Raw genomic sequence first — 46,327 nt, 5'->3', positions numbered from 1 at the left:
CAGGGCGGGCGGTGACGTGCCCGGACGCGGTGGCCGGGCTGACGTTCAGCGCGCGGGCGATCCGCACGGTGCCGCCGCCGCTGACCAGCGCCCGCGGCACCCGAGACTCGGCGTCGAGCCGGCGCAGCACCACGACCGGGATCCGGCAGCCGGGTGCCTGCTCCACCACCTCGGCCCACAGCTTCTCGTACTCGTCGCCGTCCGGGGCGGCTGCCATCGCGCGGTACCGGTCCGTGCCGAACTCGACGGTCACCGCCGGTGGTGCCGGATGTTGTGGTGCCAGGCCGGATTCTTCGCCGCCGGGCGGGTCCACGCCGGCCGGAGCGGCGACTTCGACGGCGCCGCCGGCTCCGGCGTGCGGCCGCACCGCTGCGTCAGGCGGGCAGTCAACGGCCGGTGCGGATCGGGCCGCCGCGGACCGGTGGGCCCCGCCGGCCCGGGACGGGCTTGTTCGCCCGGCCGCTGCTCGGCTGGATCGTCACGCCGCCGCCCTTGATGGTCCGGCCGCTCGGGTCGGTGCCGGCGGCCGTGCCGGCCGGGCAGTCGGAATCGACCGGATCGCCGATCGAGACGTCGAAGCCGGCGTTCTCGACCTCGGACCGGGCCGCGCCGATCGGCTGGCAGGTGATGTCCGGGATCGACCGCTGATCGCCCTCGGCGATCTTCCGGCTGCCCGGGACCTTGAACTGGACCTTGGGTTTGCCCTTCATGAAGTCGCGCAGCGTGTCCATCACCGCCGTGTTGACCATCGGGTGGGACATGTGGTCGGAGTGGTTCTGGTAGTCGGGGTTGACCATGTAGCCGGCGACGACCAGCGACGTCGTACCGGCGATCAACGCGGCGGTCTTGCTCTTGTCGGTCGTGCCGGTCTTGCCGAAGACCGGATGCTCGACCGTGCCCCGTACGTCACCGGCCGTGTGGTAGCCACCGCAACTGCCGAGCTGGGAGGAGTCGCCGACCGGGCAGCGGGCCGCGTCGAGCGCCGCCCGGGCCACGTCGGTGCTGGTCGCCCGGATGCAGGACGGCTTGCCGATGTCGAGCTTCTCGTTGTCCCGGGTGGTGATCTGCGAGATCGGCGTCGGCGAGCAGTACATGCCGTCGCCGGCCAATGTCGCGTACGCGTTGGCCACGTCGAGCGGAGTGGAGGCCGACACGCCGAGCGTGAAGGCGCTCCACTGCTCGGCCGAGGCGGGGTCGTCCGCGTAGCGGGCGTCCTGCGACGAGCGGAACTGGATGCCGAATCTCTTCGCCACCGCCACCGCGTTCTGCGCGCCGACCTTCTCCTCCAGCGGCACGAAGAAGGTGTTCACCGAGCGCCCGAACCCGGTCCACATGTTGTACCGGCCGGCCTCGCCGGGATCCGAGTTGGTCGGGCACCAGAAGTGCGTGCCGGGGCAGGCCGAGTCGCTACCGGCCTGGATGATGTAGTGGGTCTTGGCCTGCTGCGGGGCGTTGATCGGGTAACTGAGCGGATAGCCGTGCTCGAGGGCGGCCACCATGGTGAAGATCTTGAACACCGAGCCGGCCTGATAGCCGTCGATGTCTCCACCGCCGGTGATCAGCGGATTGGTGGTGTTCGGATAGGAGCCGCGCACGTGGTGCCGGGCCTTGGCCGGGTCGGACGAAATCTTGTTCTGCGGATGGGCCCGGCTGTCGAGCTTGTATCTCCGGTTGGCCGCCAGCGCTCGAACCCGGCCGGTGCCGGGCTCGACCGCGGCGATCAGGATCGCGTTCTTGTTGGTGTCCTTGATCTCGTCGGTGATCTCCTTGCGCGCCGAGTCCTGCGCGGTGACATCCATCGAGGTGACCACCCGATAGCCACCGCTTTTCAAGCGGCGCTCCCGGTCGTACGACGTGGCGCCGAACTGCGGTTGGCTCATCCACCACCGGTAGAAGTAGTCGCAGAAGAAGCCCCAGTTGTTCTTCGCCACCGAGACACAGCCGTTGCCGACCGAAGTGACCGTCTTGGGGATCGGCTCCTTGAGCGCCTTGTCGGCCTGCGCCTGGGTGATGGCACCCGACAACACCATTCCCGGGATCACGTAGTTGTTACGACGGTCCTTGATCTGCTTGTAACCCGACGGGGTGGTCGGGTCGAAGCCGCTCGGGGCCTTGACCATGCCGGCCAGCATCGCGGCCTGGCCGATCGTGAGGTCCTTGGGCTTCTTGTTGAAGTAGACCTGACTGGCGGCGAAGACGCCGTACGTCTGATTGCCGAACGGCACGATGTTGAGATAGCGCTCCAGGATCTGCGACTTGGTCAGCTCCTTTTCCACCTGCAGCGCGTACTTCATCTCGGTGATCTTGCGTTTCGGGGTGTCCGCGCTCGCCGCCACGACCTCACGTGAGCTGGTGGCCGACTGCGTCAGCGTCAACCGCACGAGCTGCATCGTGATCGTGGACGCGCCCTGCTTCGAGTTGCCGTTGTTGTTGCTGACGAAAGCCCGGGCGATGCCCTTCAGGTCGACACCGTTGTGGTGGTAGAACTCGCGGTCCTCGGCGGCCACCATCGCGGCCTGCATGTTGGCGGAGATGTCCTTCAGTGGGACGTCGCTGCGGAACTCGTCGTAGAACTGCGAGATCTGGGTTTTGCCGTCCGCGGCGTAGATGCGGGTGATCTGGGGCGAGCTGTAGGCCCTGAGCTCACTGGGCAGCTTCTGGAACTGCGTGCCGCCCGCCTTGGCGGCCAGCCCGGACATGGCGGCGGCCGGGAACACCGCGGCGGCGACGACAATGCCGGCCAGCAAGCCGCAGATCAGCAACGCACTCGCGTTGGCGAAGATGTTGTGATCGCGTCGGCGCATCCAGGAGCTCATCGGCGCGAAGCACTCATCAAACGCAAGGGCAGAAAGGTCCTCTTCGGATGGCGCGGACTTCTCGTCATTCGTCCGGCTCCCTTCGCGTACGCGGCTCCGCGGGCGGTGGCGCCGAGTCGAGCACCGCGGCCATGGTGTTGTCAAGACTCTCGATGACCGGTCATCGGCAACAGGCGGCAATCAGACGTCCGGACGGCATCCGCAACACCTGGAACCAGGCCGGGTTCGGTGAGCGGGTGCCGCGGGTGGGCCGGGTCGGTTTCCAGTTTGCGGCGTAGCCGGGCCAGGTATTGGCGCGGTCACGCCGCGGCGCCGACCGGCAGGGCGAGAATCATGGTGAGACCGCCTCCGGGGGTTTCTTCGGGTGTGAGGGTGCCGCCCATCGCCTCGGTGAGGCCGCGTGACAGGGCGAGGCCGAGGCCGACGCCGGTGTGGTTGTCGCGGTCGCCGAGGCGCTGGAAGGGCAGGAAGACGTCGTCCCACCGGTCACGGGGGATGCCGGGACCGTGATCGATGACGCGCAGTTCGAGGGTGTCGCCGTGCCGGCTGGCGGTGATGACCGGTGGACGGTCGGCCGGGCTGTAGCGCAGCGCGTTGCCGGCGAGGTTGACCAGCACCCGTTCGAGTAGTCCGGGGTCGGTGTGTACGGCGGGCAGTTCGTCGGGCAGCACCAGGCGGACGGTGCGTCCCTCGGCGCCGAGGTCGTCGAGGGCGCGCGGGAGGACCTCCTCGGCACCGACGTCGATGGCCGTGACGCCGAGGGTCCCGGCCTGCAGGCGGCTCATGTCGAGCAGGTTGGCGACCAGCTTGTCGAGCCGGTCCAGCGACTCGTCGGCGGTCTCCAGCAGCTCCCGCTGGTCGTCCGGATCGAAGTGGACCTCGTCGCTGAGCAGTCCGGCGACCGCCGCTTTCGCGCTCGCCAACGGCGTACGCAAATCGTGGCTGACCGCCGCGAGCAGCGCCGTCCTCATCTTGTCCGCCTCGGCCAGCGGCTTGGCCGCGGCCGCCTCGGCGGCCAGCCGCTCCTGGCGCAATGCCAGGGCGGCCTGGGCGGCGAACGCCTCGACGATGCGGCGGTCGGAGGCCTCCAGGGTGCGTCCCTTGAGCAGAACCACCACGTCGTGGTCGACGTTGACGGCCACGTCGGCCTCCGATTGCCGGGTGCACGCGGGATGGCCGACCTGAGCGACGACGGTGTCGCCGTCGAGCAGCGTCACCGAGTCGAGGGCGAAGGTCTCGCGCAGCCGGTCGAGCATCGCGATCAGGGGCCGTTCGCCGCGCAGCACCCCGCCGGCGACGGTGGCCAGGGTCTGCGCGTCGGCCGAGGCCTGGGCGGCCTGCCGGGTCTTGCGCGCGGCGGTGTCGACCACCCAGCTGACCGCCAGCGCCACGATGACGAAGATGGCCAGGGCGAGCAGGTTGTCGGTCTCGGCGATGGTGAACCGGCCGGTCGGCGGCGTGAAGTAGTAGTTGAGCAGCAGCGATCCGGCGACCGCGGCGAGCAGGGCGGGCCACAGACCGCCGATCAGGGCGACACCGACGACGGCGGCGAGGAAGAGCAGGATGTCGTTGGTCAGTGTGAGCGCCGGGCCGAGCTTGAGCAGCGCGGTCAGCAGCGGAAGACCGGCGATGACGGTCAGGAAACCGGCGATGCGCCGGGTCCGGGACAGGGCCGCCGGGAGCCGGGAGCGCCGTCGTCCTTGTCCGGCGCGTTCGTGACTGACCAGGTGCACGTCGATCGGGCCCGACAGGGCGGTGGTCGTGACCCCGACCCCGGCCGAGAGCAGTTGGGCGAGCCGGCCGCGGCTGGAGGCGCCGAGCACGATCTGGGTCGCGTTGACCGCCCGCGCGAACTCGAGCAGGGCCCGGGGAACGTCGGCGCCGACCACCTGGTGGTAGGTGCCGCCGAGGCTTTCGACCAGGACCCTCTGCCGGGCCAGCTCGGCCGGGTCGGCGCCGGCCAGGCCGTCGTTGCGCGTGACGTGTACGGCGAGCAGGTCCGAGCCCTTGTTGCGGGCGGCTATCCGCGCGGCCCGCCGGATCAGGGTGCTGCCCTCGGGGCCGCCGGTCAGCGCGACCACGATCCGCTCGCGGGTCTCCCAGGTCTGGTCGATGCCGTGAGCGGCCCGGTACTTCTCCAGCTGGTCGTCGACCTTGTCGGCCAACCAGAGCAGAGCCAGCTCGCGCAGCGCGGTGAGGTTGCCGGTCCGGAAGTAGTTGCCGAGCGCGGCGTCGATCTTCTCGGGCTGGTAGATGTTGCCGTGGGCCATGCGCCGGCGCAGCGCCTCCGGCGTCATGTCGACCAGTTCGACCTGCTCCGCCGCCCGGACCACGGCATCGGGCACGGTTTCGCGCTGCTCGATGCCGGTGATCTGGGCGACGACGTCGTTGAGCGACTCCAGGTGCTGCACGTTGACGGTGGTGAGCACGCTGATGCCGGCGTCGAGCAGTTCCGATACGTCCTGCCAGCGCTTGGCGTGGCGCGATCCGGGCACGTCGGTGTGGGCGAACTCGTCGACCACGGCCAGTTCGGGTCTGCGGGCGAGGACCGCGTCGAGGTCCATCTCCTCGAAGCCGATGCCGCGGTAGGTCATCGAGCGGCGCGGGACGACCTCGAGGTCGGCGAGCATGGCAGCGGTGTGTTTGCGGCCGTGGGTCTCGACGAAGGCGACAACCACGTCGGTGCCGCGCTCGGCGCGACGGTGCGCCTCTTCGAGCATGGCGTACGTCTTGCCGACGCCCGGGGCGGCGCCCAGGTAGATCCGAAGTTCACCGCGTGCCATCTGGTACTCCGCCTTTTGATCGTTTTTCAGCGCGGTGGCCCTCCGCAAGCCACCCCCCACCCCGGCACTGGGTGGGGAGCAGTCAAGCGCACGGGACCGACAATTCTCGGCCGTTGTCCACAGTCGGCTATCTGCTGCCGTCCAGGGCGAGGTTGAGTTCCAGGACGTTGACGCCGGGCTCGCCCATGAAACCGAGGGACCGGCCGTCGGTGTACTTCTCGATCAGAGTCTGCACTCGGGAAAGGGGCAGCCCCCGCTCACGCGCGACCCGCGGGGCCTGCAGGCCGGCATAGGCGGGGCTGATGTCGGGGTCGAGGCCGCTGCCGCCGGCGGTGACCGCGTCGGCGGGCACGGCCGGCGTGGCCGGTGCGCTACCGCGGATCGGCGTGATGATGCCGCCCTCGGCGACGTAGTCGTGTCCGGCCCGGGCCGGCTGCACCGGCACGCCGTCGTAGACGGCCACGAACGGGGTTCCGGTCTGGTTGACCGAGACGACCCGGGTCACGGGACCGGTCAGGCCGTCCCGGCGCCAGACCGCCAGGACCGCACCGACCCCGTCCGGGGTGCAGTAGGGGCGGCTGCCGTCGACGCCCTCGAGCTTGCCGATCGCCAGGCTGCGGGAGCAGACCTGGGTGAGCAGGCTCGGCTTGGAGTCGTCGGCGGTGGTGGCGATGGTGTCGACGACGCTCTCCGGGCCGAGGTTGCTGGCCGAGGAGGCCGTCGGGTCGTAGCCGTCGCCCGCCGCCGACGGCCGGCTCTGGAAGTACTTCGGGATCGGGTTGCCGTCCTTGTCGGTGAAGGCCTGCCCGATCAGGCTGCTGCCGACGGTCTGGTCGGCGACGGTGACCAGTGACCCGCCCGTCTTGTGCGCGAGGCCGGGTATCCGGCCGATCGCCACCATCAGCAGCGGGTAGGCCAGTCCGAGCAGGACGGTCATGACGAGCAGCGCACGGAGCGCCGCGAGGTGCTGGGCCAGCCAGGCTGGAAGTCGCATGTCAGATCCCGGGGATGAACTGGACGAGGAGGTCGATGAGCTTGATGCCGATGAACGGGACGATGACGCCGCCCAGGCCGTAGATCCAGAGGTTGCGGCGCAGCAGCGCGCTCGCGGACGACGGCGTGTAGCGCACACCCCGCAGGGCGAGCGGGATCAGCGCGATGATCACCAGGGCGTTGAAGATCACCGCGGACAGGATCGCCGAGCCCGGCGAGTGCAGCCGCATGATGTTCAGCTGGTCGAGCCCGGGGTACACGGCCGCGAACATGGCCGGGATGATCGCGAAGTACTTGGCGATGTCGTTGGTGATCGAGAACGTGGTCAGCGCGCCCCGCGTGATCAGCAGCTGCTTGCCGATCTCCACGATCTCGATCAGCTTGGTCGGGTCGGAGTCGAGGTCGACCATGTTGCCGGCCTCCTTGGCGGCCGACGTGCCGGTGTTCATCGCGACCCCGACGTCGGCCTGGGCCAGCGCGGGCGCGTCGTTGGTGCCGTCGCCGGTCATCGCGACCAGCCGGCCGCCCGCCTGCTCCTTCCTGATGTAGGCGAGCTTGTCCTCCGGCGTCGCCTCGGCCAGGAAGTCGTCGACGCCGGCTTCCGCCGCGATCGCCGCCGCCGTACGCGGGTTGTCGCCGGTGATCATCACGGTGCGGATACCCATCGTGCGCATCTCGTCGAACCGGGCCTTCATGCCCTGCTTGACGACGTCCTTGAGGTGGATCACCCCGAGCGCGCGGGCCGGCTGCCCGGTGATGTGCTCGGCGACGACGAGCGGTGTGCCGCCGGTGCCGCTGATCGTGTCGACGATTTCGCCGACCTCGTCGGTGGGGTGGCCGCCGTTGTCGCGGACCCACTTCATCACCGCGGTGGCGGCGCCCTTGCGGATCTCGCGGCCGGCGACGTCGACGCCGCTCATCCGGGTCTGGGCGGTGAACGGTACGAACGTCGCGTCGGCCATGAGCCCGGGTTCGCGTTCGCGGAGGCCGAACTGGTTCTTGGCCAGCACGACCACCGAGCGGCCTTCCGGGGTCTCGTCGGCCAGGCTGGAGAGTTGTGCGGCATCGGCGACGGTGGCCGCGGTGACGCCGTCGACGGGGACGAATTCGGAGGCCTGGCGGTTGCCGAGGGTGATCGTGCCGGTCTTGTCGAGCAGCAGGGTGTTCACGTCGCCGGCCGCCTCGACCGCGCGCCCGGACATGGCAAGCACGTTGCGCTGCACCAGCCGGTCCATGCCGGCGATGCCGATCGCGCTCAGCAGCGCGCCGATCGTGGTCGGGATCAGGCAGACCAGCAGCGAGACCAGCACGATGCCGGTGACGCCGTGCCCGTTGATCGCGGTCGTGTCCGGGGCCGCCGCCTGGTACGCCTTGGAGAAGATCGCCAGCGGCTGCAGGGTGACCGCCGACAGCAGGAAGATGATCGTGAGCGCGGCGAGCAGGATGTTCAGCGCGATCTCGTTCGGGGTCTTCTGCCGGTTGGCCCCCTCGACCAGGGCGATCATGCGGTCGATGAAGCTCTCGCCCGGCTTCTGGGTGATCTTGACGACGATCCGGTCGCTGAGCACCTTGGTGCCGCCGGTGACCGCCGACCGGTCGCCGCCCGACTCGCGGATGACCGGGGCCGACTCGCCGGTGATCGCCGACTCGTCGACGCTGGCGATGCCCTCGATCACGTCGCCGTCACCGGGAATGGTTTCGCCGGCCTCGACGACGACGATGTCGCCCTGCTGGAGGTCGGGCGCGGCCACCGTGCGGCCGTCCTTGAGCCGGGCCATCGTGTCGGTCCTGGTCGCGCGCAACGCCGCGGCCTGGGCCTTGCCGCGGCCCTCGGCGACCGCCTCGGCCAGGTTGGCGAAGACGACCGTGAGCCAGAGCCAGACCGTGATGGTCCAGGCGAGCACGCTCGGGTCGGCGATCGACAGGATCGTCGTGAACACCGCGCCGACCTCGACGATGAACATGACCGGGTTGCGCCACAGCGTCCGCGGGTCCAGTTTGGCCGCCGCGTCGGGCAGCGACTTCCCCAGCTGCCGGGGGTCGAGCAGGCCGCTCCTCACCGCGGCCGGCTTCGGTTTCTCGGCCGGGGGTCGTTCCATTACTGCGGTCATGATGTGAAGCCCTCCGCGAGGGGTCCGAGAGCGAGAGCGGGGAAATAGGTCAGCGCCACCACGATCAGCGTCACGCCGACCGTCATGCCGACGAACAGCGGCTTGTACGTGGGCAGCGTTCCTTCCGATTCCGGCACCGGCTGCTGCCGGGCCAGCGAACCGGCCAGGGCCAGCACGAGCACCAGGGGCAGGAACCGGCCGAGCAGCATGGCCAGGCCGAGAGCGGTGTCCCACCAGTGGGTGTTCACGGTGATGCCGGCGAACGCGGAACCGTTGTTGTTGGCGGCACTCGTGAACGCGTACAGGACCTCGGAAAGGCCGTGCGGCCCGGAGTTGAGCGCCGTGCTGTTGTTGCCGGTGGCGAAAGCCGCCGCCGTGCCGATCAGCACCAGCGCCGGGGTGGTCAGCAGATAGAGCGAGGCGATCTTCATCTCCCGGGCGCCGATCTTCTTGCCCAGATATTCCGGGGTGCGCCCGACCATCAGGCCGGCCACGAAGACCGTGATCACCGCCAGCACCAGCAGCCCGTAGAGGCCGGAACCGACACCGCCCGGGGCGACCTCGCCCAACATCATGTTGACCATCGGCATCATGCCGCCGAACGACGTGTACGAGTCGTGGAAGCTGTCGACCGCACCGGTCGAGGTGAGCGTCGTCGCGCTCGCGAACGTGGCCGAGTCCGGAATTCCGAACCGGACCTCCTTGCCTTCCATCGCGGCGCCGACCGCCTGCGGGACCGTGCCGCCGCCGTGCACCTCGAAGCCGACCGTCAACGCGACACTGCCCAGGGCCAGGATCGCCATGATCGCGAGGATCGCGTAGCCCTGCCGGTTCTGCCCGGCCATCCGGCCGAAGAGCCGCGGCAGGCAGAACGGGATCAGCAGGATCAGGAAGATCTCCAGCCAGTTGGTCCACGCGGTCGGGTTCTCGAACGGATGCGCCGAGTTGGCGTTGTAGAAACCGCCACCGTTGGTGCCCAACTCCTTGATCGCTTCCTGGCTGGCCACCGGGCCGCCGGTGATGTGCTGGGTGGCGCCGGTCAACGTCGACACGTCGGTGCCGCCGGACAGGTTCTGCACCATGCCGCCGACCATGAAGACGACCGCGAACAGCACGCAGATCGGCAGCAACACCCGCAACGTGATCCGGGTCAGGTCGACCCAGAAGTTGCCCAGGCTCGCGTTCTTGCGGGCCGCGAACCCGCGTACCAGCGCGACCGCCACCGCGATACCGACCGCCGCGCTCACGAAGTTCTGCACCGCGAGGCCGGCCATCTGCACCAGGTGGCCGAGCGCCGACTCCCCCGAGTACGCCTGCCAGTTGGTGTTGGTCACGAAGCTGACCGCGGTGTTCCAGGCGACGTGGGTGGCCATCTTCGGCATGCCCAGCGCCAGCCACAACCTGTCCTGCACCCGCAGGAACAAATAGAGGAACAGGACCGAGACGGCGGAGAACGCGAGCACGCTGCGGGCGTACACGCCCCAGGTCTGCTCCGCGCCCGGGTTCACGCCGACAAGCCGGTAGACGCCGCGCTCGACAACGCTGCTGCGTCTCGAGGTCACGACCTTGAACATGTAATCGCCCAGCGGCCGGTAACAGACGGCGATCGCGGCGATCAGGGTGATGACGAAAAGCCAGCCGGCCATCAGAACTTCTCCGGGAACAACAGGGCCGCCACCAGAAACACGGCCAGGATGACGGCGACGACCAGACCGACGACGTTGACGGCGCTCACCAGCGCTCGACCGCCCGGATCAGCACGGTGAGCGCCGCGAACAGCACCACCGTGAGCAGAACGAACCCGAGATCAGCCACGGGAGGACTCCTTGACGAGGAACAGCTCGATAGGTTGCGCCTCGAGATTCGGCGACCGGACCGGCGTACGTCATGGGTGTTCACACGTTGCGTACGCCGGGGCCCGATTCCTATACGCCTTGTTAACGCCCTTACGACGCGGGTCACTTTTCCCGCCGCGATCAACCGCCGTTACGCCGTCGGGCGGGTGGACGCCGCGGCGAGCGGGATGGGAGTGGCTACTCCGCCCGCGCCAGGAGAGCGGTCGGTGCCATCGTGCGATGCCAGGTCTCCAGCCACGTCAGGAACTGGTCCGCGGGCAGCGGCCGGGAGATGTAGTAGCCCTGCACGGAGTCGCAGCCCAGCCGGCGCAGGTGCTCGAATTCCGCCTGGGTCTCGGCGCCTTCGGCGACGACGTGCAGGCCGAGTGCGTGCCCCAGGTGCAGTGATGCGTCGGTGACCGCCTGCCGGCTCCGGTTCGTCGTGAGGTCCTGGACGAAGCCTTTGTCGATCTTCATTTCCTGGACGGGCAGGTCGGCCAGCCGGCCGAGGGAGGAATGGCCGGTGCCGAAGTCGTCGACCGACAGTCTGACCCCGAGCGCTCGCAGCGATTCCAGAATGTTCAAGCTGCGAGTGGGATCCTCCATGACGCCGGTCTCGGTGATCTCGAGTGTCAGAGCCTCGGCCGGAACGCCGTGCGCCGCGAGCGCCCGCCGGACCTCGCCGATGAGCGCCTGGTCGGCGATGGTTTGGGGGGAAAGGTTGACGGCGACCGACAGGTCGTGTCCGGCCCGCCGCCAGTCGGCGCACGCCGCGAGCGCGGTGTTCAGGACGTGTCGGGTCAAGGGCAGGATCAGTCCGGACCGCTCGGCCAGGGGAATGAATTCGTCCGGCGGGACCGGCCCGTCCGCGCTCCGCCATCGGCTCAACGCCTCGGCGCCGAGCACGCGGCCCGACGCCGGCTCCACCTTGGGTTGGTAGACAACCGTGACGGCGCCGGTCTCGACCGCGGTACGCAGCTCGGTCAGAAGCGACAGGCGACGCGGCGTGTTCCGGTCGTCCTCGGCCTGGTAGACACGTACGCCCGAGCGAGCTTGCTTGGCCGCGTACATCGCCACGTCGGCGCGCTGAAGCAACTGTTCGGGATCGCTGCCGTGCTCGGGCGCGAGGCAGACACCGATGCTGGCCTGCGTCCGCAGGACGAGATCGCCGACCGGGATCGGCTCCTCGACGGTACGTCGCACCTCGTCGGCGACCGCGAGCAGGTCGCCGGGCGTCCGGGCACCGGAAATGATCATGGCGAACTCGTCGCCGCCCAGCCGGGCAACGGTGCCCCGGCCGGCGAACCGGTGCTGGAGCCGGTTGCCGACCTCGCGAAGTACCCGGTCGCCGATGGTGTGCCCCAGGGCGTCGTTGACCTCCTTGAACCGGTCGAGGTCGAGCAGCAGGACGCCGACCGTACTCGGCACCTCGGCTGCCTGTTGCAGCTCGGCGAGCAGCTTGCGCCGGTTGGGCAGGCCGGTGAGGGCGTCGGTCACGCTGATGTGCCGCAGCCGTTCGAGCAGCCGCACGTTCGTCAGGGCGACTCCGGCGTGGGCCGCGAGCGCCCGCATCAGGCGCAGGTGGTCCGGCGTGAAGGTCTCGATGTCGGGCAGGCTCCCGGTGACGATGAGAACGGCGGTGGTGTTTCCCAGCGCCACGGGCACGGCCATGGCGTCGATCGGTTCGGACGGGCGGTGCACGCGCTGCTTCGCGGCCGGCAGGAAGACCACCTCACCGAGGCGGGCCGGGCCCCACCATACGTCGCCGTGCCCAGGGACGACGCCGGTCTCGAAGTCGTCCTGACCGGCGAGCCGGATCCGGACGTTGGCGTCGTCGTCGGCGAGAACCAGCTCGGCGGACTCCGCGCGGACCAGGTCGCGGGCCTGGCTCAGCACGACCCGCGCCACCTCGTCGGCATCCCGGGGCCCGTTCAGGCTGCGAGTGAATTCGTACAGCGCCTCGACCTGGGTATGCCCCTGGGTCTGCTGGGCGTAGCGCTGGAGCACCCGGTAGATCGCGAGGGAGAGGACCGCGAGCAGCACGGCCGCCGGTGCCTGCTCGCGGACCACGATCGCGGTGACCAGCCCCAGTGTCGTCGTGACGGCCACCAGCGGCAGTTGGAACAGTTTCCGGACGTCGGCGGTCAGCAGCCGCCGCCACTCCCCGCTGTCGTCGTGCAGCGCGATCACCGCGCTGATCAGAACGATGGAGATCACATCGGTCGTGAAGGTCGCGGCGAAGGCGGCGATCCACCCGGTCGGTCCGAGTGGATCCCACGACCGGGCGACCAGGTGGAAAACGGCACCGGCGGCAGTGGCCTGAACCCCGTAGAGCGCCGTGTTGAAGGCAAGTTTGCTGCCGCCCTGACGCCGGAATGCGGTGAGGCCGGCCAGTCCGCCGACTATTCGCACGGCGACGAGCAACGGCGGGGCGATCGTGGCGAGCCCGAGTACGAGGGGAATTTCACTGAGGCTGATGGTGTGCGCGCCGCGGCGGACGGGGAACGTGACGACGAACTTCTCCGCGGCGGCGAAGAGCAGGGCCACGGCGGCCAGGCGTACGACGTCATGGCCGGCCAGCGTGAAGCCGTCAGCGAGCCACACCGCCTGGACGGCGAGGGTGACCGCTACCAGAACCGCGGTCAGCACGCCGATCTTCGCGTCGGCGCTCAGCCGCTGGGGAGGCGCCTCACTCATGGGCAAACCTCCTCTCCGCTCGCTCAACTCAGTTGTCGGCGTCCGCCGGGCCGGGTTGAGAATTTCCGGCCGGCAACAGGAGAGCCGGCCGGGCGAGTCGCCCGGCCGGCTCAGCACTGACGAGTCGGACGCTAGGCCCAGCTACGCCCGGTCCAGGATCGCCCGCACCAGGTAGCCCCGGCCCAGGAACGCCCGCTCCAGGACCCGGCCGCCCATGATCGGCCGGACCAGACGCCGGAAGTCCACGACTGTCCCGACCAGGTGAGCGAGCTCCAGGTCACTGTTCCCCACGTGCCGGAGGCCCATGACTGCCCGGTGAACGCGGAGCCGGCCCAGACCTTGCCGTTCCAGGTGCCGCCCGACCATGCCTTGCCGTTCTTCGCCGCCGCGGTCCAGGTCGCCGGCGTCCATGGCGCGCCGAAGATGTCCTTCTCGCCGGTCAGCAACAATCCGGTGGCCGCCGCGGCGACGTGCGCGGACCCGCGGGAGCCCTCGAGGCTTCCCAGGCCGGTGGCGGCGGGGTAACTCTGCTTGGCGTTCAGCGGAACCTGCAGCGTCGCCGCCCCGGCGATGTCGAGCTGACCCGCGCCGGTGGCGATCGGATCGGCGCCGGTCAGCGGATCCGCGGACTGCACCAGCAGATTCTTGACCTGGTCCGGCGTCAACCCGGGACGTTGCTGCAGCAGCAGGGCGACCGAACCGGAGACCACTGCCGCGGCCTGCGAGGTACCGCTGCCGCGGAAGAATCGCAGCTGCCCGGCGGCATCGGCGACCCGGGCGCCCGGGTAATTGTCATCGATGTAGGAACCCGGGTCCCGCAGGGAGACGACGGACCGGCCGGCGGCCAGCAGATCGGCGTGCCGCCCGGCGTTCCCGCGGGTGCTGAAGGTCGCGACGGTGTCGTCGGTACGCACATCCGTGCCGTTCGGGTCAGCTGCGCCCACCGCGATGACGTACGGATTGGCCGCCGGCATGGTCACCCGGGTAGCCGCCGCCCCGTCGTTGCCGACCGAGACGACAACGACGATGCCGTTGCGCCAGGCGGCTTCCACCGCGTACGAGATCGGGTCGAGTTTCTCATCCTGGCTGGAGTCCGTGCCGAACGAGAGGTTCAGTACCCGGATGTTGAGGCCGGGATCGTTGCGATGGCTCACCACCCAGTCGATTCCGGCGATGACCTGGGAGACGTCGCTGGCTCCGTCCGCCGCGGCGACCTTGAGACTGATCAGGTGTGCGCCCGGGGCGACACCCTGGAAGCCCACGGCGCCGGTCGAGGTCGTGGGGTCGCTGCCGGCGATGATTCCGGCCATGTGCGTGCCGTGGCCGTACGTGTCGATGTCGGCGAGTCCCGGTGTCTGCGACTCGAAGGACAGGTCAGGTCCATTGATCACCTTGCCGGGCTGGTTGAGGCCGGTCACCGGGGCCACGCCGGAGTCGATGAGGGCCACGCCGATCCCCGCGCCCGTGAGAGAGGCCGTGTCGACCGTGTTGTCCTTCTTCTTGCCTCCGGCCGCCTTTTTGACCGAGTCGACGGCGATGTTCTTTCCGCCATCGTCGATCCACTTGTCCGCCTTCATTCGTACCGCGGTGTCAGCGGTCACCTCGGCGACGCCACCGGCGGCTCGCAGCGCCGGAAGCGCGCCGGAGGGCACCTGGGCCGCAAAGCCGGAGATCAACGCCAGCGGGCGGCCCACCGCGCCACCCGACTGCCGGACCGCCGCTTGCACCCTCGTCACATCCGCGGCCGAGGTGGCGCGGACGATGACGCCGACCAGGGGTCCGGTGGGCGTGCTCGCGGACGCCGGCACCCCCGTGGCCGCCAGCACCGCGACCACCGCGAGTCCGGTCAGCCCCCCGGCTGAGCGGCCGAGTCTTATCCGAGTCCTGCTATCCACGATGCGCTCCTTATCGAACCCGCCCGATTCGCCGGGGACAGTTCGGCTGAGATGTCCGCGACCATCGTCCGGAGCCGCCGGAAGATGAGCGGAATGCCGAAGGGAGTTCGGGACCGAAGGAGGCCACGGTCGGAACAGGCACATTCAAGCCAGTGCCACGGGTCCGGTCGGGTCGTCGTGGAGAGCGTGACGGTCGGCGGCGATCACGCCGACGTCAGCAGCCGTTCGGCGGTCTGGAGCTCCGCGAACGAGCGGTTACCGGACATCGGACCCCGCCGCGTCACGGCCATCGCGCCCGCGACGTTCGCGTAGCGCAGGGCCTGTGCCGCCTCCATCCCCGTCAGGTAAAGCGACAGGAAGGTGCCGCCGAAGCAGTCGCCGGCACCGGTCGGGTCGACCTCGTCCACCGACAGACCCGGCACGCTGAATTCGTCGCGACCGGGCTGGAACAGGCTCGCTCCCCGCGCACCGCGCTTGATGACAACCGCCTCCGCGGACCGGGCCAGCAGCGCGGCCGCGCACTCCGCTTCGGTCGCGCTTCCGAGGAGCACCTGCAGCTCCCCCTCGCTGGCGAGGACGATCTGCGAACCGTGCAGGATACGGCGCAGCACCCGGACGTACTCCTCGCGCGTGAGCATCTCCGGACGGATATTGGGGTCGAACGAGACTCGGACCCCCCGAGCCTGGGCGGCGTCGAAGACTTCCCCGATCGCATCGACCGCGGCCGCGCTGAACGCGCTGCTGCCCATGAGGTGGACACAGTCGAGGTCGCGGAGGCCGGCTTCCAGGTCGGTCAGCCCGAACCGGCCCGACGCGGCGTCGGCGAGGTGGAAGATGAACGAGCGTGACCCGCCGCTGCGGTAGCTCACGAAGGCGACGCCGGTCGTGCCATGCTCGTCGACCGTGATGTGGTCGAGCCGTACCCCGCTGGCACGCAGGCGCGTCAGGCACACTTCGCCGAACGCGTCCGGGCCGACGGTTCCGACCAGCGACACCTCGGCCCCGCACAGGGCGGCTTGGTCGGCCAGGATGGCCGGCGCCCCCGAAGGGTACGGTCCGATCCAGCTCCCCGGTTCGAGGCTCGACTGGTCCATCTTCTCGGCGACCATCTCAACCAGAATCTCGCCGATGCACAACAGCTTCGCCACAATGCCTCCCCGCCCAAGTCGGCATATTATGCCAAGACCAGCGCGGACGGCGCCTCAGGCCACAGGTCGCTAGGCGCTTCGGCCATCGGCCCGACCGGCCGAAACGCCCGAGGGGAACGCGGCGCCGGGCCGGGCCGCGCCGCCGATACCGCCTGACAACCCCGGGCTTCGTCCGAGGCACTCGAACTCGTCGAGCGGCCGGCGACGGTCAAGGCAATCGGTACGTCGTACGACCCCAAGGACGCGCGCCAGCCTCATGACGCCATTACGTAGTGTGACCAGATGACGATGCGCCTTACGTTGTCAGCGCGGCAGATGAGATGACATGCGTCGGTCGGTCGCGGCCGGCGGGTGGGGTCGAGGTGTGCCCCGTTCGGAGTCTTGACGACCGGCGGATTCGGGGGGCTCCTCAGCTCAACGCAGTGTATTTCTACATTGGACATTGATGGTTACGGAGCTCGAGGAGGCTGCACCGGCAACAGCCGCACCCTCGCTCACCGAGCGTGACGATCGGCGGAGAGCCTGGGCACGCGTTGTCCGCGCCAGATGCGGATATCTGAAAGACTCCTTGAATGGAAAGGGCGTGGAAACTCCGTCCCGCTCTGCCGGCAGACGCAGAGTGGCTTGCTGACCTCAAGGCGCGCGCAATGCGTCCGGACTTGGAGCGCCTCGGACTCTGGGACGAGGAGTGGGCTCGCCGACGATTCCTCGAAACGTACGTTCCAGTCAACACCGACATCATCGAAGTCGGTGAGAAGCCGGTGGGTGTCATCGCCGTGCGACCCGAGCCAGATGCGCTTTGGATTGAGCATTTCTATCTCGATCCGGCGGCTCAGGGGCGCGGCCTCGGCCGCCAGGTGCTTCAGTACGTCATGGACGCCCATCGAGACGGCAGACCGTTCCGGCTGGCAATCGACCGAGGCAGCGCTGCGCGTAAACTCTACGAACGCGTTGGCTTTGTTCACCTCTATGACGACGACAACGGCGTGGACCAGGTATTCGGCGCTCCGGGAGGCGTCTTCGCACCACACCGATCGTCCTGTTCGTCGCGTAATCCGCAGAACTGCGAATCCACCCGAGAACGGTGGAAGAAGGTCAGCGAGGTCTGATACCAAGCCGGTGAGCGGTGCACTGTCATCGCCCGGAAATCGGCAAGCAGAGCCGACCGGAAGTGCGCGAAGTCTTCGCGCGTCGCGACAAGGCTCGGATCGACGTCAGTAGCTCGTCCAGTCGCGTACGGCTCCGCCGCACGATCCTCTCCGTCCGGCAGATCATCTGGCAGATCAGCCGCCTGGCCTGGCGCCGGCTCGTCGGCGGCAACCGCCTCGCAGTTCAGATCGGCGTGTTCGCCGCTCATGCCGGACATGGTGACACGGAGCCGTTACCGGTCGGCCGACCACCTGCGGGGGACGGTGTCGGCGTTCACGAGGCGGCCTTGCGTGTGAACGTGAGGTGGGTGACCCCCCACCCACCGCGCGCTGGACAGAATCGGCAGCGCGTCCAAAAGGCAACGCGAACCGCGCGATCAACACGCGGCGACCCGGACCGCAGGAGGGGCGATGCACCACACCTCGCGCGCTGTTGTAGTAGCGCTTTCCGTAGTTTGTGTGCTGGCCGCATGCGGCAAGCCGGCCGCGTCACCCCAGGATTCTCCGGGCCCGGAAGCATCGCCTCCAGGCCCGGCCGTCTCCAACGATCCGGCATTGGCGACGGCGGCGAACGACGTCGAACCGCTGCCGCGTACGTCATTCACCAACTCCTTCGCAGGACTCGTGCTCGACCATGCCGCGCACGCCCTGATCATCTACCGCCGTTCCGACCCGGGTCTCGACGCCGCGGTACGGCAGCGATTGCCCGCCGTACGAGTCGCCTTCCGGACGCGAAGTTCTCCCTGCGGCAGATGCGGGACCTCACCACGAGGGTGATGGACGATGCGGGCTACTGGCGCGACAGCGGTGTCGATGTCAACGGTGCGGGGCCCACACCGGACGGATCCGGCGTTGAGGTGATGACGACCGACGGCAGCCTCGCCGACCAGCAGGCCATGAACCAGCGCTACGGCAGCGGTCAAGGTTGTCCGCGGCGCCCCGCAGGCCCCGATCGGCCGGACACCGTGGCGGCCCTCACCCAGTTGACGGCCCCCGCGTGCTGCCGGAGGACCACGAACGGCGGCGAGCGACCTCCCGAGCTGCGCTGCTGGGTTGCTTGCGGAGCGGCCGGGCGGCGGCCGGGCGGCGGCCGGGCGGTGCGGGGTCCGGGTCGACCTCGGGGCCGGCCGACAGCCGGGGATCCGGCCGGGCCGAGCCGACCAGAACCGACGAGCACGGCGCAGCGTCCGGCACCGTCTCCAGGGGCCCCGGCTGCCTCGGATGCCCCCGTCGTGAACAGGCGGTCCTTGGTGTACCAGGCTCCCGCTCCCGCGGCTCGGGAGCGGGAGCCTGGTGTACACCTGTGCCGCCGCCCGGCTCTCAGCTCCCGCCGGCCCTGTCGCGGATCAGCCGCACAGCGGCAGGTCCTTCAGGTCGTGATTCCAGTCGTAGTTGCGGTAGGTCGCCCCGAACCTGACGCAGTGGCTGCCTCCTCGTCGCGGTGTCGTTGGTCCTGTGCGTGCGGTGCCAGTGTCAGCACGCGGGAAGGATGCGGCCGAAAGACCTCCAACCGGCGTCGTCGAGGTTGACGTCGCTGACGTAGACGTTCTTGTTACCGCTGTCGTCGTCGGTCAGCAGCCAGATGCTGTCCTGGCGACCGTTGTGGGCGTAGGTCGCTCCGGGGGTTTGGCAGTAGAAGTAGTTGGTCCCGACCCACAGGTTTCCGGCGTGTGTGGAGTTGAGCGCGTTGGGTGACCAGTGCGTCCACTGCGAGACGACGGTGTCGAAGTAATGCTTGGCGTATTGCGCCGACGTCGCCGCCTTCGTGGCCGTGGGTCCGGATTCCTGAGCGTGGGCCGAGCTCGCGGTGCCGACCAGGAGTCCTGCGGCGGCAAGTAGTCCGATCAGAGCGCGGCGCGCCGTATGCGGTCGCATGTGGGTACCTTCTCCTTGCGGTGTAGTTGGTCTTGCCGGTGCGGCGCCGGTGTCAGCACGCGGGAAGGATGCGGCCGAAAGACTTCCAACCGGCGTCGTCGAGGTTGACGTCGCTGACCCAGACGCTGCTGTGTCCGGTGTCGTCGTCGGTCAGCAACCAGACGCTGTCCTGGCGGCCGTTGTTGGCGTAGGTCGCTCCGCTGGCTTGGCAGTAGAAGTAGTTGTGGCCCTTGTACAGCAGGCCCTCGTGTGTGGAGTTGAGCGCGTCAGGCGTCCGGTGTGTCCACTGGGTGACGACCGTGTTGAAGTAATAGACGAAGTCGCAGCAGCTCTCGGGTGCGGCGGAGGGCTTGGCGTCGCTCGGGCTGGCGGCACTCGGGCTGGCGGCGCCGAGGACGAGTGCGGCAGCGGTCAGCAGGCCGGCGCCGGCACGGCGCAGTGCAACGGATCGCATCGGTGAGGACTCCCATGATCAGAAATGGCCAGGCGGATGAACAGGCGCGAAAATGTGCGCGCGGCGCGGCAGAGATGCCGGCGTAACCGGCTGTCTCGCCACTGACTCCATCGTGCTGGTGTGCCGGACGGGACGACAGGTCACCGACCGTTCACGTATGACCGGTCCGACCGGATCGCCCGCCGACCGCCGGCACCGGCCCACACGGTTCGTGACCCCTACGACGGCTCTGTGGGTTCAGCCGCCGCCGGGCGGACTCTCGTGTCCCTCAAGGGCATCGAGCAGCCGCTCGACCTCCTCGGCCTCCTCATCGCGCCCCTGCCGCCGGTACAGTTCCAATGCCTCTCGCCACACTGCTTCGGCCTGGTCACGGCGGCCTGTCGCGAGATGGGGATGCCCGAGCCGGGCCAGGGTGTCGGCGGCTTCGTAGGCGTTGTCGAGGTCCCGGTAGAGGCTGAGGGCGCGGCGGTAGGAGCGGATGGCGTCGTGTTGTCGTCCACTGTGGTGCCCGATGTAACCGAGGCTGTCCAGGGTCTGCGCCTGACCGTCGATGTCCTGGTGACGCTCGAAGAGGGCCAAAGCGGCCCGGCAGTGCTCGCGGCCCACGTCGTACTCCTGCACGCGGGCCGCGTACCAGCCGACGGCGTTGAGCGCGTTGCCTTCCGCGATCGCGTGGCCAAGGCCGCGGTAGAGGTCCAGGGCCCGCCGGGCATGCTCCAGAGCGCGCCGGCCGTCCGGGTGGATGGAGGCGAGGGTGTAGTGCGTCTGGGCCTGCACGGCGCGGTCGTCTTGCTGCTCGCTCAGGGCGAGGGCTTCGCCGAGCGCGGCGAGCGCCTCCTCATGATGCCCGAGGACGACGTGGGCCCGTCCCAGAAGGCGGTGGCTGAGGATCTGGGCGCCCACATCGGGCAGTTGGCGCGCGGCGGCAGCCGCGAGTCGCCACCCCGCGAGTTGGTCGTGGCGGTGTCCTCGCCGGTACTGGAAGTTGTGCAACGCCCACGCCAGCTGCCAGACCGTGGTGTGCGACGCGTGGGCGACGGCCGCCTGCTGGGCGGCGATGAGATTGTGGTGCTCGGCCTCGAACCAGTCCATCGCCGCCGGGATGCCGGACAGCGCCGAGGGGTGGCAACCGGCCGCCGGTGGGGCGAGGTCGATGGGCTTGCGATGGTATTCCAGGAGCCGATCGGCGGCGAAGGCGGTGTGGAGGTAGAAGTCCAGCACCCGCCGCAGCGCCGCCTGGCGGGTGCCCTCGGGCAGGTCGTGGGTCGCGGCGTAGCGGCGGATCAGGTCGTGCATGTGGTAACGGTGAGCGACATCCTGGCTGATCAGCGACGCCTGTTGTAGCCGGCGCAGCACCGCCCGCGTCCGTGGCCGGCTCAACCCGGTGAGGCTGGCGGCGGCCTGCAGGCTGATATCGGGTCCCGGTGCGCTCGCCAGCAGCCCGAACACCTCCGTCTCCTCATCGCTCAGCGCCGTGAGGGACAGCGAGAGCACCGCGAGCAGACTCGCGCCGGGGTCGGCGTCGTCCAATACCTCCAGGGCGCCTTCCCGTAGATCGACCGCGAGCTCGGCCAACGGCAGGTGGGATGGGTGTGGGCCCGGCCGGCGACGATGCTCAGCGCGAGCGGGAATCCCCCGCACAGACGGACGAGCTCGTCCACCGCCGCGGGTTCGGCCTCGATGCGTGTCCTGCCGAGCCTGGCCGCCAGCAGCCCGCGGGCCTCGTCGTCGGAGAGTGTGTCGACCGGCAGGTGGTGCGCGCCGTTCCCGGTGACCAGGCCCGACAGGTGGTTGCGGCTGGTGACCACGACCGTGCAGGTGTCCCCGCCCGGCAGCAGCGGCGTCACCTGAGCGGTGTCGACCGCGTTGTCGAGAACCAGCAGCATCCGCCGGCCCGCCACCAGGCTGCGGAACAACGCCGCCCGCGCATGCGTCGCGACCGGGATACGCGACGGCTCCACGCCCAGCGCGTCCAGAAAGCCTCGCACCGCCACCGCGGGGTCCATCGGTTCGCCGTCCGCGCTGAAGCCCCGCAGATCGACGAAAAGCTGCCCGTCGGGAAACCGACTGGCATTGCGGTGCGCCCAGTGCAACACCAGCCACGATTTACCGACCCCGCCGGCACCCGCGACCGCCGACACGACGACCGTGCCCACCGCATCCGCCCCCAACACCACGTCCAGACCCGCCAGCTCACGCCCGCGACCCACGAACGGCACCGGCGAAGCGGGCAGTTGACGCGGTACCGGCAGATCCGCGGCCGAGCCCGTGCCCACCGCCGCGGCCAGCAACCCGTCCCGCTCGGCCGGCCCCAGCTCCAGCGCCGCGGCCAGCAGGCGCACCGACTCCAGCTGCGGATTGCGGCGGCGGCCGGTCTCCATGCCGCGAATAGTGCTCACCGACACACCGGAACACTCCGCCAAAGCCTCCTGCGTCAAACCCGCACCCAACCGCAACCGGCGCACCGTATCCGCAAAAACGTCCCCCATGGGGCTTTCCTACCAGTAGCACGCCACCGCACCCGACCCGGCCGACACCGCCGTCACCGCTCGCCAACCCGACGCCTGGTAGTGGACCCATGACCCTCGGCCCGGCCCACGGGGAATCCCACAGGCCCAGCAGTCCGCCAAGGACTGGCCGCTCTGTCCGAACAGCTCCGCGACACCGTCAACCAACGCCGCTGGTCCGCCGATCCTGCATCGACGGGGATGTCGATCCTCTCAGCGCCAGCGCGCTGGCTGAGCCCTGCTGACCGGTTCAGGATTTCCTCAGCTCCCGAACCGGAACATTTCCCACCGTGGAGGCCCGCTCCCCTGCACCCGCGCAGACAGTGCTCGCGCCGGCTGGACGCCAGTGGCCGGGCCCGAGGTGGGGCAGCAGCCCGGGGGCGGCCACCGACAGGCCCGGACACGATTTGGCGACACGAGGTGTGGATGCTCGCGAGCGCGGTACCTCGGTCCGCGGTCGCGGCCGCAATGGAAGGAGTTGTCATGCTCGCGGATAACATCGGCCGTGGCGACCGCGATCCCGCCGTCCCCACTACCGCAGGCGCCGCGCGGGCGCCTCAGGACCGCGCAACCATCCGTCGTTGAGCCGGGTGGATCCGGATCAGACCGCCGTCCTGGCCGCCCTGGCGCCCGGCGAGAAGGGTCATGGTCCCTCGTTCGGCTACAGCCGGGCACTCGACGGCATCCGGGCATTGGCCGTGGCTTCCGTCGTGCTGTTCCACGCCGGGGTGCCCGGCCTGGCCGGCGGGTTCCTCGGCGTGGACACCTTCTTCGTCCTGTCCGGCTTCCTCATCACCTCGCTGCTGCTCACCGAGCGGCAGACCCGCGGCCGGATCGACCTCAAGCGGTTCTGGACCAGGCGCGCACGGCGGCTCATGCCGGCCCTGCTGGCCGTGCTGCTCGCCACCGTCGTGGTCGGCCGCTTCGTGCTCGACGGCGACGCGCTCGGCCTGCTGCGCACCGACGCGTACGCCGCTCTCGGCTACGTCGCGAACTGGCGGATGATCTTCCGCGGCACCGGGTACGTGGCCGCCACCGCGACCGCCTCGCCACTGCAGCACACCTGGTCGCTCGGTATCGAAGAGCAGTTCTACCTGCTGTGGCCACTGCTGATCACGGCGGTCACCGCCGTACTGGCGTTCCGCCGCGCCCGGGCGGCGCTAGTGGTCTCCTGTTGCGCCGGTGCGGGCCTCTCGCAACTGCTCTGCGCCCACTTCTTCCGGCCGGAGTCCATCGGACGGGCGTACTACGGCACCGATACGCGCGCCCAGGCGCTCCTGATCGGAGCCGCCCTGGCGGTCGCCCTGACCCCGGCGGGCGGTGTGCGGGCCGGGCGGCGACCGCCACCGGCCGGACGCGCCGGGCTCGCCGTACTGGGCCTGAGCGGTGCTGCCGGCACCCTGTGGCTGTGGCACGTGGCGTCGGATCAGGCATCCTGGCTGTACCGTGGCGGCCTCACCGTGGCCGCGCTGGCCACCGCCTTACGCCCACGGGAACTCGACCACGCGACGGGCGCAGCCGGACATCGAAGAAGCCCGGTGCGGAATTGTCGGCAGGCCGGCGAGCAGAGGTCCCTGACCGCCCGGCTTACGGGCCGCCCAATGCCCGGGACTCCGGTAATCAGCACAACTTGAAATCGCATGTTTTCACGTTCCGGCGGGACGGGCGCGACGGCACTGGCCTGCAGTTCTGCGGCTCTGAATGTGGGTGAAGGTAACGGCCGGGCGGTCCCGTGGCCGGCCGCCGGAGGTCATATCGGTCGCAGTCGCTCCCGGCCAACGTTGGATCGCCTAGGTCGTGGGTACGGTTGCCGGCATGGCTCTTTCCGCCCGAGCCGGCGCCAGTGTGGCCGGTCTGCTCAGCGTGGTAGTGCTCACGGCCTGCACCCAGGCACCGAAGGCGGTCGAGCCGTCGTTCCCACCGGCCGCCGCTTCAGCTCCTACGCCAGTGAGCTCGTCTCCGGTCGCAGCCGACGATTGGCCCACGTACCACCGGGACAACACCCGCTCCGGCCTCGGCCCCGCGCAGCCGGCGGCCACCAGGTTGACACCAGCCTGGCGGGCGCGCCTGGACGGCGCCGTCTACGGAGAGCCCCTGGTCGTGGGTGGCCGGCTGCTCGCAGCCACCGAGAACGACACCGTCTACGCCCTCGACCCGACGGACGGCGCCGTCCTCTGGTCGCGGCACGTGGGCAACCCGGTGCCCCGGTCCGACCTGCCGTGCGGTGACATCGACCCGTTGGGTATCACCAGCACGATGGCCTACGACGCCGGCTCCGGCCTGGTTTTCGCGCTGGCCGAGTCCGCCGGCGGGGTCCACACCCTGTACGGCATCGACGTCCGGACCGGCCAGATCCGCGTGCACCGCGTCGCCGAGCCACCCCGAGGCGACAAGATCGCCCATCAGCAACGGTCCGCGCTGACCGTGCTTCAGGGCAGGGTGTACATCGCCTACGGCGGCCTGGACGGCGACTGCGCCCAGTACATCGGCTCGGTGGTCTCAGTCCCGGTGAGCGGTTCCGGCGCTGTGCAGAGCTACGCCGTCCCGACCTCGCGCGAGGGCGGCATTTGGTCGCCCGGCGGCGGAGTGGTGCTCGGCGGCCGACTCTACTATGCGGTCGGCAACGGCGAGTCCACCACCGGCTTCGACGGCAGCGATACCGTCATCGCCCTCGACCCGGCCCTGCACCGTACGGACTTCTTCGCGCCGGCCACCTGGGCGCAGGACAACGAGAACGACCTCGACCTCGGCTCGATGACCCCGGCGGTGGCCGGCTCCGCGTTGGTGATCGCCGGCAAGCGAGGCGACGCGTACGTCCTTGATCCCACCCATCTCGGTGGACTCGGCGGCCAACGGAGCCAGACCGCGATCTGCAAGGTGTTCGGCGGTGCTGCCGTGAGCGGGACCATCCTGTTCCTGCCCTGCCGCGACGGCATCCGATCGGTCACCCTCGACCCGGCCTCCGGCGCCCTGCGGCCGGGATGGCACGGACCGTCCGGCGCTCGTGGCTCCCCGATCGTTGCCGGCGGCGCGGTATGGGTCGTCGACTACGACGGCGGCCTGCTGTATCTGCTCGACCCCGGCACCGGCCGGGTGCGGTCCAAGCTGGCGATAGGCCAGTCCCCCCACTTCGCCTCGCCTACGGTCGCCGCCGGCCACGGCTACGTCGGCACCTTGACCGGCGTCGTCAGCGTCACCTATTAACCATCCGCCGGCGCCGTTATACCGCAGCCACCGCGAGCCCGCGGGCCATCTCCGAGCTCTGCCTCAGCATCTCCGAGACACCGTTTCACGACCTCGCCCGGCAGCTCGTCGCGTCGACGCTAGTGGTCACCGGCAGCCATGACTCGCTCACGGGGCGGCGGACGCCGGTCGAGGAACACCGGGCCGCAGCCGAGCTGGTCGGCGACAACCTGCACTGAGCTACTCGGGCGACATCCCCGTGTGGTGAACAGTTCGGGCGGCAGTGCGAGGTCGAGGGACGTACGCCCGCCGGCCGGCGCAATCGGCGCCTGGCCCGCCGCTCGGTGGCAAGCAACCGGATCGCGGCCCGGGACGGCTCCCGGGACGGTTCGGTGATCACCGGGCTGGAGTGTGTTCGGTCGGCGGCGGGGCGGCTGAGGCGTCCGGATGCGGCTGGTGCAGCTTGGCGTGGACCCGGTCGAGCAGTTCGCGGGTGGTGAAGGGTTTTTCGATGATGGTGACCCCGTCGGGCAGGGTGCCGTTCTCGGTGAGGACGGGTTCGGCGTAGCCGGACATGTACAGCACGGGTAGCTCCGGCCGGATCGTCTGGATGCGGGCGGCGACTTCGTTGCCCATCATCTTCGGCATGATCACGTCGGTGAGCAGCAGGTGGATGGCATCGGATCGACTCTGGGCGATGTGGATCGCCTGCGCTCCGCCGGTTGCGGCGAGGACCTGATAGCCGGCGCGGGCGAGGATGCGGGTGGCGACTTGGCGCAGGGCGTCTTCGTCCTCGACCAGCAGAATCGTTTCGGTCGCCGGTGTGGTGGCGGTGGCCGGTTCGCTGTCCGAGGTGATGGCGTCGTTGTCGGCGGGGGCCTCGACGGAGGGCAGCATGACGGTGACCGTCGTGCCGATGCCGGCTTCGGAGTACAGCCGTACGTCGCCGCCGGCCGCGGTCGCTATGCCATAGACGGTGGCGAGGCCCAGGCCGGTGCCGGATCCTTTGGGTTTGGTGGTGTAGAACGGCTCGAAGGCGCGCTCGATCACCTCCGGGGGCATTCCCACGCCGGTGTCGCTGACCCGCAGCCGGACGTAGCGGCCGGCCGGCACGTTGGTGGTCGTGGTGTCAGCGGCGCCGATGTCGGCGGGGCTGGTCTCGATCGACAGGGTGCCTCCGCTGGGCATGGCGTCGCGGGCGTTGACGGCGAGGTTGACCAGGATCTGTTCGAGCTGGCCGGCGTCGGCGTAGACGGGCCGTAGCTGCCGGTCGAGGGTGGTGATCAGGTGAATGTGTTCGCCGAGGGTGCGGCGCAGCATCGGCTCGATGTCGCCGATGACGTGGTTGAGGCTGAGTACCTGCGCCTGGGTGATGTCGCGCCGGCCGAAGGCCAGCAGTTGTTTGGTCAGCCGGGTGGCGCGTTCGGCCGCTCGGCTGACCTGCTCGAGGTCCTGGCGGGCTCCGGCCAGATCGGCCGGGCTCGGCATCGGCTCTTCCAGCGTTTCGGTGAGAAGTTCGGTGTAGTTGGTGATCACGGCCATGATGTTGTTGAAGTCGTGGGCCACCCCGCCGGCGAGTTGGCCGAGACTCTCGAGGCGGCGGGCGTGTTGTAGCTGCCGTTCCCCGGCGTCGCGTTCGGCTTGAGCGATCAGGCGTTCGCGTTCGTGCTGGGCGATGAGGCGTTCGGTGACGTCGCGTACGGCGGCGGACACGATGACGCCCTGGTCGGTCTCGAGCGCGGACAGGCTGATCTCGGCGGGAAACTCGGTGCCGTCCTTGCGTACCGCTGTCATCGCCTGCCCGCGGGCGGTGGACCGGTTGTCGAGCCGGGCCAGGTTGTCGCGGTGCAGCGGGTGCGAGGCTCGCGCCCGTTCCGGGATGAGGATGTCGACCGGCCGGCCGAGCAGTTCCTCGCGGTGGTAGCCGAAGAGCCGTTCGGCCTGGGCGTTGATCAGCGTGATGGTGCCGTTGCCGGTGACGCAGATGGCCGCGTCGGGAGCGGCCTCGAGCAGTCCCTCGAACATCGCCTCGGCGCGCCGGCGTTCGGTGATGTCCTGTGAGATCGCCGCGATTCCGGTGACGTGGCCGTCCTGGTCGCTGATCGGCGACAACGTCAGCGACACCATCACGATGGTTCCGTTCTTACGCCGATGCCGCACCCGGTGTTGCCGGATCCGTTCCCCACCGGCGACACGCCGCAAGACCTGCATCTCGGCGTCCTGCCCATCCGAGGGCAACAGCAGGGACGCGGGCCGGCCCAGCACCTCGGTGCGGTCGTAGCCGTAGAGCTCCTGCGCGCCGCCGTTCCAGCCGGTGACAACCCCATCGACGGTCTGGGCGATGATCGCGTCGTGCGACGACTCCACGATCGCCGCGAGACGTTCCCGCTCGGCCAGCGCCCGGGCCCGGCCGGCCAGCGCGGCCGCCTGAGCGGCCAGGTCGGAGAACAAAGCCACGTCGTCGTCGGCGAACAGGCTGCGATAGCGGTCAAGCATCAGCAGAGCCGCCAGCCCGTCCGCCGTGTGCACCGCGGCCGCGGTCAGAAAGCGGGTATTGGAGGCTTGGGCCAAGGTGACGGCGAGCGCGGGAGGATGCGTCCACCCGGCCAGGGCGTCGATCGGCAGATGACTTTCCAGGACCTCCTCGAGATCCCGGCGGCTCCATTCGTCCTTGGCCGAACGGAGACCTGCGGCGCCCGCTATCCGCACCGTGCCTGCTCCGGAGGGCATCAACACCACCACGGCATCGGCGCCGAGAACGCTCCGGGCGCCTTGGCAGTAGGACTGCCACGTCAGCGCGGCCGGCTCGTGGACGGGCGCGGCGAGCAGCCGGCGCATCACCGCGTACGGCGCGTGCCAGGACCACCCCCGGCGTAGCCAGTGCGGCGGCACGAAGGCCAGCAAATACAGCAGTGCCGAGACCATCGCCACCGCCCGCGCGTCCGCCGCCAACCCTGACCCGCCCCCCGCTACCAGCAGCGCGGCACCGAACAGCGCGGTGCCGTCCGCGGCGCACCACAGCCGGATGCGGGCCGCGCCACCACGCCGGCGGGCCTCCACCGCGAACAGCCACGCCGCCGCGCTCTCACTGGCGAAGAAGACGACGACCAACGGCCAGACGATCAGTGACTTCAAGGGCCGGGGCAGCAGCAGCACCGGAACAGCGGAAACGATCCAGCCCGCCGCCACCACGGCAAGCAGCCACCGCGGCACCGGGCGCAGCCGGCTGACGAGTCGCAACGTCAGAAACGGCTGAGCCAGCAGCAACGCCGAAACCAGACCGCGGACCGGCCGGGGCGGGGCACCGATCAGTCGGCTGAGTACCGCGAGCACGAACAGCATCGCGACCGCGGCGAAGATCGCCATGACGTCCAGCAGCAGCGGATCGCGGTCGCGCAGATACCGCCACGACACCCACACCAAGATCAGCACGAACAGCGCCGTAACCAGGACTGTCATGATGACCCACGCCCTTCTTGGCAATACCGGCAATAAGAGCATTCCTGGCAAGGCTAGTCGGGCGGAACCTGTCATATCCCCCATCGGGAGAGGTTCGACTGCAACCTCAGCTCTGCGGGCGTGATGGTGATCAGCGCCTGGTGCGGCCGGACGCCGCATCCAGGCCTCCGCTCAGATCCGCGCATCGGTGTCCGATCTGATAGATGTGCCGGACCAGATCTTCCTGCTGGCAAATCTCGTCATCATGGTGGCCTACGCGGCGATCACGACAGCGATCGCCGTACCGGTCGCGCGAGCCGGACAGCTGCGCACGAACAAGCTGGCCATGGCCACGTCGATGATCTTCTTCAGTTGCGCGGTCGGGCACGGACTGCACGCGCTGACGGCGTACCGAAGCTTCACCCAGGCCGAAAACATGCCCGGGATGCATGGCGGCGGGATGGGCTACTCATGGACCTCGGCATTGTGGGACCTGCTTACCGCCAGCGTCGGCGTCTACTACTGGAGCCTGCGGCGCGGCTACGGCGTCCTGCTCGGTGAGGGCGCCATCTACGTCGATCCGTGGGGGCAGCACCGGCTGGACCAGGCCGCCGCGCGAGAACGGGCCGCCCAGGACGTCGCCGAAGCCCAGCGGGCCACCCTGGCCATCGTGGTCGAGCACACCGACGAGGCGATCGTCGGCCTGACCCCGGACGGCGACATCACGGCCTGGAACGCCGGCGCCGAGCGGATGTTCGGGTATCGGGCCGAAGAGGTCCTCGGCCGGCGGGCGTCGATGCTGGCCGAACCGATCGGCGCCGACCAGCAAACCGACATGCTCGCCCAGATCCGGCAGGGCACGCGGGCGATGTCATATGAAGCCCGGCGGCTGCGCAAGGACGGCACACCGGTCGACCTTTCCTTGACGCTCACCTCGATCCTGGATCAGGCCGGGACGGCAATCGGCATCTCGGTGATCGCGCGCGACATCACCGCGGAAAAGGAAGCCGCCGAGCGGCAACGCGCCATCGCGGAACGAAGCGAACGGGCGCAACGCATGGAGAGTCTGGGCAACTTGGCCGGCGGTGTCGCGCACGACTTCAACAACATCATGGCCATCATCGGCAACTACACCGACTTCGTGATCGAGGAGACCGCGGACAAGCCGCAGGTGCAGGCGGACCTGCATCAGGTCCGCACGGCAGTGGAACGGGCGACCAACCTGACCCGGCAACTGCTGACGTTCACCCGGGGCGACGCCATCCAGCCGCAGGATGTCGACCTCAACGCGTCGCTGGCCGACGTACAGGCGATGCTGGGCCGGACCATCGGCGAGCACATCAACCTCGTCACCGTCCCGGCCGCGCAGCCGCTCACGGTGCACGCCGACCCCGGCCAGATTCACCAGGTCCTGTTGAATCTGGCGGTCAACGCCCGCGACGCCATGCCCGACGGCGGGATCCTCGTCCTGGAGGCCAACACCGCCTCCCTGGACGGCAACGAACTCAACATGCAGCCGCCGCTGCCGGCCGGCGTCTACGCCCGGCTGCTGGTCAGCGACACCGGCGAGGGCATGTCGGCGGAGACCGTCGCGCACATCTTCGAGCCGTTCTATACGACCAAGCCGCGCGGAAGCGGCACCGGACTCGGACTCGCCACGGTGTACGGCATCGTCACCGAAGCGGGCGGCGGCGTCAACGTGTACTCCGAAGCCGGGATCGGCACGACCTTCCGGATCTACCTACCGCTGGTCACCTCGGCCGCCGGCGCGACGAGCACTGCCACCGCACCGCCACCACCACGCGGCGACGGTCGCACGATCCTGGTCGTCGAGGACGAAATCGCCCTGGCCCGAGTCATCACCCGCATCCTGAACAACAATGGCTACAAGGTGCTGACCGCCACCAACGGCACCGACGCCCTGAGCCTGTTCGATGAGCACGGTTGTGACGTGCTGCTGACCGACGTGATCATGCCCGAGATCTCCGGAACCCGCCTGGCCGAGCTGTTGACCGGCAAGCGGCCCGACCTGCCCGTGATCTACATGTCGGGGTACAGCAACGGGCTGCTCGGCAGCACCCATGTCATCGACGGCGACATCGCCTTCATCGAAAAACCCTTCACCGCCGACGACCTGCTGCGCAAGATCGCGGGCCTACGCCTACGGGCCAGCCTGTAGTCCGTGTACTGCGAGGTGGTGACCGTTCATTTTTTCTTGGGCTTCGGTGGCTTGGGTTTTTTGGCTTTCGGACCTTTCGACTTCCCTTTGCCGCCCGCTTCGGATTTCCCCTTCGGCGCGTGCGCCGCGACGGTCTCACTGCCTGCACGGCGGTTCACCGCCGGCTCGGCGACGGTCAGGCTCGGCGTGGACCGTACGGTGCCCGTGCCCCGCGGCGGCACAGTGGTCGGCGGCGCTGAGCTCGATGGTCCGGGTGTGGCCGGGCAGACGCCGGCGGTGCACACCGGCGCGGCCGCCGCCGCTGACCGGGCTGTGGGCGTGTCGGCCAGGGCCCACCAGCCGCCGCCGAGCGCCAGCAGCACGGCCGACGCGCCGGCCACGGCCAGTGCCCGGCGGGGTCGGCGGCCGGTGGCCCGGGCGAGGGATGCGGTCGGTTCGGCCGCCGTGCGCAGCAGCGCCGCCGGCGGCAGACCGGCGATCTCGCCGAGCGTCCGCGCCACCTCGCTCGAAGTGGGCCGCTCGCCGGGGTTTTTCGCCAGGCAACGCGCGACCAGCGTGCTCACTTCGGACGGCAGGCCGGGCACTACCGGCATCGGTGCCGGGCTCGCGTACACGTGAGCCTTCACCATCTGGGTGACCGTCGATGCGTTCCACGGCATCTGCCCGCACAGCGAGCGGTAGAGCAACAGGCCGACGGCGTAGACGTCGGTGGCCGGGCGCACCGGCGCTCCCGCGATCCGTTCCGGCGCGAGGTAGGCGGGGGTCCCGAGCAGCAGACCGTCGCGGCCGTCGACCTCGCCGACAGCCGCCGATATGCCGAAGTCGACAAGCTTGACACCGGTCGCGGTCACCATGACGTTGGCCGGCTTGATGTCACGATGCACGATCCCGGCGCCGTGCGCGGCCGCGAGGGCGGCACCGACCTGTGCGCCGACTACCACCGCCAGCCGCCACGGCAGTGCGCCCGCGGTGAGCAGGTCGGCCAGCGAGCGCCCGTCGACAAGTTCCATCACGACGTACGACAGCGTGCGACCGGCGTCGATGAACTCGCCGTAGTCGTAGACGGCGACCACATTGGCATGCCGCAAGCCGGCGGCCGTGCGGGCCTCGGCGCGGATCTGCCGGCGCAGCTCGGGATCACCGGCGAGGGCCGCCGAGAGCACCTTGATCGCCACCTCACGACCCAGCACGTCGTCGTCAGCGCGCCAGACCACCGACATTCCACCGTAACCCAGCCGCTCACGCAGCCGATACCGTCCCGCGATCAGTTGCCCGCTCTCCACGACAGAATGCTGTGCCCAATAGTTGCCCGCAGAAACGGGTGAATGCCCGCGAGCCTCCGGGCTCGGATGCCCGCACCCACACATCGAGTTCCTGACCGTCCTTGGCCCGTCCTCCCCCGGTGTCATCGGGCTTGCTCAGGTCGGCCCGCCGACAGCCGAACAGGAAGACGTGAGTGTCGTGCCCGGTCGTATGCGGAAGAACCTCACCGGAGTGATCCTCGAGGTTGATGACCTCGTACTCCAGGTGCTCGGCTTCGCCCGTGAGGACATGGTGGGCCACCGGTCGACCGACTTCATTCATGCCGACGACCATGAGCAAGCATTCTCGTCCTGGGTCCGGATGCTCGGCGACCCGCAGAAGCCGTACACGATTCAGGTGCGACACCGCACCGCTTCCGGTCGATGGCTCTGGGTCGAGGCGATCAACACCGTGGATACCGGCGACGAGGCCTCGGTGGAAACCGAGCTGACTCTGATCGACCGGCCGGCCGACGACCGAACGACGGTCAGTAGTCAGCTGCTGCGCCACCTCGCCGAGGCACTGCCGTTCGGGATTGCGCAGATCGACAGCGACCGGGCGATCGTTTTCAGCAATGGCAAGCTCGACGACGTCTGCGGCCAGGCCAACGGCGACCATCTCGACGATCGGTTCGGTCTCATTGTGGCCACTGACCTGCCGGTCCTGGATGCCGCGGTGAAGTCAGTCCTGGCCGGGGACGACAGCGAGATCGAGCTGTCGCTGAGCCATCCGCACCGCGGGGTACGCCGGTGTGCCATCATCCTGAGCGCCCTGGTCGGCCGTTCCGGCTACGGCACAACGGGCGCTCTGCTCTGCGTGACAGACATTACGGATGACGCGCGGCAACGGGCTGAGATCATTCGCCGAGCCGTCCAGGACGGTCTGACCGCATGTTTGAACCGAGCCGCCATCCTCGACGTTCTGACGACTGCTGTGGCTGGTTGCACCGACGCCGCTGGGGTAGCGGTCCTGTTCTTCGATCTGGATCGCTTCAAGCAGATCAACGACACGCACGGCCACGCCGCCGGCGATCATCTTCTGGTCGCCGTCGGCGAACGGCTACGCGACGGCAGCCGTGACGCCGACGTCGGACGGCTCGGCGGCGACGAATTTCTGGTCATCGCGCGCGGGGTACCGTCAGCGGAGCAGGCCGACCGGCTTGGTCAACGTCTCGCGCAGAAGGTGCGTCGACCGGTGAAGCTCCGCGACACCGTGATCCGACCGGCCATCAGCGTCGGTGTCGCCTGGTCGGCCGATCCGGCCGCTGACGCGAGCTCGCTCGTCGCCCAGGCCGACGCCGCGATGTACCGCGCGAAACGGCGCGGTGCCTCGTAGACCCGCGACCGGCTCGAAGCACCATCTGGCCTCGGCGTTCCAGGACGACTGCGCGCCCACGTTCACGCCCGCGACCACGATGTTGATCTCGCCACCACCCTGCGTGACCTCGACGATCCGCTTCAACGCGGCCACCACTCAGTCCATGTTCTTCTCGGCGAGGTCCAGGGCGGCGATGACCCGGCGGCCCTCCGGCTCGGAGAGGGCGCCGACAGACTTGGTGGGTCGCCGAGCGGCAGCACGCGAGGGACGCCCTCGGGGCAGCGGACGGTCCGGGCGGCGTCGAGGTCGCGCTCGGCGAACGACCGCGCGGACCCGCGCTCAGGTTGGACTAGCTCGTACCGATGGACATACAGCACCGAAGCGCTGTCCGCCGGCGACGGCAACCCGCTGACGATCCCCGCGGGCCCGAGGTGTTGGCGCGCGGGGAGAGTGAGGTGCTGACCATGGACCCTCTGCCAGGCGACCCGCACCGTCGCTTGTGGCCGGCCGCGCTGCCGGTGAGCGGCAGTCACTCAGATGCCGGACGATGTGGGCCAGCTGCTCGAGCCGCCGAGGCCGATTGACGGCGACGGCATCGGGTAGGCAGCCGGCGAAGGGACGGCAGCGGTGACAACCGGGCAGTTCGGGAGGATCTCCGTGGTCAAGCTGTGTCTCGGTCGCCTGAGGCATCGGCCTGGAACGGCCATGGCGTCGGCGGCGGACGTTTCGCCCTTCCACGGGCGGGTAGGCGGTGACCCGGGGATTCTATGTGACGTCCGCCGCTCCCAGCCGGCGGAACGGGTCGGAGCGTCCACGGCGGTCACGTCGAATTGACCGGTACGGGTATGACGTATCGCCCCTGGCATGGCCCGGGATCCCGGAACGCGCACGAAATCACGACAGCGGAGGGGACTCGTATGACTTTGGCGCCGTCAGGACGTCAGTTCGAGATTGCCGCGGGCCTGCACCGCGCGACGGTGGTGGAGGTCGGAGGCGGGCTCCGCAGTTACCATGTCGGGGATCGGGAGGTGCTGCAGAGCTACCCGGTCGAGGCGATCTGCGACGCGGCGCACGGTGCCCCGTTGATCCCGTGGCCGAACCGTCTCGGCGACGGCCGGTACCGGTTCGACGGCGTCGACCACCAGGTGGCCTTGAGCGAGCCGGAGAAGAACAACGCCATCCACGGTCTGATGCGGTGGCGGCCATGGGAGCCGGTCGAGTACACCGATTCCCGGGTCGTGATGTCCGCGACGCTGTTCCCGATGCCGGGATATCCGTTCGCAATCGACGTCCGGATCGACTATCGCCTGGGCGAGGACGGCCTGACCGTGACAACGACCGCGAGCAATGTCGGTGACGACGCGTGCCCGTACGGAGCCGGACAGCACCCGTACCTCTCGCCCGGCCGGGGTTCGATCGATACCTGCACCGTTCAGATGTCAGCCGATACCCGGATCCTCACTGATCCTGTACGCCAGTTGCCGACCGGCACCGAGAAGGTGGCGGCCACGGCGTTCGACTTCCGGACGCCGCGGATCCTGGGCGATCAGCACCTCGACGATGCGTTCACCGGCCTGACTCGGGGCCCGGACGGCCGCGCCTGGGTTCGCCTCACCGGTAACGACGGCCGCACCGTGTCCCTTTGGGTCGACGACAGCTACCCGGTCCTCGAGCTGTACACCGCCGACGCCCTGGCCGCGGGACGCCGCCGCCGGGGACTGGGCACCGAACCGATGACGTGCCCGCCGAACGGGTTCCAAAGCGGCGACCACGTCATCCGCCTGGAACCGGGCGCGTCGGTGACCACCACCTGGGGCGTGACGCTGGAATGACCCGACGGATTCGCCCGCGCCTCGGCTTCGGTGCCGGATGGCCCGCAGGTCACGTCTGATCTTTCTGCCCGCGACTGCTCGCCATCGGCACCGGAGCCGCCGAGGCTGACGACGCCACCGACGAGACCAAGGACGCGATCAAGGACCGTAACGAGATCCGGGGAGCGCGCCCCAGGGAACCCGCACTCCGACGCCCCCGTCCCATCGGCATGCGCAAAACTCACACAGCAGTCCTCGCCGCCGTGGTCGTCCTCGGCGCGATGTCCGGATGCGCCCGGCCGGACGCCGGCACCGGCCCCAATGCCTCCGCCGGCACGCCCGGCGCCTCCCGGCCGTCGGCAGGTGACGTCCTCCCCCTCGACTTCGCCCGCACCGGAGGTCTCGCCGGGCTGGACGCGCACCTCCACATCACCGACGACGGCCAGGTCACCGTCACGAACGACGGCGTGACCGGCAAGCCGAAAGTCCTCGATACCGGCCGCCTCGCCACCCTGAAGCGGGCACTCACCGAAGCTGCCCCGCCGAAGCCGGGCACCGTCGCGACGGCGGTGCGCTGCGCCGACGGGTTCAGATACCTGATCAGAACGCCGTCCTGGAGCATCACCGCCGACGATTGCGCCGCGCACACGCCGGCGTTCGACCGCGCGGTGGCGTTGCTGCTACCTCTCCTCCAGGCTCGTGCTTCCAGCCCGTGAGTCCGATCCGGCCTGCGCGCTGAGCGCAGGACACTGGCCGCCGCCGGCTTGGACGATGTTCCGCACTTTCGTGAGCCGCGCTGCGGACCTCCGAGAGTCCGTACAGGTCTGGCCGTCACCGCGTCCTCGGGCGGGTCCGTTGGCCGTCGGGATCGGCTGACGTCCGGGTCGACGCGCCGCTGAGCAGCCGCGCCGAGTTGACCAGTCCGACGAGGCTGAACGCCTGCGGAGTGTTGCCGAGCTGCCGCCCCGACGACGGGTCGTACTCCTCGGAGAGCATGCCGACGTCGTTGCGCAGGGCGAGCAGACGCTCGAACATGCGCTCGGCCTCGTCCCGGCGGCCGACCGAGTGCAGGGCGTCGACCAGCCAGAAGCTGCAGGCGAGGAACGCGCCCTCCGTGCCGGGCAGGCCGTCGACGTTGTCGTGTTCGGGCCGGTAGCGGAGTACGAAGCCGTCCGGGCACAACTCGCGCTGCACCGCCTCGACCGTGCCGATCACGCGGGAGTCCGTCGCGGGGAGGAAGCCTACGCGCGGGATGAGCAGCAGCGCCGCGTCCAGGGCAGCGGAACCGTACGACTGGGTGAAGGTATGGCGATCCGCGTCGAATCCCTTGTTGCAGACCTCGGCGTGGATGTCGTCGCGGATGCGGCGCCAGTGGTCCGCCGGTCCGTGCAGCCCGTGGTTCTCGACTGCGCGGACCGCCCGGTCGAAACCCGCCCACGCCATGACCTTGGAGTGCACGAATTGCCGCCGGTCGCCGCGTACCTCCCAGAGGCTGTTGTCGGTCCGGCGCCAGTTGCCCTCGAGAAAGTCGAGCAGCGCGCGTTGCAGATCCCAGCCGGCATCGCTGGCGGCGACGCCGGCCTCGCGGGTCAGATGGAGGCCGTCCAGAACCTCGCCCCAGACGTCCAGTTGGAGTTGCCCGGCGGTAGCGTTGCCGACCCGGACCGGGGCGGAGCCACGAAAGCCGCCCAGCCAGTCGAGGGTGTATTCGTGCAGGCGACGGGTGCCGTCCAGCCCGTACATGATCTGCAGATCGGCCGGGTCGCCGGCGACCGCCCGCAGCAGCCACTCCCGCCATGCCTTCGCCTCGGCGACATATCCGGTGCCCAGCAGCGCCTGCAGCGCGAACGTGGCGTCCCGCAGCCAGCAGTAGCGGTAGTCCCAGTTGCGGGGACCGCCGAGCTGTTCGGGAAGTGAGGTGGTGGCGGCGGCGAGAATGCCGCCCGTCGGAGCGTACGTCAGCGCCTTGAGCAGAATCAGCGAGCGACGGACCGCCTCGGGCCACCGGCCGTCGTAGTCGCAGCGCGCGATCCAGTCCCGCCAGTACCGGTCGGTGGTGGCCAGCGCCTCGACGGGGTCAACCGGGCGCGGCCGGGGTAGGTGTGACGCCTGATAGGTCAGGACGAACGGCACCCGCGCCCCCGCGCGTACGGTGAAGTCCGCGACCGTGGTGTGATCGTGGCCGTGCAGCGGGATGTCGGTGCGCAGCCAGACCGCGTCGGGACCGGCGATGGCGGCCAGGTCCGGTTCCTGCCGGCGGACCCAGGGCACGACGTGGCCGTAGTCGAAACGCAGAACCAGGTCCATGCGCATCGGCACGGTACCGGACAGTCCCTCGACGAGGCGGACGACGTCGGCGGCTTCTCCGCGCGGCGGCATGAAGTCGACGACCCGCACCGCACCTTCAGAGGTCTGCCACTTGGTCTCCAGCACCAGCGTTTCGCCCCGGTAACGCCGGGTGGTGGCGGCGCTCGCGCCGGCGGGAGCGATCCGCCAGTGCCCGGCGGACTCTTCGCCCAGCAGGGCCGCGAAGAAGGCGGGCGAGTCGAAGCGAGGCAGGCAGAGCCAGTCGATGGCGCCGTCGCGGCCGACGAGGGCGGCCGATTCCAGGTCGCCGATGAGCGCGTAGTCCTCGATGTGTCCCGGCATGCCCGTCACGCCGTCAGGTCGACGACGACCTTGATGTCGTCGGTACGGGCGGCCAGGGCCTCGGTGAAACCCTCGAGCGGAACCCGCCGGGTGACCAGCCGGGACAGCCAGTCCACGTCGGCCTTCGCCAGGGCATCGGCCGCCGCGGCGTAATGACCCAGGTTGGCGTTGACCGAACCCACGACGACGTCGTTTTCCAGGACCATGTCCCGGTTCGCGGCGCCGACGTCCACCGCGATCTTCCGGCCGACCGGCGAGACGCCGGTCAGGCAGACGATCCCGTACGACGCGGTACCCGCCATCGCCTCGAAGACCACACGGGACACCCCGGTGGCCTCGATGATGACATCCGGCTCGGCCCGCGCCGTTACGTCATCCACACCCGACGAGTGGTACTGCGCGCCGAGGGCCTTGACGGCCTCCGGCTTCGGCCCGTCGGTGGCGATGTCCAGCACATGTACGTCCAGGCCCCGCTGCACGCCGAGCAGTGCCGCGAGCAGCCCGATCGGTCCCGCACCGGTCACCAGGACCCGCTTCGGCTCGAACCACGCGCGAGCGCCGATCTTCTCGACCTGCTCCCACGCCTTGGCGACCACGGTCGTCGGCTCCATGAGCACGCCCACGTGCTCCAGCCGGGGGGCTAGCTTCACCGCGTAATCGGTCTCGACCGTCCACAGCTGGCTCCCGTACCCGTCGACCTCTTTGATGCCCCGCTCGACGTACTGGCCGTTGCGGCACATGTCGAACTCGCCGTGCGCGCATGCGCCGCAGGGCACCGGGTCGGGCCGGCGCACCACGCCTACAACCAGGTCACCGGGCGAGAACCCGGAGCCCGCCGGGGCGGTCCGCACCCGGCCCAGCGACTCATGACCCAGCACCAGCCGATCCCGGCCGGGCGGCGCCCAGCCGTACTCCCCTGCCACAATCTCCCGATCGGTGCCGCAGATGCCCAAGGCGAGACCCTCAACGAGCATCTCCGCGGGGCCGGCCTGCGGGACGGGAACGTCTCGGACCTCGGCCGAATTCTTAGCCATCGGTTGGACGGTCAACGCACGCAAGGCGAGCTCCTCAGCGGGACGGGTGGACCAGTTCGGGGGCGTCGGTGCCCAGCGGCACCGCCGGGCCGGGCACCAGGGCCGAGGTGCACGGCGGGACGGGAGCCGGCGGCGGTGAACAGCCAGTTGGTCGCCGAGCGGACCCGGTTGGCCGGCAGCGCCGTCCGGTCGTAGCTGCGGGCCACCACCCGAGGGCCGGTAGGCCGGACAGCGGGACGTGCAGCGGGTTGGCCGCGGCGTGCCAGCCGCCGAGATCCACGACGAAGGCCCGGCATGTCCCCTCCTGTCTGCCGTCGCTTCCGGGAGCCGTACCCGCGTCCGCGATCGGGAAACGGCTTCGGCGCGGCGGTCGCCGTCGGAGACTTCCGCTGATCGGGCGCTCACCTGCTCGCGTGCGGTGCGACGGGTGAGACCTGATCCTCCGGGCGGCGGCCGAAACTCTGACGTTTACACCGCCGTACGGAAAAGGTGTTTGAGCCCGGTCACCGCCAGCACCTGACGCACGAGGGGATTTGCGCGAGTCAGTTCCAGGATGATGCCGGCCGAGCTGGCAGCTGAGGCGACATCAGCCAGCGCGGCGACGCCGGCCGCATCGATGACCGGGACCTCGGCCAGGATTACCAGGATCTTCTTCGGCCGTACAGTCTCGATCGCATGGGTCAGGTTGAAGCGGAGCCGCCCTGCGGTGTCGCGGTCCACTTCGCCGCGCACCTCCACGGTATGGGTGTCGTCCACGGAACGAGCCCGCATCTCGAACCGGCTGATTCCCACGGCGAAGGAGCGGGGCGGTGTCACGTCGCCGAGCATGGCCTCACGCATCCACCCGAGGGCACGGTTCAGCAGTCGCGACACGTGCATCTGGGAGATCCCGAGTTCGGTCGCGATCTGGGCCTGGGTCAGATTGCCGAAGAACCGGAGGGTCAGAATGTGACGTTCCCGGGCGGGGAGGTGGTCGAGCAGCGCAGCAAGGGTGATCTTGTCAGCCACCAGGTCCAGCTGTCCGTCATGCTCACCGAGCGATTCTCCGATGGGGATGCCTGTTTCCTTACCCGGCGCCGGCGCATCGAGTGACGCCGGCGAGTAGTTCGCGATCGACTCGAGGGCTTCTGCGACCGCTCCCGGTGCCACGCCGATCTGGTCGGCGATCTCCGCGACGGTGACGCTCCGCCGCAGCTGCGCGCTCAGATCCGCCGACACGAGACGTACCTGCAGGCCGAGATTCTGGACGCCCCGAGAGACGTGCACCCCCCAGGTGGCATCGCGGAAGTGCCGTTTGATTTCGCCGTCCATCGTGGTGAGCGCGTAGGCCGTGAAGGAGCCGCGGGCGGGGTCGTATCGGGCGATCGCCTTCACCAGGCCGAGCCGGGCGACCTGCACCAGGTCGTCCAGGGGCTCGCCCCGGCCCCGATACCGCCGTGCGATCCGGCCGGCAAAGGGCAGGCAGTGTCGGGTCAGCGCCTCACGCATACGGACACGCTGACGTGAGGACGCCCCGGCGAAACCGTCGGCATATGCCCGCGCGACGGAATCGAGGTCACCGAGTCGTTGCGGGAATCTTCCCTGTTCGTCAATTCGTGTCATCAATGGCCCCTATTTTTTGACCCTACGAAGTTACCCAGAGTGATCGGAATCGTGTTGATCGGCGCCACTGAATACCATCGCCCGTCGTTTCAAACACGCGAACAGGCGCTCTTTGCAGAGCCCTTCGGACTGCGCGGCGGGAGCGCGGACAGGCCGGCGGAAGCGACTCCAATAAATCCGGGATAACGGTGCTTTGGAGGTTTTCCCGTCATGAGAAGCCGGGCATATCGATCCCCGCTGTCCCTGGTCGCCGCGCGCGTACCCGCTCTTCATCCGCTCTGAGCACCCCTTCGCTGTGACGCAGCGTGAGATGCGCCGGCTGGGTCCTCGGACGCCGTTCCGGCTTTACTCCCGAAAATTCCCGCCTCGAGAAATTGATGGTTTGAACCGTGGCAATGGGGTAAGCGCGCGGTCCTCAGGGGAGGCACAATAATGTGGAATCAGCGTTACCGGCCCGGCGCACCGCAAACTGCGTCGAAGACCCGAGCCGCCGCCGAGTTGATCGGTGAGCTGTGCGGCCTTCCCTGCAGTCACCCGCGGCGGGTCGCTGTGAGGCAGCAAGCAATCGTGGCGTGGCTCCCCCTGGCCGAGCGAATAGCGCGGCGGTACTCCCGCGACCCGGGACAGGCCGACGATCTCCGGCAGACGGCCGCACTTGCCTTGATCAAGACCATCGACCGGTTCGACCCCGCGGTCGGTGATGATTTCGCTGCCTACGCCGTCGGCAAGATTTCCGGGGAGCTGAAGCGTTACTTCCGGGACCACGGGTGGGCGGTCCGCGTGCCTCGGCGGATGCATGACCTGTACCTGATCGTGGAGGAGGCCCGCAGCCGCCTCGCGCAGTCGCTGGGACGCCCGCCGACGATCGCCGACATCGCGGCGGATCTCGACATCGCGGACGACGATGTCCTGGATGGGCTGCAAGCGGCACGAGGCCGCCGGGCAGCGCCGCTGTCGACACCGCTGCTCATGGACGGCGAACTGCAGTTGGGCGACGTCATCGGCGGCGAAGACGACGGCTACGAGAAGGTCGACAACCACCTGGATCTGGGCGAGGCCCTGGCCGAGCTGACCGAGCGCGAGCGACACATCATCTGCCTCTATTACTACGGAAACCACACTCAGGCGGAGATCGCCGAGCGGATCGGTGTCTCTCAGATGCACACCTCGCGATTGTTGCGGGCCGCGCTGACCAAGCTGCGCGGCCTCCTGCGGACTGAGGCGGATCGTCACCCTTCGAGCCGCCCGCAGCCGGCCCGCCCCAGCAGGCATCGGCCGGAGCAGCGAGGGGACCACGACCTCCGGGGCGCGTCGCCGCTACGTGCGGACGGCGCCGCCCACCGATCGGCCGAATCGGAGATGAAGGGAGTAAACGGCCCTGGTTCGGGTAGGTCACGCCCGCTCCCGGCGAGCGAGTCGCAGACATCCCTTGCGGGGGAGGCACCGTTCGACCGGAAAGCGCGCCGCGGTTCCCGGCAGGGGGTGCCTGGAACACGGCGGACGGGTGGGCCGAGAAGCCCCCCGGGCGGCGGCTTCCTTGACGCCGACAGGAAGCTGCCGCCCACTCCGGCTCCGGATCCGATGCGCCCGGCTCACCGATGGGAGTCTGCGGCGCCCCGGCATCCCGTTCTCGATCCGGCACCTTCAGGTTCGATGATGAGAGGTTGTGCCACCATGACGCCGGCGTCCACCTTGAGCATGCCGGAGCTGCGTTGTCACGTGCAGCCGGCGATGCGCGCCGCGCTGGACCGGCTCGACCGGATGAACCGGCTCGTGGCGGGTTACCAACTCGGGTTCTGGAACGCCGACGGCTCACCCGCACTTCCCGGCGGCAAGGAGTTGCCGGCCTGGCTGGCGCTGCTGGCGGCGAGGGCGGCAGGCGGCCGGTACAGCTCCGGCGTGCCGGCCGGGGTCGCGGTCGAGTTCGTCCACAACTTCTCCCTCATCCACGACGACGTGATGGAGGGAAACCCGCAACGACACGGCCGGCCCACCTCGTGGGCGGTCTTCGGAGTGGGACGCGCTCTTCTCGCGGGAGACGCGTTGCTGGCTCTGGCCGCGGAGATTGTCGCCCCCGCGGACCGCGGGACCGCGGCGGTCCAGCGGCTCGGGGGTGCCGTCCGCCGGCTGACCGCGGGACACGCTGCCGAACTCGATATCGAACAGCGCGAGAGCCTCGATCTGGACGAGTGCCTGGGAATCGCGGCGGACAAGACCGGAGCGTTGCTCTCCTGTTCGGGCGCCCTCGGCACGTTGGCCGGCGGCGGTCCGCCTCAGCTGGTCGAAAAGATGGCGTCCTTCGGCGGTCACCTCGGCGTCGCGGTCCAACTTGTCGATGACGTACTGGGCATTTGGGGAGATGTGCAGGTGACGGGTAAGCCAGCCGGCGCCGATCTGCGTGCGGGCAAGCGGACCCTTCCGGTCGTCCGGGCCGCGATGGGCGATCCGTTCACCGCTCGGGCCGTCTCGGAGTTCTACCGTCGGCGCTCCCCGCACTCGGCCACCGACGTGCAGCGCATCGCCGACCTCGTCGAGGCGGCCGGGGGCCGAGCCTGGGCTGGCGATCAGGCGTGGCGCGAGGCCACCGCCGCCCTCACTGCGCTTCACGGCGCAGCCATTTCCGCTGCCGCGCGCAGCGATCTGCACAAGTTGGCCGAGTTCGTGGTTGAGCAGGGCCGGTGACAACCGAGTTCTGGTGAGTGCCGCCGGCACCGGGGCCAGGGCAGCGGCGAAACCGCCCCGGCGCCGATCAGATCGGTTCTTTTTCACAGTCGCCGCCCGGCCGGATCGCCAGTGGAGCATGGCTGTTCCGGCTAACGCGATCGGCTCCCAGAGCACTCATCGCGGCCGCGATGTCGTCGGTGCCCCACAGAGCCGGTCGCCGGCCTCACACCATTCCACGATGCCGTCCGCGACCGTCGGGAGCGCGCGTAAGGCGGCCCGCAGTCCCGCGATGCCGCCTCGCCACGACGATCCGGCCGAACTGCTGCTCGCGACGACCCGTACGCAGGCGGCCCGGCCCGCGATTCGGCCGCTCAGAACCCAGGCCGATTCCCGGTCGGCGGCAAGGACCCCGGCCATCGCCAGCCGCTCCCGGGCGTTGGGGTCCGCTATCCGGTCGGTGCTGATCACAGCGCCCAGGTGGACCCGCAGACCGCGCCGGATCAGAGCGCCCGCCAACATCGGCGCACCCGGAAGCAGCCGGGTCGCCGGGACCGGCCCTTCGGTGAGAGCGTCGGCCCGCACCCGGTCGGCGACGACAATGTCGCCGGGCTGCAGGTCGGGTGCCAGCGCAACGCCGATCCCCGCCAGCACGACGGCGGGGCTGCTGCGCACCTCCTGGCTGGCGCCGGCGCGTCGCGCCCGCCAAGGACCCGTGCCGATATGCCGTACCTTCAGCCCGGCAGCGTCGAGCCGCCTTTCGAGCCCGCGGCGCAGAGCCACTGCCTCCAGGTGCATGGGCGCCACGACTGTGCCCGCGGGACAGGACCCGAGGATTACAGGTGTCATGCCGACTGCCTCAGCACCGCTCGGCCGGTGGTCCAGAGCCTCCGCCGCACCGGCAACGACGGGTGAGACGACGTGACGGTCAGGGGGTCGGCAATGATCTGCCGGAGCAGGTGGTGGTGGAGCGCGTGCAGACCGGCAACGTAGGCCGCGGCGCGCCGGTCGAGCATGGGCACCAGGCCCGCACCTTCTCGGTACCACCAGTCGGCCCGGAACGCCTCAAATTGAATCAGCGACATGAGTCGGCCGGGCGGATCGAGAAACCCTCGCCGGCCCAGTTCCAGGGTGCAGCCGAAGCGGTGCAGATCCTCGGCGGGCAGGTAGATTCGGCCCCGTCGGCGGTCCGTACCAAGGTTCCGGAGAATCTCGGTGAGCTTCAATGCCACGCCCAGCGCGTCGGCGCGTGCCCACGCCGTACGAGTTTGCTCGCCGCCGCAGACGGCGAGCGCGAGCCGGCCGATAGCGCCCCCGGTGCTGTGGCAGTAGAACAACAGATCGCTCGCGTCGTCGATGCGCGACTCCTCGACGTCGGCCCGATGGGCGGCGATCATCTCGTCGAAGGCCGCCAGCGGAATCGGGGTCTTCGCCGCGGTGTCGGCCAACGCGGCGAGTACCGGGTCGGTCTCGTCGGTCGGCGGCTGCCGCAGCGACATGCGTATGGAGTCCAGTTCCGCCTGCCGCTCCTCGACCGGACGGTGGCTGTGAGCCGCCCGCACGATACGCCGGGTGACGGCGTAAATCACGCTCAGGGCGCGGCGGTTGCCCGGCGGAAGCAGGCGAAGCCCGTGAAAAATCGCCGGCACGTCGTCGCGGAGCAGCCTCTCGCACGTCCGGTAATACGGCCTGGGATCGGCGATGCTCCGTTCCTGATCCTCCTCGGGCTCGTCGGCCCGTTCCGCATCCTCATTCTCATTCTCCTCGGGTGGCACGTTCTCATCTTCGGTGGATACAGACTGGTCCATGGGGGTAGACCTTCCATCTTCGAAGTACGTCGGGCCGACACCCGACGACTGGCTACAGCGCCCCCGTCAGCAGGCCTGCGGGCGACGACAGCAACAGCAGGGAGACCCGGCGATTCCGGCCGGGCCTGAGGCGGTACGCGGAAACGCGGCTTCCGGCCGTTCACCAGGAACCCTCCCTTCAGGGGCGGCGTCCGCCCCCACACGATGCGCGCCCGCCTCCCCCTCCCGGTGGTGCCTTAAACCTCGACTTCGGACAGTGGAGTGCCAATCTTGAAACCCACAACCCATGCCGGGAACTCCCCGCTGGGAACCGCCGGCCCGGGCGGCCCGGCCGTGCCAGGCGGCCTCGCCATCGTCCTGGTGCTGGCCGCATTCGTCGCCTTCCGCCGCCGCGACCTGCCGCAACGCTGACAGCACCCCCGTCCGGGGCGCAGCGCCAACCCACCGGACGCCGTACGCATACTTCCGACGAATCCGGCTAGCGTGACCCCTCGTGAAGGGTGTCGAGTCTTTCGGCTGGGTCGTGCTCGGGGTGTCGTTGGTCGTTGTGGTGACCATCCTGTCGAACCGGATCAGTGACCGGATCCGGATCCCCGCTCCGGCGCTGTTCCTGGTCGGCGCGGCCGTGGCGTCCGACCTGTTTCCCTCGCTCGCCTCGATGCGGGTGCAGACGGTCCAGAACGTGGTGACCGTCGCCCTGATCATGATCCTGTTCGACGGTGGGATGGGCCTCGGCTGGCGTCATCTGCGGCCGAACGCCGGGGCAGTGCTCTGGATCGGCGTGGCCGGGACCGCGGTCACCGCGGCCGGTATCGCCGCGTTCGCCCATTTCGGGCTGGGCTTCGGCTGGCAGGTGGCCTTGCTGCTGGGTACCGCGCTGTCTCCCACCGACCCGGCCGTCGTGTTCTCCGTACTGGGCCGTCGCGAGATCGTCGGGCGCTCCGGTGTGCTGCTGGAAGGCGAGGCCGGGGCGAACGATCCGGTCGGCATCGCTCTGATGGCGGTGCTGGTGGGCGCCGCCGGGCTCAGCGGCGGCGACGCGGTGGTGCACGGCCTGGTCGAGTTCGTCCGGCAGATGGCG

General features: G+C 69.5%; 31 protein-coding genes and 2 pseudogenes (1 of these 33 only partly in view). 12 read left to right on the top strand and 21 right to left on the bottom strand.

The window, feature by feature from the left end:
- Positions 1–253 (bottom strand): annotated as a pseudogene (locus tag AB0M88_RS14505) (hypothetical protein); the annotation flags it as partial.
- Positions 254–386: 133 nt separating this feature from the next.
- Positions 387–2,804, bottom strand: a complete 2,418-nt coding sequence (locus AB0M88_RS14500) for a transglycosylase domain-containing protein (RefSeq protein WP_364100806.1) — start codon at positions 2,802–2,804, stop codon at positions 387–389.
- A 59-nt stretch (positions 2,805–2,863) separates the two neighbouring features.
- Between AB0M88_RS14500 and AB0M88_RS14495 the strand changes: the two genes are divergently transcribed.
- A complete protein-coding gene (locus tag AB0M88_RS14495; protein ID WP_364100804.1) occupies positions 2,864–3,094 on the top strand; it encodes a hypothetical protein in 231 nt (76 codons plus the stop codon).
- A 21-nt stretch (positions 3,095–3,115) separates the two neighbouring features.
- Here the strand turns inward: AB0M88_RS14495 and AB0M88_RS14490 are convergent, their stop codons facing one another.
- From AB0M88_RS14490 to AB0M88_RS14455, 8 genes are all read right to left on the bottom strand, one after another.
- Positions 3,116–5,599, bottom strand: a complete 2,484-nt coding sequence (locus tag AB0M88_RS14490; protein WP_364100801.1) for a DUF4118 domain-containing protein — start codon at positions 5,597–5,599, stop codon at positions 3,116–3,118.
- Positions 5,600–5,726: 127 nt separating this feature from the next.
- On the bottom strand, positions 5,727–6,593 hold the full coding sequence (locus tag AB0M88_RS14485) for a potassium-transporting ATPase subunit C (RefSeq protein WP_364100798.1): 867 nt from the start codon (positions 6,591–6,593) through the stop codon (positions 5,727–5,729).
- A 1-nt stretch (position 6,594) separates the two neighbouring features.
- Complete coding sequence (kdpB, locus tag AB0M88_RS14480; RefSeq protein WP_364100796.1) at positions 6,595–8,703, bottom strand: potassium-transporting ATPase subunit KdpB; 2,109 nt, start codon at positions 8,701–8,703, stop codon at positions 6,595–6,597.
- Positions 8,700–10,349: a potassium-transporting ATPase subunit KdpA gene (gene kdpA / locus AB0M88_RS14475; protein WP_364100793.1), complete on the bottom strand. Its 1,650-nt coding sequence runs from the start codon at positions 10,347–10,349 to the stop codon at positions 8,700–8,702. Before kdpA ends, kdpB begins: the two co-directional genes overlap by 4 nt.
- On the bottom strand, positions 10,349–10,438 hold the full coding sequence (gene kdpF / locus AB0M88_RS14470) for a K(+)-transporting ATPase subunit F (protein WP_364100790.1): 90 nt from the start codon (positions 10,436–10,438) through the stop codon (positions 10,349–10,351). The genes kdpA and kdpF overlap by 1 nt, the downstream gene beginning before the upstream one ends.
- Positions 10,439–10,736: 298 nt before the next feature.
- Positions 10,737–13,235 (bottom strand): EAL domain-containing protein, encoded by a 2,499-nt coding sequence (locus AB0M88_RS14465; RefSeq protein ID WP_364100787.1) that lies wholly within the window; start codon positions 13,233–13,235, stop codon positions 10,737–10,739.
- Positions 13,236–13,366: 131 nt separating this feature from the next.
- A complete protein-coding gene (locus tag AB0M88_RS14460; protein WP_364100784.1) occupies positions 13,367–15,130 on the bottom strand; it encodes a S8 family serine peptidase in 1,764 nt (587 codons plus the stop codon).
- A gap of 203 nt (positions 15,131–15,333) precedes the next feature.
- Complete coding sequence (locus AB0M88_RS14455; protein WP_364100781.1) at positions 15,334–16,278, bottom strand: sugar kinase; 945 nt, start codon at positions 16,276–16,278, stop codon at positions 15,334–15,336.
- A gap of 647 nt (positions 16,279–16,925) precedes the next feature.
- Here AB0M88_RS14455 and AB0M88_RS14450 point away from each other — a divergent pair.
- Positions 16,926–17,387 (top strand): GNAT family N-acetyltransferase, encoded by a 462-nt coding sequence (locus AB0M88_RS14450; RefSeq protein WP_364100778.1) that lies wholly within the window; start codon positions 16,926–16,928, stop codon positions 17,385–17,387.
- A 1,512-nt stretch (positions 17,388–18,899) separates the two neighbouring features.
- On the opposite strand, the gene AB0M88_RS14445 is transcribed toward AB0M88_RS14450, so the two are convergent.
- The 4 genes from AB0M88_RS14445 to AB0M88_RS14430 form a co-directional block, all read right to left on the bottom strand.
- Complete coding sequence (locus AB0M88_RS14445; protein ID WP_364100775.1) at positions 18,900–19,301, bottom strand: hypothetical protein; 402 nt, start codon at positions 19,299–19,301, stop codon at positions 18,900–18,902.
- Positions 19,302–19,353: 52 nt separating this feature from the next.
- Positions 19,354–19,755, bottom strand: a complete 402-nt coding sequence (locus AB0M88_RS14440) for a hypothetical protein (RefSeq protein WP_364100772.1) — start codon at positions 19,753–19,755, stop codon at positions 19,354–19,356.
- Between the two features lie 237 nt (positions 19,756–19,992).
- Positions 19,993–21,330 carry a hypothetical protein gene (locus AB0M88_RS14435; protein WP_364100770.1) on the bottom strand — a complete coding sequence of 446 codons (1,338 nt, stop codon included), beginning with the start codon at positions 21,328–21,330 and terminating at the stop codon, positions 19,993–19,995.
- Entirely contained in the window at positions 21,222–22,244 is a 1,023-nt protein-coding gene (locus tag AB0M88_RS14430; RefSeq protein WP_364100767.1) for a helix-turn-helix domain-containing protein, read from the bottom strand. The genes AB0M88_RS14435 and AB0M88_RS14430 overlap by 109 nt, the downstream gene beginning before the upstream one ends.
- A 608-nt stretch (positions 22,245–22,852) precedes the next feature.
- Here AB0M88_RS14430 and AB0M88_RS14425 point away from each other — a divergent pair.
- Positions 22,853–23,896 carry an acyltransferase gene (locus AB0M88_RS14425; protein ID WP_364100829.1) on the top strand — a complete coding sequence of 348 codons (1,044 nt, stop codon included), beginning with the start codon at positions 22,853–22,855 and terminating at the stop codon, positions 23,894–23,896.
- Between the two features lie 181 nt (positions 23,897–24,077).
- A complete protein-coding gene (locus tag AB0M88_RS14420; protein WP_364100764.1) occupies positions 24,078–25,466 on the top strand; it encodes a PQQ-binding-like beta-propeller repeat protein in 1,389 nt (462 codons plus the stop codon).
- 375 nt (positions 25,467–25,841) lie between these two features.
- Here the strand turns inward: AB0M88_RS14420 and AB0M88_RS14415 are convergent, their stop codons facing one another.
- Positions 25,842–28,904, bottom strand: coding sequence for a PAS domain S-box protein (locus AB0M88_RS14415; protein ID WP_364100761.1), 3,063 nt, complete (start codon positions 28,902–28,904; stop codon positions 25,842–25,844).
- A 187-nt stretch (positions 28,905–29,091) separates the two neighbouring features.
- On the opposite strand from AB0M88_RS14415, the gene AB0M88_RS14410 reads away from it, so the two are divergent.
- Entirely contained in the window at positions 29,092–31,062 is a 1,971-nt protein-coding gene (locus AB0M88_RS14410; RefSeq protein ID WP_364100758.1) for a PAS domain S-box protein, read from the top strand.
- Between the two features lie 26 nt (positions 31,063–31,088).
- Here AB0M88_RS14410 and AB0M88_RS14405 read toward each other — a convergent pair whose 3' ends face one another.
- Positions 31,089–32,345 (bottom strand): protein kinase, encoded by a 1,257-nt coding sequence (locus AB0M88_RS14405; protein ID WP_364100755.1) that lies wholly within the window; start codon positions 32,343–32,345, stop codon positions 31,089–31,091.
- Between the two features lie 211 nt (positions 32,346–32,556).
- On the opposite strand from AB0M88_RS14405, the gene AB0M88_RS14400 reads away from it, so the two are divergent.
- From AB0M88_RS14400 to AB0M88_RS14390, 3 genes are all read left to right on the top strand, one after another.
- Entirely contained in the window at positions 32,557–33,699 is a 1,143-nt protein-coding gene (locus AB0M88_RS14400; RefSeq protein ID WP_364100752.1) for a diguanylate cyclase, read from the top strand.
- 827 nt (positions 33,700–34,526) lie between these two features.
- Positions 34,527–35,513 carry an aldose 1-epimerase family protein gene (locus AB0M88_RS14395; protein WP_364100749.1) on the top strand — a complete coding sequence of 329 codons (987 nt, stop codon included), beginning with the start codon at positions 34,527–34,529 and terminating at the stop codon, positions 35,511–35,513.
- A 209-nt stretch (positions 35,514–35,722) separates the two neighbouring features.
- A complete protein-coding gene (locus AB0M88_RS14390) occupies positions 35,723–36,208 on the top strand; it encodes a hypothetical protein (RefSeq protein WP_364100746.1) in 486 nt (161 codons plus the stop codon).
- 115 nt (positions 36,209–36,323) lie between these two features.
- Here the strand turns inward: AB0M88_RS14390 and AB0M88_RS14385 are convergent, their stop codons facing one another.
- The 3 genes from AB0M88_RS14385 to AB0M88_RS14375 all read right to left on the bottom strand — a co-directional run bounded on the left by AB0M88_RS14385 (position 36,324) and on the right by AB0M88_RS14375 (position 40,663).
- Positions 36,324–38,141 (bottom strand): glycoside hydrolase family 15 protein, encoded by a 1,818-nt coding sequence (locus tag AB0M88_RS14385; protein ID WP_364100744.1) that lies wholly within the window; start codon positions 38,139–38,141, stop codon positions 36,324–36,326.
- A gap of 5 nt (positions 38,142–38,146) precedes the next feature.
- Positions 38,147–39,199 carry a glucose 1-dehydrogenase gene (locus AB0M88_RS14380; protein ID WP_364100741.1) on the bottom strand — a complete coding sequence of 351 codons (1,053 nt, stop codon included), beginning with the start codon at positions 39,197–39,199 and terminating at the stop codon, positions 38,147–38,149.
- Positions 39,200–39,643: 444 nt separating this feature from the next.
- Positions 39,644–40,663 (bottom strand): SigB/SigF/SigG family RNA polymerase sigma factor, encoded by a 1,020-nt coding sequence (locus AB0M88_RS14375; protein WP_364100738.1) that lies wholly within the window; start codon positions 40,661–40,663, stop codon positions 39,644–39,646.
- A 546-nt stretch (positions 40,664–41,209) separates the two neighbouring features.
- Between AB0M88_RS14375 and AB0M88_RS14370 the strand changes: the two are divergent.
- Together AB0M88_RS14370 and AB0M88_RS14365 are read left to right on the top strand one after the other, a co-directional pair.
- Positions 41,210–41,923: pseudogene (locus tag AB0M88_RS14370) on the top strand (sigma-70 family RNA polymerase sigma factor); the annotation flags it as partial.
- Positions 41,924–42,451: 528 nt separating this feature from the next.
- A complete protein-coding gene (locus AB0M88_RS14365) occupies positions 42,452–43,459 on the top strand; it encodes a polyprenyl synthetase family protein (protein ID WP_364100826.1) in 1,008 nt (335 codons plus the stop codon).
- 156 nt (positions 43,460–43,615) lie between these two features.
- Here AB0M88_RS14365 and AB0M88_RS14360 read toward each other — a convergent pair whose 3' ends face one another.
- A complete protein-coding gene (locus tag AB0M88_RS14360) occupies positions 43,616–44,113 on the bottom strand; it encodes a hypothetical protein (RefSeq protein ID WP_364100735.1) in 498 nt (165 codons plus the stop codon).
- A gap of 170 nt (positions 44,114–44,283) precedes the next feature.
- The gene (locus AB0M88_RS14355) at positions 44,284–45,246 is read right to left on the bottom strand and encodes a squalene/phytoene synthase family protein (RefSeq protein WP_364100732.1); all 963 of its coding nucleotides are present in this window, start codon (positions 45,244–45,246) and stop codon (positions 44,284–44,286) included.
- Between the two features lie 270 nt (positions 45,247–45,516).
- On the opposite strand from AB0M88_RS14355, the gene AB0M88_RS14350 reads away from it, so the two are divergent.
- The gene (locus AB0M88_RS14350) at positions 45,517–45,657 is read left to right on the top strand and encodes a hypothetical protein (RefSeq protein ID WP_364100729.1); all 141 of its coding nucleotides are present in this window, start codon (positions 45,517–45,519) and stop codon (positions 45,655–45,657) included.
- 82 nt (positions 45,658–45,739) lie between these two features.
- On the top strand, positions 45,740–46,327 hold the 5' end (the start) of the coding sequence (locus tag AB0M88_RS14345; protein ID WP_364100726.1) for a potassium/proton antiporter. Its footprint extends 894 nt past the window's final position; 588 of the gene's 1,482 nt are visible here — the first part of the coding sequence; it begins with the start codon at positions 45,740–45,742; the stop codon falls past the right edge of the window.

The sequence above is a fragment of the Actinoplanes sp. NPDC051411 genome, assembly GCF_040682075.1.
GTDB lineage: Bacteria > Actinomycetota > Actinomycetes > Mycobacteriales > Micromonosporaceae > Actinoplanes.
Note: the sequence above shows the minus strand (reverse complement) of the source record. Positions and strands in the feature narration are given on the sequence as shown.

Excerpts from the sequence above, each read along its gene's own strand:
- AB0M88_RS14465 (WP_364100787.1), bottom strand. The coding sequence starts at position 13,235 with ATGAGTGAGGCGCCTCCCCAGCGGCTGAGCGCCGACGCGAAGATCGGC.
- AB0M88_RS14395 (WP_364100749.1), top strand. The coding sequence starts at position 34,527 with ATGACGTATCGCCCCTGGCATGGCCCGGGATCCCGGAACGCGCACGAA.
- AB0M88_RS14440 (WP_364100772.1), bottom strand. The coding sequence starts at position 19,755 with ATGCGATCCGTTGCACTGCGCCGTGCCGGCGCCGGCCTGCTGACCGCT.
- AB0M88_RS14420 (WP_364100764.1), top strand. The coding sequence starts at position 24,078 with ATGGCTCTTTCCGCCCGAGCCGGCGCCAGTGTGGCCGGTCTGCTCAGC.
- AB0M88_RS14430 (WP_364100767.1), bottom strand. The coding sequence starts at position 22,244 with ATGGGGGACGTTTTTGCGGATACGGTGCGCCGGTTGCGGTTGGGTGCG.
- AB0M88_RS14365 (WP_364100826.1), top strand. The coding sequence starts at position 42,452 with ATGACGCCGGCGTCCACCTTGAGCATGCCGGAGCTGCGTTGTCACGTG.
- AB0M88_RS14485 (WP_364100798.1), bottom strand. The coding sequence starts at position 6,593 with ATGCGACTTCCAGCCTGGCTGGCCCAGCACCTCGCGGCGCTCCGTGCG.
- kdpA (WP_364100793.1), bottom strand. The coding sequence starts at position 10,349 with ATGGCCGGCTGGCTTTTCGTCATCACCCTGATCGCCGCGATCGCCGTC.
- AB0M88_RS14390 (WP_364100746.1), top strand. The coding sequence starts at position 35,723 with ATGCGCAAAACTCACACAGCAGTCCTCGCCGCCGTGGTCGTCCTCGGC.
- AB0M88_RS14445 (WP_364100775.1), bottom strand. The coding sequence starts at position 19,301 with ATGCGACCGCATACGGCGCGCCGCGCTCTGATCGGACTACTTGCCGCC.
- kdpB (WP_364100796.1), bottom strand. The coding sequence starts at position 8,703 with ATGACCGCAGTAATGGAACGACCCCCGGCCGAGAAACCGAAGCCGGCC.
- AB0M88_RS14495 (WP_364100804.1), top strand. The coding sequence starts at position 2,864 with ATGGCGCGGACTTCTCGTCATTCGTCCGGCTCCCTTCGCGTACGCGGC.
- AB0M88_RS14415 (WP_364100761.1), bottom strand. The coding sequence starts at position 28,904 with ATGACAGTCCTGGTTACGGCGCTGTTCGTGCTGATCTTGGTGTGGGTG.
- AB0M88_RS14490 (WP_364100801.1), bottom strand. The coding sequence starts at position 5,599 with ATGGCACGCGGTGAACTTCGGATCTACCTGGGCGCCGCCCCGGGCGTC.
- AB0M88_RS14355 (WP_364100732.1), bottom strand. The coding sequence starts at position 45,246 with ATGGACCAGTCTGTATCCACCGAAGATGAGAACGTGCCACCCGAGGAG.
- AB0M88_RS14450 (WP_364100778.1), top strand. The coding sequence starts at position 16,926 with ATGCGTCCGGACTTGGAGCGCCTCGGACTCTGGGACGAGGAGTGGGCT.
- AB0M88_RS14375 (WP_364100738.1), bottom strand. The coding sequence starts at position 40,663 with ATGCGTGAGGCGCTGACCCGACACTGCCTGCCCTTTGCCGGCCGGATC.
- AB0M88_RS14385 (WP_364100744.1), bottom strand. The coding sequence starts at position 38,141 with ATGCCGGGACACATCGAGGACTACGCGCTCATCGGCGACCTGGAATCG.
- AB0M88_RS14500 (WP_364100806.1), bottom strand. The coding sequence starts at position 2,804 with ATGCGCCGACGCGATCACAACATCTTCGCCAACGCGAGTGCGTTGCTG.